General features: G+C 61.9%; 53 protein-coding genes and 3 pseudogenes (2 of these 56 cut by a window edge). 23 read left to right on the top strand and 33 right to left on the bottom strand.

What is annotated here, in order from left to right; all coding sequences use genetic code 11:
- The 6 genes and pseudogenes from AB4O22_RS27910 to AB4O22_RS27885 form a co-directional block, all read right to left on the bottom strand.
- Positions 1–97, bottom strand: the 5' portion of a protein-coding gene (locus AB4O22_RS27910) for a heme biosynthesis protein HemY (protein WP_003206775.1). It extends 1,151 nt beyond the left edge of the window; only the first 97 of its 1,248 coding nucleotides appear in the window; the start codon lies at positions 95–97; its stop codon lies beyond the left edge, outside the window.
- Positions 94–1,227, bottom strand: coding sequence for a uroporphyrinogen-III C-methyltransferase (locus AB4O22_RS27905; RefSeq protein WP_027912775.1), 1,134 nt, complete (start codon positions 1,225–1,227; stop codon positions 94–96). The genes AB4O22_RS27910 and AB4O22_RS27905 overlap by 4 nt, the downstream gene beginning before the upstream one ends.
- Before the next feature lie 36 nt (positions 1,228–1,263).
- Positions 1,264–2,010: pseudogene (locus AB4O22_RS27900) on the bottom strand (uroporphyrinogen-III synthase); the annotation flags it as partial.
- Entirely contained in the window at positions 2,007–2,948 is a 942-nt protein-coding gene (gene hemC / locus AB4O22_RS27895; RefSeq protein ID WP_003206778.1) for a hydroxymethylbilane synthase, read from the bottom strand. The gene hemC and the pseudogene AB4O22_RS27900, both read right to left, overlap by 4 nt.
- A gap of 137 nt (positions 2,949–3,085) precedes the next feature.
- A complete protein-coding gene (locus AB4O22_RS27890; protein WP_003206780.1) occupies positions 3,086–3,832 on the bottom strand; it encodes a LytR/AlgR family response regulator transcription factor in 747 nt (248 codons plus the stop codon).
- Positions 3,829–3,978: pseudogene (locus tag AB4O22_RS27885) on the bottom strand (sensor histidine kinase); the annotation flags it as partial. The pseudogene AB4O22_RS27885 and the gene AB4O22_RS27890, both read right to left, overlap by 4 nt.
- Before the next feature lie 316 nt (positions 3,979–4,294).
- On the opposite strand from AB4O22_RS27885, the gene argH reads away from it, so the two are divergent.
- Positions 4,295–5,689 carry an argininosuccinate lyase gene (gene argH / locus AB4O22_RS27880; RefSeq protein WP_223472073.1) on the top strand — a complete coding sequence of 465 codons (1,395 nt, stop codon included), beginning with the start codon at positions 4,295–4,297 and terminating at the stop codon, positions 5,687–5,689.
- 123 nt (positions 5,690–5,812) lie between these two features.
- On the opposite strand, the gene AB4O22_RS27875 is transcribed toward argH, so the two are convergent.
- A complete protein-coding gene (locus tag AB4O22_RS27875; protein ID WP_460097623.1) occupies positions 5,813–6,472 on the bottom strand; it encodes a glutathione S-transferase family protein in 660 nt (219 codons plus the stop codon).
- Positions 6,473–6,596: 124 nt separating this feature from the next.
- Here AB4O22_RS27875 and AB4O22_RS27870 point away from each other — a divergent pair, with 124 nt between their 5' ends.
- The 3 genes from AB4O22_RS27870 to AB4O22_RS27860 all read left to right on the top strand — a co-directional run bounded on the left by AB4O22_RS27870 (position 6,597) and on the right by AB4O22_RS27860 (position 10,289).
- Positions 6,597–6,884: a hypothetical protein gene (locus AB4O22_RS27870; protein ID WP_223472071.1), complete on the top strand. Its 288-nt coding sequence runs from the start codon at positions 6,597–6,599 to the stop codon at positions 6,882–6,884.
- 145 nt (positions 6,885–7,029) lie between these two features.
- A complete protein-coding gene (locus AB4O22_RS27865) occupies positions 7,030–7,275 on the top strand; it encodes a TIGR02647 family protein (RefSeq protein WP_003206789.1) in 246 nt (81 codons plus the stop codon).
- Positions 7,276–7,445: 170 nt separating this feature from the next.
- Positions 7,446–10,289, top strand: a complete 2,844-nt coding sequence (locus AB4O22_RS27860) for a class I adenylate cyclase (RefSeq protein ID WP_460097621.1) — start codon at positions 7,446–7,448, stop codon at positions 10,287–10,289.
- A gap of 7 nt (positions 10,290–10,296) precedes the next feature.
- On the opposite strand, the gene rnk is transcribed toward AB4O22_RS27860, so the two are convergent.
- The 3 genes from rnk to cyaY all read right to left on the bottom strand — a co-directional run bounded on the left by rnk (position 10,297) and on the right by cyaY (position 11,568).
- A complete protein-coding gene (gene rnk, locus AB4O22_RS27855; RefSeq protein ID WP_003206792.1) occupies positions 10,297–10,707 on the bottom strand; it encodes a nucleoside diphosphate kinase regulator in 411 nt (136 codons plus the stop codon).
- 305 nt (positions 10,708–11,012) lie between these two features.
- Positions 11,013–11,231: a DUF1289 domain-containing protein gene (locus AB4O22_RS27850; protein WP_013694541.1), complete on the bottom strand. Its 219-nt coding sequence runs from the start codon at positions 11,229–11,231 to the stop codon at positions 11,013–11,015.
- Between the two features lie 4 nt (positions 11,232–11,235).
- The gene (gene cyaY / locus AB4O22_RS27845; protein WP_003206795.1) at positions 11,236–11,568 is read right to left on the bottom strand and encodes an iron donor protein CyaY; all 333 of its coding nucleotides are present in this window, start codon (positions 11,566–11,568) and stop codon (positions 11,236–11,238) included.
- Positions 11,569–11,753: 185 nt separating this feature from the next.
- On the opposite strand from cyaY, the gene lptM reads away from it, so the two are divergent.
- Genes lptM through AB4O22_RS27815 form a run of 6 tightly spaced genes read left to right on the top strand, consistent with a single transcriptional unit; the run spans position 11,754 to position 16,358 of the window.
- Positions 11,754–11,927 carry an LPS translocon maturation chaperone LptM gene (gene lptM / locus AB4O22_RS27840; protein WP_013694543.1) on the top strand — a complete coding sequence of 58 codons (174 nt, stop codon included), beginning with the start codon at positions 11,754–11,756 and terminating at the stop codon, positions 11,925–11,927.
- A 9-nt stretch (positions 11,928–11,936) separates the two neighbouring features.
- Positions 11,937–13,184, top strand: a complete 1,248-nt coding sequence (lysA, locus tag AB4O22_RS27835; RefSeq protein WP_003206799.1) for a diaminopimelate decarboxylase — start codon at positions 11,937–11,939, stop codon at positions 13,182–13,184.
- A 4-nt stretch (positions 13,185–13,188) separates the two neighbouring features.
- Positions 13,189–14,019, top strand: coding sequence for a diaminopimelate epimerase (gene dapF / locus AB4O22_RS27830; RefSeq protein ID WP_003206804.1), 831 nt, complete (start codon positions 13,189–13,191; stop codon positions 14,017–14,019).
- 13 nt (positions 14,020–14,032) lie between these two features.
- Positions 14,033–14,755, top strand: coding sequence for a DUF484 family protein (locus AB4O22_RS27825; RefSeq protein WP_003206807.1), 723 nt, complete (start codon positions 14,033–14,035; stop codon positions 14,753–14,755).
- Positions 14,756–14,757: 2 nt separating this feature from the next.
- Complete coding sequence (xerC, locus tag AB4O22_RS27820) at positions 14,758–15,657, top strand: tyrosine recombinase XerC (protein WP_003206809.1); 900 nt, start codon at positions 14,758–14,760, stop codon at positions 15,655–15,657.
- Positions 15,654–16,358 (top strand): HAD family hydrolase, encoded by a 705-nt coding sequence (locus AB4O22_RS27815; protein ID WP_223472068.1) that lies wholly within the window; start codon positions 15,654–15,656, stop codon positions 16,356–16,358. The genes xerC and AB4O22_RS27815 overlap by 4 nt, the downstream gene beginning before the upstream one ends.
- Before the next feature lie 208 nt (positions 16,359–16,566).
- On the opposite strand, the gene sutA is transcribed toward AB4O22_RS27815, so the two are convergent.
- The 4 genes from sutA to glnK form a co-directional block, all read right to left on the bottom strand.
- Positions 16,567–16,890, bottom strand: coding sequence for a transcriptional regulator SutA (gene sutA, locus AB4O22_RS27810; protein WP_003206813.1), 324 nt, complete (start codon positions 16,888–16,890; stop codon positions 16,567–16,569).
- A 102-nt stretch (positions 16,891–16,992) separates the two neighbouring features.
- Positions 16,993–17,418: a secondary thiamine-phosphate synthase enzyme YjbQ gene (locus AB4O22_RS27805; protein ID WP_003206814.1), complete on the bottom strand. Its 426-nt coding sequence runs from the start codon at positions 17,416–17,418 to the stop codon at positions 16,993–16,995.
- A gap of 213 nt (positions 17,419–17,631) precedes the next feature.
- Positions 17,632–18,966, bottom strand: coding sequence for an ammonium transporter (locus AB4O22_RS27800; protein WP_003206817.1), 1,335 nt, complete (start codon positions 18,964–18,966; stop codon positions 17,632–17,634).
- A 33-nt stretch (positions 18,967–18,999) separates the two neighbouring features.
- Positions 19,000–19,338, bottom strand: a complete 339-nt coding sequence (gene glnK, locus AB4O22_RS27795) for a P-II family nitrogen regulator (protein WP_002555808.1) — start codon at positions 19,336–19,338, stop codon at positions 19,000–19,002.
- Positions 19,339–19,751: 413 nt separating this feature from the next.
- Here glnK and AB4O22_RS27790 point away from each other — a divergent pair, with 413 nt between their 5' ends.
- The gene (locus AB4O22_RS27790; protein WP_060740084.1) at positions 19,752–20,012 is read left to right on the top strand and encodes an accessory factor UbiK family protein; all 261 of its coding nucleotides are present in this window, start codon (positions 19,752–19,754) and stop codon (positions 20,010–20,012) included.
- Positions 20,013–20,065: 53 nt separating this feature from the next.
- On the opposite strand, the gene AB4O22_RS27785 is transcribed toward AB4O22_RS27790, so the two are convergent.
- Complete coding sequence (locus AB4O22_RS27785) at positions 20,066–21,706, bottom strand: methyl-accepting chemotaxis protein (RefSeq protein WP_460097619.1); 1,641 nt, start codon at positions 21,704–21,706, stop codon at positions 20,066–20,068.
- 463 nt (positions 21,707–22,169) lie between these two features.
- Here AB4O22_RS27785 and AB4O22_RS27780 point away from each other — a divergent pair, with 463 nt between their 5' ends.
- Genes AB4O22_RS27780 through AB4O22_RS27770 form a run of 3 tightly spaced genes read left to right on the top strand, consistent with a single transcriptional unit; the run spans position 22,170 to position 25,777 of the window.
- Positions 22,170–23,594, top strand: a complete 1,425-nt coding sequence (locus tag AB4O22_RS27780) for a cytochrome c (protein WP_460097617.1) — start codon at positions 22,170–22,172, stop codon at positions 23,592–23,594.
- Between the two features lie 15 nt (positions 23,595–23,609).
- On the top strand, positions 23,610–24,146 hold the full coding sequence (locus AB4O22_RS27775) for a sugar dehydrogenase complex small subunit (RefSeq protein ID WP_460097616.1): 537 nt from the start codon (positions 23,610–23,612) through the stop codon (positions 24,144–24,146).
- The gene (locus AB4O22_RS27770) at positions 24,143–25,777 is read left to right on the top strand and encodes a GMC family oxidoreductase (protein ID WP_223472064.1); all 1,635 of its coding nucleotides are present in this window, start codon (positions 24,143–24,145) and stop codon (positions 25,775–25,777) included. The genes AB4O22_RS27775 and AB4O22_RS27770 overlap by 4 nt, the downstream gene beginning before the upstream one ends.
- Before the next feature lie 7 nt (positions 25,778–25,784).
- Here AB4O22_RS27770 and AB4O22_RS27765 read toward each other — a convergent pair whose 3' ends face one another.
- The gene (locus AB4O22_RS27765; RefSeq protein ID WP_223472063.1) at positions 25,785–27,062 is read right to left on the bottom strand and encodes a sensor histidine kinase; all 1,278 of its coding nucleotides are present in this window, start codon (positions 27,060–27,062) and stop codon (positions 25,785–25,787) included.
- A gap of 266 nt (positions 27,063–27,328) precedes the next feature.
- Between AB4O22_RS27765 and AB4O22_RS27760 the strand changes: the two genes are divergently transcribed.
- On the top strand, positions 27,329–28,822 hold the full coding sequence (locus tag AB4O22_RS27760; RefSeq protein WP_223472062.1) for a YifB family Mg chelatase-like AAA ATPase: 1,494 nt from the start codon (positions 27,329–27,331) through the stop codon (positions 28,820–28,822).
- A gap of 6 nt (positions 28,823–28,828) precedes the next feature.
- On the opposite strand, the gene AB4O22_RS27755 is transcribed toward AB4O22_RS27760, so the two are convergent.
- The 4 genes and pseudogenes from AB4O22_RS27755 to AB4O22_RS27740 all read right to left on the bottom strand — a co-directional run bounded on the left by AB4O22_RS27755 (position 28,829) and on the right by AB4O22_RS27740 (position 33,363).
- Positions 28,829–30,043: an aldose 1-epimerase family protein gene (locus AB4O22_RS27755; protein ID WP_003206824.1), complete on the bottom strand. Its 1,215-nt coding sequence runs from the start codon at positions 30,041–30,043 to the stop codon at positions 28,829–28,831.
- A 237-nt stretch (positions 30,044–30,280) separates the two neighbouring features.
- Positions 30,281–31,003: a methyl-accepting chemotaxis protein gene (locus tag AB4O22_RS27750; protein ID WP_375538591.1), complete on the bottom strand. Its 723-nt coding sequence runs from the start codon at positions 31,001–31,003 to the stop codon at positions 30,281–30,283.
- Positions 31,004–31,183: 180 nt separating this feature from the next.
- A pseudogene (locus AB4O22_RS27745) lies at positions 31,184–32,098 on the bottom strand (Cache 3/Cache 2 fusion domain-containing protein); the annotation flags it as partial.
- A 344-nt stretch (positions 32,099–32,442) separates the two neighbouring features.
- Entirely contained in the window at positions 32,443–33,363 is a 921-nt protein-coding gene (locus AB4O22_RS27740) for a LysR substrate-binding domain-containing protein (protein WP_003206829.1), read from the bottom strand.
- 158 nt (positions 33,364–33,521) lie between these two features.
- On the opposite strand from AB4O22_RS27740, the gene AB4O22_RS27735 reads away from it, so the two are divergent.
- Complete coding sequence (locus tag AB4O22_RS27735) at positions 33,522–34,913, top strand: NorM family multidrug efflux MATE transporter (protein WP_460097614.1); 1,392 nt, start codon at positions 33,522–33,524, stop codon at positions 34,911–34,913.
- Positions 34,914–35,024: 111 nt separating this feature from the next.
- Here the strand turns inward: AB4O22_RS27735 and AB4O22_RS27730 are convergent, their stop codons facing one another.
- A complete protein-coding gene (locus AB4O22_RS27730; RefSeq protein WP_460097613.1) occupies positions 35,025–36,695 on the bottom strand; it encodes a putative bifunctional diguanylate cyclase/phosphodiesterase in 1,671 nt (556 codons plus the stop codon).
- A 272-nt stretch (positions 36,696–36,967) separates the two neighbouring features.
- Between AB4O22_RS27730 and rep the strand changes: the two genes are divergently transcribed.
- Positions 36,968–38,977: a DNA helicase Rep gene (gene rep / locus AB4O22_RS27725; protein ID WP_013694550.1), complete on the top strand. Its 2,010-nt coding sequence runs from the start codon at positions 36,968–36,970 to the stop codon at positions 38,975–38,977.
- Between the two features lie 70 nt (positions 38,978–39,047).
- Complete coding sequence (locus tag AB4O22_RS27720; RefSeq protein WP_003206836.1) at positions 39,048–39,620, top strand: xanthine phosphoribosyltransferase; 573 nt, start codon at positions 39,048–39,050, stop codon at positions 39,618–39,620.
- A 107-nt stretch (positions 39,621–39,727) separates the two neighbouring features.
- Here AB4O22_RS27720 and AB4O22_RS27715 read toward each other — a convergent pair whose 3' ends face one another.
- From AB4O22_RS27715 to dadA, 6 genes are all read right to left on the bottom strand, one after another.
- Positions 39,728–41,662 (bottom strand): acetyl-CoA hydrolase/transferase C-terminal domain-containing protein, encoded by a 1,935-nt coding sequence (locus tag AB4O22_RS27715; protein WP_223566539.1) that lies wholly within the window; start codon positions 41,660–41,662, stop codon positions 39,728–39,730.
- 136 nt (positions 41,663–41,798) lie between these two features.
- The gene (locus AB4O22_RS27710; protein ID WP_003206840.1) at positions 41,799–42,212 is read right to left on the bottom strand and encodes a c-type cytochrome; all 414 of its coding nucleotides are present in this window, start codon (positions 42,210–42,212) and stop codon (positions 41,799–41,801) included.
- Positions 42,213–42,394: 182 nt separating this feature from the next.
- Positions 42,395–42,943, bottom strand: coding sequence for a cupin domain-containing protein (locus tag AB4O22_RS27705; protein ID WP_003206841.1), 549 nt, complete (start codon positions 42,941–42,943; stop codon positions 42,395–42,397).
- Positions 42,944–43,071: 128 nt separating this feature from the next.
- Entirely contained in the window at positions 43,072–44,145 is a 1,074-nt protein-coding gene (gene alr, locus AB4O22_RS27700) for an alanine racemase (RefSeq protein ID WP_460097611.1), read from the bottom strand.
- A gap of 97 nt (positions 44,146–44,242) precedes the next feature.
- Positions 44,243–44,596 carry a RidA family protein gene (locus AB4O22_RS27695; RefSeq protein WP_003206844.1) on the bottom strand — a complete coding sequence of 118 codons (354 nt, stop codon included), beginning with the start codon at positions 44,594–44,596 and terminating at the stop codon, positions 44,243–44,245.
- Positions 44,568–45,872 carry a D-amino acid dehydrogenase gene (gene dadA, locus AB4O22_RS27690; protein WP_024618128.1) on the bottom strand — a complete coding sequence of 435 codons (1,305 nt, stop codon included), beginning with the start codon at positions 45,870–45,872 and terminating at the stop codon, positions 44,568–44,570. Before dadA ends, AB4O22_RS27695 begins: the two co-directional genes overlap by 29 nt.
- Positions 45,873–46,027: 155 nt before the next feature.
- Here dadA and AB4O22_RS27685 point away from each other — a divergent pair, with 155 nt between their 5' ends.
- Positions 46,028–46,516 (top strand): Lrp/AsnC ligand binding domain-containing protein, encoded by a 489-nt coding sequence (locus AB4O22_RS27685; RefSeq protein ID WP_003206849.1) that lies wholly within the window; start codon positions 46,028–46,030, stop codon positions 46,514–46,516.
- 152 nt (positions 46,517–46,668) lie between these two features.
- On the opposite strand, the gene AB4O22_RS27680 is transcribed toward AB4O22_RS27685, so the two are convergent.
- Complete coding sequence (locus AB4O22_RS27680) at positions 46,669–47,022, bottom strand: YkgJ family cysteine cluster protein (RefSeq protein ID WP_092442997.1); 354 nt, start codon at positions 47,020–47,022, stop codon at positions 46,669–46,671.
- 145 nt (positions 47,023–47,167) lie between these two features.
- Here AB4O22_RS27680 and AB4O22_RS27675 point away from each other — a divergent pair, with 145 nt between their 5' ends.
- Positions 47,168–48,481, top strand: coding sequence for an NAD(P)/FAD-dependent oxidoreductase (locus AB4O22_RS27675; RefSeq protein ID WP_460097609.1), 1,314 nt, complete (start codon positions 47,168–47,170; stop codon positions 48,479–48,481).
- 113 nt (positions 48,482–48,594) lie between these two features.
- On the opposite strand, the gene AB4O22_RS27670 is transcribed toward AB4O22_RS27675, so the two are convergent.
- A complete protein-coding gene (locus tag AB4O22_RS27670) occupies positions 48,595–48,840 on the bottom strand; it encodes a DUF1127 domain-containing protein (RefSeq protein WP_223471332.1) in 246 nt (81 codons plus the stop codon).
- 179 nt (positions 48,841–49,019) lie between these two features.
- Here AB4O22_RS27670 and AB4O22_RS27665 point away from each other — a divergent pair, with 179 nt between their 5' ends.
- Both AB4O22_RS27665 and AB4O22_RS27660 read left to right on the top strand, forming a co-directional pair.
- The gene (locus tag AB4O22_RS27665; protein ID WP_053163615.1) at positions 49,020–50,453 is read left to right on the top strand and encodes an aminotransferase-like domain-containing protein; all 1,434 of its coding nucleotides are present in this window, start codon (positions 49,020–49,022) and stop codon (positions 50,451–50,453) included.
- A gap of 61 nt (positions 50,454–50,514) precedes the next feature.
- Positions 50,515–52,080 (top strand): phospholipase D family protein, encoded by a 1,566-nt coding sequence (locus AB4O22_RS27660; RefSeq protein ID WP_053163618.1) that lies wholly within the window; start codon positions 50,515–50,517, stop codon positions 52,078–52,080.
- A 13-nt stretch (positions 52,081–52,093) separates the two neighbouring features.
- On the opposite strand, the gene AB4O22_RS27655 is transcribed toward AB4O22_RS27660, so the two are convergent.
- Both AB4O22_RS27655 and AB4O22_RS27650 read right to left on the bottom strand, forming a co-directional pair.
- On the bottom strand, positions 52,094–53,236 hold the full coding sequence (locus AB4O22_RS27655) for an MFS transporter (protein ID WP_053163620.1): 1,143 nt from the start codon (positions 53,234–53,236) through the stop codon (positions 52,094–52,096).
- A 190-nt stretch (positions 53,237–53,426) separates the two neighbouring features.
- Entirely contained in the window at positions 53,427–54,920 is a 1,494-nt protein-coding gene (locus tag AB4O22_RS27650; protein WP_003206859.1) for an aldehyde dehydrogenase, read from the bottom strand.
- A 234-nt stretch (positions 54,921–55,154) separates the two neighbouring features.
- Between AB4O22_RS27650 and AB4O22_RS27645 the strand changes: the two genes are divergently transcribed.
- Positions 55,155–55,517 (top strand): cupin domain-containing protein, encoded by a 363-nt coding sequence (locus tag AB4O22_RS27645; RefSeq protein ID WP_003206861.1) that lies wholly within the window; start codon positions 55,155–55,157, stop codon positions 55,515–55,517.
- Positions 55,518–55,607: 90 nt separating this feature from the next.
- Here AB4O22_RS27645 and rpmG read toward each other — a convergent pair whose 3' ends face one another.
- Both rpmG and rpmB read right to left on the bottom strand, forming a co-directional pair.
- On the bottom strand, positions 55,608–55,763 hold the full coding sequence (gene rpmG, locus AB4O22_RS27640) for a 50S ribosomal protein L33 (RefSeq protein WP_003177274.1): 156 nt from the start codon (positions 55,761–55,763) through the stop codon (positions 55,608–55,610).
- A gap of 11 nt (positions 55,764–55,774) precedes the next feature.
- On the bottom strand, positions 55,775–55,856 hold the end of the coding sequence (gene rpmB, locus AB4O22_RS27635) for a 50S ribosomal protein L28 (protein WP_003177273.1). The gene runs 152 nt beyond the window's last position; only the last 82 of its 234 coding nucleotides appear in the window; the start codon falls outside the window, past its right edge; its stop codon occupies positions 55,775–55,777.

The following is a 55,856-nucleotide window of genomic DNA, read 5'->3' as shown; positions in this document are numbered from 1 at the left end:
ACGCCACCAGCACGTAACCCGAATGCTCGGCAATCGCCACGCCCAGCAAGGCAGCAGCAGCGATGACCACGAACAGAATCACGTAGAGACGCTTCATGGCGTGGCCTCCTGCGCGCCAGGCGCGGGCAGCGGCTTGACCGATTCCTGGGCATTGAGGTTGCGGCGCTCAAGGTAAGCCTGGACGCTGCTCAGCGTACCCGTCAGGTCCGGGGTGACCACCGTCACCGGCTGCTTGGACAGCTCGACCACGCGCTCGAGCATGATCTTGCTTTGCGGGTTGTCCTGGTTGAAGTTGTTCTTCAACACGTCCCGAGCCTCGGTCAGCGCCTGGGTGTAGACCGGCGCCTGACCATTGAGGGCGGCCCATTGCGCCTGTTCCAGCGCCAGGCTCAAGGCCAGGCGCACTTGCACCAGGCTTTGCCCGGCCAGCAGCGGACGGACATTCTCATCGGCGTTGAAGTCGATACGGATATAGCGCGAGATCTGGTCCCACCACTGCGCCCAACGACTTGCGCCATCGCCGTCGGCGGTCAGGCCCAGCAGGGATTCACCGCGGTCCTTGTACTCGGGCGCCAGCTCGGTCAGCTCCAGGACCTGATCACGCAAGGCGCCCAGTTGCAGGAACAGCCCGGTGCGATCCGGTTGCTCGGTGCTGCGCAACGCGGCGAGGGTCTTGGCCAGTTGCTCGCGGGCGGCGAACGAACCGGGGTCGTTCTGCTCGCGCAGGATTTCGTCAGCCCCCTGGACCAGCGCCTGGGCACTGTTGATGTCTTGCAGGGCGGAAAGACGCAGGCTAGCCAGGCGCAACAAGTGCTCGGCCTCCGCCAGACGCCAATCCTTGCGGCTGGCACCGAGCACGGTTTCCAGGCGCTGGTTCAGGTGCTGCTGATCACTTTGCAACTGAGCCACCAGGCGCCGCCGATCCTCCAGCTCTTCGGCCGGGGGCAATTGCGCCAGGCGTTCGCTCAGGCGTTGCTCGTTGAGCTTGAGGCTCTGGGCCTGGTCATTCAGTGCCTGGACCTGGGCGGACTGCTGCTGGTTATTGGTTTGCAGGTGACGCACCTGCCACACGCCCCAACCGCCCACGGCCACGCCGGCGGCGCCGAGCAGCAATGCAACAATGGCCAACCCGTTGCCGCGACGCGGCGCCATCGGGGGCGGAGTTTCAACCGGCGCATCGATCGCTGGCTGGTCTAGATCTTCTTTTGGCAAGGCTGTTTCGCTCACGTATCCATCCTTTGCATTAGAAAACGGCACGGAGTGTTCCCGTAACGCCGCCAGCAAAGCCGCGGCATTGGCGCCACGACAATCCACAACTGTTCGGGCCCCGGCGGCACGCGCCATCTCGGCAACCCTTGGGCTTGGAACAAACAACGGTAACCGCGCCAGGGCCGGCCACGCATCGCCGGCCAGCCGCTGCAGATGCTCGAAGCCCTGCCCACTGCTGACCACCAGTGCGTTCAAGCGTTCCGCTTCGACTTTCGCCGGCAACGCCCCTTCGCCGTAATCGGGCAAGTGGCGGCGGTACAATTCCAGATAATCGACACTAGCACCTTGCTCGCGCAAACGCTCTGCCAGCAAGCCACGCCCGCCCTCACCCCGCACGATCAACACCTTGGGGTCGGGCCGCGCAACAGCCTGGCGCAAGACCAAGTGTTCCAGCAAGGCTTCGCTGTCATCGCCGTTATCGGGATAAAACACCGTGAGGCCGGCATCGACGAGAATCTGTCCGGTGGCCGCACCCACGCTGAACCATGGTTGGTCTGGAGGTTGGGGCCAGTATTGGTGCAGCAGCTCGACGCACAGGCGTGCGGCCGGTTTGCTGACGACGATCACGGCAGAGTATTGGTCCAGCGCCTGGAATATCGCCCGCCCGGCATCGGACAGCGGGACCGGCTCGATATCCAGCAAGGGCAGGCTGCTGCTGTAGACCCCCGCTTCGGCCAGGACAGCCGCCAGCGCCGACGACTCGTCCGTCGGCCGGGTGAGCAGCAGCCGCCAACCCGTCACGTGTGGCCGGCCTCGCCGTAGACCGCCTTGAGAATGTCGGCGGCGCCCTGGCTCAGCAGGTCTTCGGCCACCCGCACGCCCAACGCCTCGGCATCGTGGCGCGGCGCCCGGGCTTCGGCGCTGAGCAGCCGGCCACCGTTGGGATCCCCCACCAGCCCGCGCAACCAGACCTGTTCGCCTTCCAGCACGGCGTAACAGGCGATCGGCACTTGGCAACCGCCATTGAGGTGTTTGTTGAGAGCGCGTTCGGCGAATACCCGCGTGGCGGTGTCTTCATGGTGCAGCGGCGCCAGCAAGGCGTGGATGTCGCTGTCGGCGCTGCGACACTCGATGCCCACCGCCCCTTGCCCACCGGCCGGCAGGCTGTCGTCGACGCTGATGGCCGAGGTGATGCGATCTTCAAAGCCCAGGCGGATCAGGCCGGCGGCGGCGAGGATGATCGCGTCGTACTCACCGGCATCGAGCTTGGCCAGGCGCGTATTGACGTTACCGCGCAGGAAACGGATTTGCAGGTCCGGACGGCGAGTCAGCAACTGTGCCTGGCGACGCAGGCTGGAAGTGCCGACCACGCTCCCGGCAGGCAGAGCTTCAAGACTGGAGAACGTGTTGGAGACGAACGCGTCGCGTGGGTCTTCCCGCTCGCAGATGCAAAACAGGCCCAGGCCTTCGGGAAAGTCCATGGGCACGTCTTTCATCGAATGCACGGCGATGTCGGCTTCGTTGTCCAGCAACGCGGTTTCCAGTTCCTTGACGAACAGGCCCTTGCCGCCGATCTTCGACAGCGGCGAATCCAGCAGCTTGTCACCGCGACTGACCATGGGCACCAGGGTCACGATCAGGCCGGGATGGGCCGCTTCCAGGCGGGCTTTGACGTATTCGGCCTGCCAGAGGGCCAAGGCACTTTTACGGGTGGCGATGCGGATCTCGCGAGGGGACATGGATCAATCCGTACTTAAAAGATACGGCAGATAATAACAGCTCAGCCAAAACCGCTTTGATTTGAATCACGACCCCAAGGCCTCCCTGGCCGCCAAATCCTCGAAATGAAACGCATGGAACGCCTTGGACCGCCGCATTAAAGCTGCTGCATCATTTTGCGCACGCCGGCCACGTGCCGTCGGCTGACAATCAGCGCATCGCCATTGAGGCCCTTGAGGAACAGTTGGAAATGCCCAAGGGGGGTGCGTTGCAAACGCTCGATCCGCTCGCGGGCCACGAGGGCGTTGCGGTGGATGCGTACGAAACGTTCGCCGAACTCGTCTTCGAGGGCCTTGAGTGGCTCATCCAACAACACCTCGCCACTCTCATGACGCAAGGTCACGTATTTGTGGTCGGCGATGAAATAGACCACCTGGTTCAATGGGATCAGCTCGATGCCTTTGCGGGTGCGCGCACTGATATGGCTGCGCGGGCCGCTACCGCTTTCGGCGGCCGGACGGGTCAGCGCCGCCAGTTGCACGCGGTTGGGTCGCTCGGCCTTGCGCAAGGCTTCAAGCAACGCCTCGGCCGCCACCGGCTTGACCAGGTAGCCCACGGCACCGGCCTGCAACACCTCGGGTGGGAAATCGTCCCGGGTGGTACAGAACACCACCGCAGGCGGCGACTCTCGTTCGCACAACTTCGCCGCAACCTGCAGACCGTCCAGGCCAGGCATGCGAATGTCGAGCAGCACGATATCCGGCTTGTGGCTGTCAATAAGGGCCAATGCCTCTTCGCCATTGGTGGCGCTCGGCTCCAGGACACTGTAACCCTCGAGCTCGCCAACCATTCGGCTCAGGCGCTCGCGGGCCAGTGGTTCGTCATCAACGATCAGGACATTCATATTGCGCTGGATTCCTGCGTGAGTCTCGCACAAGGATAGCGTAGACAGGGGAAGTGACATCCGTCACGGCGATCCACGCTAAGACTCGTTCGAGGGCCAAAAAGTGCCGCGCGGCGGTTGCCTATCTTTACCAGCGCTTGCCGACCGATGCCCGAGGCCCGTTGTCGCACGGCGTCGCCGTAGGGATTGTTAACTGTCGATCTGACCAATATGAGCACCCCCTTCTTATCTATATCCGCTGCGCCATGGGTAAAAAAAGCAAAAGTCCTACAGTCCACTGTAGACGGTTGCCACGACGATATTGCTCAATCGAAAAATATCGTTGCGGGAAAACCCGGTTGGATCCCAGGCTTGCATCGAAAAAACCTGCCGACCAGTGCCAGCGCCAGTCCCGGCAACCCTGCTATCATCCGCCGCAGCCTTTAACCGCTACTTTTTCCACAGCCGATCACGAGCGAATTCATGAGCACTGACAAGACCAATCAGTCCTGGGGCGGCCGCTTCAGTGAACCCGTCGACGCCTTCGTCGCCCGCTTCACCGCCTCCGTCAACTTTGACCAGCGCCTGTATCGCCACGACATCATGGGCTCGATCGCCCACGCCACCATGCTGGCCAAGGTCGGCGTGCTGACCGATGCCGAGCGCGACAGCATCATCGACGGCCTGAAGACCATCCAGGCTGAAATCGAAGCCAGCCAGTTCGACTGGCGCGTCGACCTTGAAGACGTGCACATGAACATCGAAGCGCGCCTGACCGACCGCATCGGCGTGACCGGCAAGAAACTGCATACCGGCCGCAGCCGCAACGACCAGGTCGCCACCGACATCCGCCTGTGGCTGCGCGATGAGATCGACCTGATCCTGGCCGAAATCACTCGCCTGCAAAAAGGCCTGCTGGAGCAAGCCGAGCGCGAAGCCGAGAGCATCATGCCGGGCTTCACGCACCTGCAAACCGCCCAACCTGTAACGTTTGGGCATCACATGCTGGCCTGGTTCGAAATGCTCAGCCGCGACTACGAGCGCCTGGTGGACTGCCGCAAGCGCACCAACCGCATGCCCCTGGGCAGCGCCGCGCTGGCCGGCACCACGTACCCGATCGACCGTGAATACACTGCGCAGTTGCTGGGCTTCGACGCCGTGGGCGGCAACTCGCTGGATAACGTCTCAGACCGCGATTTCGCCATCGAATTCTGCGCCGCCGCAAGCATCGCGATGATGCACCTGTCGCGCTTCTCCGAAGAGCTGGTGCTGTGGACCAGTGCGCAATTCCAGTTCATTGACCTGCCGGACCGCTTCTGCACCGGCAGCTCGATCATGCCGCAAAAGAAAAACCCAGACGTGCCGGAACTGGTGCGGGGCAAGAGTGGCCGGGTGTTCGGCGCATTGATGGGCCTGCTGACCCTGATGAAAGGCCAGCCGCTGGCCTACAACAAGGACAACCAGGAAGACAAGGAACCGCTGTTCGACGCCGCCGACACCTTGCGCGACTCGCTGCGGGCCTTCGCCGACATGATCCCGGCCATCAAGCCCAAGCATGCGGTGATGCGCGAAGCGGCCCTGCGCGGCTTTTCCACCGCCACGGACCTGGCCGATTATCTGGTGCGCCGTGGCCTACCGTTCCGCGACTGCCATGAGATCGTCGGCCATGCCGTGAAGTACGGCGTGGACAGTGGCAAGGATCTGGCGGAAATGAGCCTGGACGAACTGCGCCGGTTCAGCGACCAGATCGAACAGGACGTGTTTGCCGTGCTGACCCTCGAAGGCTCGGTCAATGCCCGCGACCACATCGGCGGCACCGCGCCGGCGCAGGTCAAGGCAGCCGTGGTGCGCGGCCAGGCGTTGCTCGCCAGCCGCTAAAAGCATCGCGAGCAAGCTCGCTCCCACAGTGGATCTTCAGTGCACACATATTTTGTGAACATGTAGAGACTCATTGTGGGAGCGAGCCTGCTCGCGATGACTCACTTCAAAACACCACGAAACTCACTTCTTGGCAGCGATCATCGCCAAAAACGCCGGCATCGCCGCCTCCCTATCCGCCGCAATCCGCTGCACATGCGGATTCTGCTCCAAGCGCTCCATCAGCGCCTTGGCCGCCGGCATGTCTGCCAGCAGGTCAATATCGAACAGTTTCCTGCCCACCTGGAGGGCCAGCGAAACGCTGTAGAAAAAATACAGGTCAGCAATACTCAGACTATCACCCGCCACATAGGGCGAGAATTTGCCGTGCCTGGCCAGTGACGCGAACCCCAGCAGCAATTCGGCCTTGGTCTTTTCCTTGATGGCCTCGGGCACCGACATGCCGAAAAAAGCCTCGGCAAAGCAAGCCCGCGCCGGCAGCTCGATGTACAACTCGATCTCCCTGCACAAGGCCAATACCTGGGCCCGCTCGAACGGGTCACTGGGCAGCAGGGCCTTGCCTGGTTGGGTTTGTTCGATGTACTCGAGGATCACGCTGGTTTCGTTGATAAACCCCTGCTCGGCTTTCAACACCGGCACCTTCCCGCGCGGGCTGATGGCCCACGCTTCGGGGGTCTGGTTGGGGTAGAACGGCACTTCTTCGAAGGGCAGGCCCTTCTCCAACAGCGCCAGTTTGACCATGTTGTAATAGTTACTGACAGAGAAACCATAAAGCTCGAGCATTACAAAGCCTCCAGGCCGTGCGGGGTTGGCAGCCTTGGGTTATAGACCGCCGGGGCATTTCTTGCCAGGCGCATCACGCCGCTGAATGCAGGTAAACTGGCGACCTTTCTCACAGGAGCCTGCCATGAGCGAGCCAACCGACATCGACAACGACGACGACGAAGAATTCGTCGAGAACACGCTGATCCAGGCCATCGAAAACCAGATCGAAAGTGACAATCCGCCTGCCGCCAAGGCCACTTTCAACAAGTTGACCCTGGTCGGTTATGATCGCGAAGAAATCCTCAACCTGATGGCCCATGTGCTGGCGGTGGAGATCGATGCGATCCTGGAAGAAGATCGCCCGTTCGATACCCAGTGGTACGAAGCCGCATTGCGCGCCTTGCCTGAGTTGCCGCCGGAAAAGAACTGAACGGCGCTTGTGGCGAGGGAGCAATCCCCTCGCCACAAAAAATGCTTTAAACAAAAAAAGCATGACACTGAGACTGGACAGCTCGGCCGAGTGCGCTCACCTTAGTGACGCTGTCGACCAAATTCCTAGAAAGTCTGGAGTCCTTATGTCGCTTACCCCTGAGCTGGTTGCCGAACTGGAAATCCTTGCACTCTTCAACCTGGACAGTTCCCAGGAAGGCCTGAAAATTCATCAGACCGCTGCCCCTAAAGCGATTGCCGCTGCCCAACGCCTGTTCGAAAAAGAACTGATCACCCAGCCCGACGGTGGTTACCTGACAAGCCTGGGCCGAGATGCCGCCCAAAACGTACAAACCGTCCTGACGATACTCAGCGTGCAAGAAGCCGCCTGATCCCCCCTGCCGCCCACGGAAATCTCCTTTACGGGATTTCCGCAGGCGCACGGGTGCCCTGCGAAAAAAACTGGCACCCGAATTCTGCTTTCAGCTTAAGAATTCCCAAGATCGGGCGCTAACCTGCCATCACCCCCCACGTTCGACGCCGCGAGCCGGTTTGAGCTGACATGACCCGCAATCACGAAATACGCCCCGATCTGGACGAGGGAATCGACCGCAAGGTCTTGAGCCAGTTGCGCGCACGTTTTCTCAAGCTCAACTCCGTGCGGATGGAACGCGCCCTCGAAGGCCTGTCGCCGCGCCAGCAAGGCGTGCTGACGTTGCTGCCGCTGTTCTTCCACGTCAACCATCCGCTGCTGCCCGGCTACGTTTCCGGCAGCACGCCTGCCGGGCTGTCGAACTACGAGCCTGACGCCAATATTCTTGCCGAAGCCCAGCGGCTGACCCGGTCGTTTTCCTACAAGCCCCGGCACGGCAGCAACCCTCCACGACCGATCCTTGGCCTGTTCCTGATGGGCAGCCTCGGCACCCTGGCCCAGGCCGACCAGAGCGACATGGACGTTTGGGTGTGCCACGGGCCGGACCTGAGCGACGACGAACTGGCCGAGCTGCGCAAGAAATGCCAGTTGCTGGAGATCTGGGCCGCGACCCAGGGCGCCGAAGCCCACTTTTTCCTGATCGACCCGGCGCGTTTCGTACGGGGTGACCGTGACAACCAGCTCAGCTCCGACGATTGCGGCACGACCCAGCATTACCTGCTGCTGGACGAGTTCTACCGCACCGCGATCTGGCTGGCCGGGCGCACGCCGATCTGGTGGCTGGTGCCGGTCTATGAAGAAGAGAACTATGAACAGTACACCCATACACTGATGTCCAAGCGTTTCATCCGCGCCGACGAAACCCTGGACCTGGGGCACTTGGCCTACATTCCGCCGGGCGAATTCGTCGGGGCCGGGCTCTGGCAGTTGTTCAAAGGTATCGAGTCGCCCTACAAGTCCGTACTCAAGCTGCTGCTGACCGAGGTCTATGCCAGCGAACACCCGAATGTTCGCTGCCTGAGCCTGCGCTTCAAACAGGCCGTGTTTGCCAATCGCCTGGACCTCGAAGAGCTGGACCCGTACATGCTGGTCTACCGCCGTATCGAGGAATACCTCAATGCCCGCAGCGAATCCGAACGCCTGGAGTTGATCCGCCGCGCGCTGTACTTGAAGGTCAATCGCAAACTCACCGGCCAGGTACGCAGCAGCGGCTGGCAACGGGTACTGCTCGAACGACTGGCCCGGGAATGGGGCTGGGACCAGCGTCAACTGGCGCTGCTGGACAGCCGCAGCCAATGGAAAGTCCGCCAGGTCAGCCACGAGCGACGGGCCCTGGTCAACGAACTCACCCACAGCTACCGCTTCCTGACCCAGTTCGCCCGCACCGAGAAAACCGTCAGCCTGATCAACAAACGCGATCTCAACGTGCTTGGCCGGCGGCTGTACGCAGCCTTCGAACGCAAGGCCGACAAGGTCGAGTTCATCAACCCCGGCATTGCGCCGGACCTGGCCGAAGACACCCTGACACTGGTCCAGTCACCCAACAAGAAAGAACCGGGGCAGAACCAGTGGGCGCTTTACAACGGCAGCCTCAACGCCCTGGAGTGGGAGAACTTCGCGCCGATCAAGCGCTGCCGCGAGCTGCTGGAACTGCTGACCTGGTGCCATCGCAACGGCGTGATCGACAGCAGCACGCGCCTGGCGCTGCACCCAGGCGACAGCGACCTGAGCGAGTTCGAACTGTTCAACCTGCTGGGCAGCCTGCAACAGTCCATCGCCCTGCCCCTGACCACGGTGGATGAAGCACAGTTGCTGCGCGCCAGCGTGCCCAGCGAAGTGCTGATCCTGGTGAACGTCGGCGTCGACCCGCTCAAGCACCACCGCGACCTGAATATCCTGATGACCACCGAGCGCACCGACTCGCTGAGCTATGCCGGGGTCCGGGAAAACCTGGTGCTGACCCTCGACCAGGTCACGCTCAACAGTTGGAATGAGGTGCTGGTCAACCGTTTTGACGGCGAACACGCCCTGCTCGACTGCCTGCGCGATTACCTCAACGACCTGCCCGTCACCCAGCACCAGCCACGCTTGCAGGTGCGCTGTTTCTGCCACAACCGCGCCCAATTCATTGCGCGGCGCGTCGAAGAAGTCATCGACACGGCGCAGACCCTGCTGCTGAGCAGGCTCAATCACCGCTATCTGCTTCAGGTCCAGCAGCACTATCACGTACTGGAACTGGTGCCCGGCCAGGTCAACCACGTGGCGCTGGGCAGCCTATCGGCGCTGATGGATTACCTGGGCGAGGAACTGACGGCATACAGCCCCTTGCACCTGGACCCGATGGCCCTGGAGGACCACGACCTGGCGCTGATCCTGCCCATGGGCCAGCCCGAGTGCATCCAGGTGTTCTACCGCGTCGACGAAGACGAGGCCGATCTGTACGTGCTCGACGAGTTCAACACACTGTGGCAACAACACGTGCCTTATCACGACGAACAAAGCCTGCTGGTGCCGCTGCAACGCTTTTTGCAATCGGTGCTGTACCGTCGCGACGCCCTGCTGCCGCTGGATGCCGCCCAGCCGCTGACCCTGGAAACCCTGTACTACCAGCTATTGCCCTCAGGCAGCGGCCGGGCGCGACGGATCGAAGCGCGGCAAGCCCCGCAGATGCTGGTCAACAAGCCGTTCTATGATGTGCAGGCGATCATCGGCAAAGCGGCGCACGGGCAGGTGCATGTCACCCTGTACTGCGATCAGCAGGAGTTTTCCGAACTGGAGCATGGCGACCAACTGTTCCGCGTGGTCGCCAGGGAGATCGTCGAACAGCGCCGCGAAGCCCAGCGCTATCGTTGCTACATCACCGACCTGGACCTCTCGGGCCTGGTGGGCGACGGCGCCTGTTCAAGCAATTTGTACCTGCGCTACAAGGCCGACCTGGAACGCGCCCTGAACGAGGCACTGAACCAGGTCTGAGACGGGTTCAGAACGCGCAGTCGCCGCCATTGACCGGCTGCGACTCGACCTCCAGCAACGTCAGCTTCAGCGTCTTGCCACCCGGGGCCGGCCAGTCGATGTGCTGGCCGACCTTCAGGCCCAGCAACGCACTGCCCACTGGCGCCAGGATCGAGATCCGGCCTTCGTCGGCATTTGCGTCCTGTGGATAAACCAGCGTCAGGTGATAGTCCTTGCCGCTGCTTTCTTCGCGACAGTGCACGCGCGAGTTCATGGTCACGACATCGGCGGGCACTTCTTCGTGGCCCACCACGTTCTCGGCGCGATCCAGTTCGGTTTGCAGCGCAATCACGCCCGGCAGCGTTTCATCAAGGCTGTCGATCAGGCGTTCCAGACGCTGTACGTCCAGACGGGTAAGGGTGATGGAAGGTGTGGTCATGATCCTGGCAGACTCCTTTCTTCTGCACAAAAAAAGCAAAACCCCGCCACAAAAAGGCGGGGTTTTCACGGACCTCGATGGATTGAGGCGTAACCGGACACTACCACAGCTCAATAAATAAACAACCCGGGCCAAATCTACCCACTGTCATGGGGAGCAGAATTACTGTGGCGGGGGGATTGTGGGAGCAAGGCTTGCCCGCGATGAATACAGCGAGGTCTCTCTGGAACCGAGGCGCTTGTATCGCGAGCAAGCTTTACTCCCACAGGGTTGCTAGGCAAGCCTTGCTCCCACGCAGCGGGCGATCACACCAGAGATTTGCGTTTAGCCGCCTCGGCACAGATGACCCGCCGGCGCTCGTCGTCGGCCGAGCGCCATTCGCGGATATCTTCCACGTGGCGCAAACATCCGAGGCAGACCTTCTGTTCATCCAGCTTGCACACGCCCGTACACGGCGACGGCACGGCCGGGCTGACGTTGCTGTAGAGCGGCTTGGATGGCCGTTGCGGGGCGGTCTGGCTCACGCCGTCACAGGCCTTCGAAATCGAGTTCCACGCCCGCCTGCTGCTTGACGATGCGCTCGAGCATTTCGCCCAGTTGCTCTTCGCTCTTGTCGCACATCCAGCGTTCGCTTTCTTCGTCGTAGTCGAAGTGAAAGCCACCGGAGACCGCCGCCAGCCACAATTGCCGCAACGGCTCCTGGCGACTGAAAATCAGCTGGCTGCCGTTCTCGAACTTGACGGTGAGCACACCGGCAGAGACTTCCAGGTCAATGTCCAGGCCACTGTCATCGAACACATCCTCCAGCGTTTGCTGGGTCGCATCGACCAGATCGTGGAAACGGGCTTCAGTCAAACTCATTGCGGCAACCTCGAAAATGTCTGCTCATGCTCAAGCGCCGCAAGATACGGACGCTTCCCGGCGATTGCAAAGGATATACCCACTGACGACCACCAGCGCCGCCGGACGGGCGCCCCGTTGCATAGGCAAGCTGACGGGTGGCCGGTATACTCCGGCGCAATTAAAGCATTTTCAAGGATTTCGCCATGAAGCGCCTGATCTCTTCCCTTGCTGCGCTCGTCGCGGTTGCCTGCCTCGTGACAGCCTGTGGTCAAAAAGGTCCGCTATACCTGCCTGATGACAGCAAGTCCCCTGAAGAACAGGCCAAGTCGTCGCAAGCCAAATCCCACTCGCACGACACCCACACCACCACTTACTAAGGGAACGCCATGGACGCTTTTAACTACCGTGGCGGGGAGCTGTTCGCGGAAGGGGTTGCCCTGTCCGCGATCGCCGAACGTTTCGGCACGCCGACCTATGTCTATTCCCGCGCCCACATCGAAGCCCAGTACCGGACGTTCGCCGATGCCCTCGAGGGCATGCCGCATCTGGTGTGTTTCGCTGTAAAAGCCAACTCCAACCTGGGTGTGCTCAATGTCCTGGCGCGTCTGGGCGCCGGTTTCGACATCGTCTCCGGTGGCGAGCTCGAACGTGTGCTGGCCGCTGGCGGCAGCGCCGACAAGATCGTGTTCTCCGGCGTCGGCAAGACCCGTGAAGACATGCGCCGTGCCCTGGAAGTTGGCGTGCACTGCTTCAACATCGAATCCACCGACGAGCTGGAGCGCCTGCAAATCGTCGCCGCCGAGCTGGGTGTCCGCGCGCCGATCTCCCTGCGCGTGAACCCGGATGTCGACGCTGGCACCCACCCGTACATTTCCACCGGTCTCAAGGAAAACAAGTTCGGCATCGCCATTGCCGACGCCGAAGACGTGTACGTGCGCGCCGCCCAGCTGCCGAACCTGGAAGTATTGGGTGTCGATTGCCACATCGGCTCGCAACTGACCACCCTGGAACCCTTCATCGATGCCCTCGACCGCCTGCTGGCGCTGGTCGATCGCCTCGGCGACTGTGGCATCTACCTGCGCCACATCGACCTCGGTGGCGGTGTCGGCGTGCGCTATCGCGATGAAGAGCCGCCACTGGTGGCCGACTACATCAAGGCCGTGCGTGAGCGCCTCGACGGGCGTGACCTGGCGCTGATGTTCGAACCGGGCCGCTACATCGTCGCCAACGCCGGCGTGCTGCTGACCCAGGTCGAGTACCTCAAGCACACCGAGCACAAGGATTTCGCCATCGTCGATGCGGCCATGAACGACCTGATCCGCCCGGCGCTGTACCAGGCCTGGATGGACGTCACCGCCGTGCGCCCTCGCGATACCGCTGCGCGCAGCTACGACATCGTCGGGCCGATCTGCGAAACCGGTGATTTCCTGGCCAAGGGTCGGGAGCTGGCGCTGGAAGAAGGTGATCTGCTGGCCGTGCATTCGGCCGGTGCCTACGGGTTTGTCATGAGTTCCAACTACAACACCCGCGGCCGCTGCGCCGAGGTGCTGGTGGACGGTGATCAGGCATTCGAAGTGCGTCGCCGCGAGACGGTAGCCGAGTTGTTTGCCGGCGAAAGCCTGCTGCCGGAGTAAAACCATGCTGCTGCGTTTTACCAAGATGCACGGCCTGGGCAATGACTTCATGGTCCTCGACCTGGTCAGCCAGCACGCGCACATCCTGCCCAAGCACGCCAAGCAATGGGGGGACCGGCACACCGGTATCGGTTTCGACCAGTTGCTGATCGTCGAGGCACCCAATAACCCGGACGTGGATTTCCGTTATCGGATCTTCAACGCCGACGGTTCGGAAGTGGAGCAATGCGGCAATGGCGCGCGCTGCTTCGCCCGCTTCGTGCTGGACAAGCGCCTGACCGCCAAGCGGCAGATCCGCGTCGAGACCAAGAGCGGCATCATCGAACTGGATGTGCGCAGCGACGGCCAGATCGGCGTCAACATGGGCGCTCCGCGCCTGGTACCGGCGGACATCCCCTTCCAGGCACCGGCCCAGGCCTTGAGCTATCAGGTGGACGTCGATGGCGCCACAGTGGAACTGGCAGCGGTTTCCATGGGCAACCCCCACGCCGTGCTGCGCGTGGCCGATATCAACAGTGCCCCGGTGCATGAGCTGGGGCCGAAAATCGAGCATCATCCGCGCTTCCCCGCGCGAGTGAACGTCGGTTTCCTGCAAGTCATCGACCGCCACCGCGCACAATTGCGCGTCTGGGAACGCGGTGCCGGGGAAACCCAGGCCTGCGGTACCGGCGCCTGTGCGGCCGCAGTCGCTGCGATCAGCCAGGGGTGGATGGATTCGCCGTTGTTGATCGACCTGCCCGGCGGGCGTCTGTCCATCGAATGGGCAGGCCCTGGCCAACCGGTGATGATGACCGGCCCGGCAGTGCGCGTATACGAAGGACAAGTTCGTCTTTGAGTGAGCCAAACCCATGACCGACCAGCCACAGGTTCCAGCCCCACAGCCCGACGAATCCCCCAGCCTGCCAGAAACCGCAGCCGTGGCGGCTTACCTGGAAGCTCATCCGGACTTCTTCGTCGAGCATGAAGAACTGCTGGCGACGATGCGCATCCCCCACCGGCGCGGCGATACCGTGTCGCTGGTGGAACACCAGATGAAAATCCTGCGCGAGCGCAACATCGAAATGCGCCATCGTCTTTCGCACCTGATGGACGTGGCCCGGGACAACGACCGACTGTTCGACAAGACCCGTCGGCTGATCCTGGCCCTGATGGACGCCAGCACCCTCGAAGACCTGGTCATGAGCGTCGAAGACAGCCTGCGCCAGGATTTCCAGGTGCCCTTTGTCAGCCTGATCCTGTTCGGCGACAACGCCATGCCGGTGGGCCGCTGGGTGACCCACGCCGAAGCGCAGACGGCCATCGGCGGCCTGCTCACGGAAGACAAAAGCGTCAGCGGCAGCCTGCGCGAGCATGAGCTGGACTTCCTGTTCGGCGAAGAACAGCGCAAGCAGATCGGCTCCACCGCCGTCGTTGCCATCGCCCATCAAGGCGTGCACGGTGTGCTGGCCATCGCCAGTCGCGATCCGCAGCACTACAAAAGCTCGGTGGGCACGCTGTTCTTGAGCTACATCGCCGAAGTCACCGGCCGGGTGCTGCCACGGGTTGCCGGTTCGCTGCGCTCGGTACGCTGATAATGGAACGACAGCTGGACGCCTACTGCGAACATCTGCGCAGTGAGCGCCAGGTGTCGCCCCACACGCTGTCGGCCTATCGCCGCGACCTGGAAAAAGTGCTGGGCTGGTGCCAGAAGCAGAACATCGGCAGCTGGGCGGCCCTGGACATCCAGCGCTTGCGCAGCCTGATCGCCCGCCTGCATCAACAGGGGCAATCCTCCCGCAGTCTGGCGCGCCTGTTGTCAGCGGTACGCGGCCTGTATCACTACCTCAATCGCGAAGGTTTGTGCGATCACGATCCGGCCACCGGCCTGGCACCGCCCAAGGGCGAGCGCCGACTGCCAAAGACCCTCGACACCGACCGCGCCCTGCAACTGCTCGAAGGCGCCGTCGAGGATGACTTCCTGGCCCGGCGTGACCAGGCGATTCTCGAGCTGTTCTATTCTTCCGGCCTGCGGCTCTCCGAGCTGACGGGGCTTAACCTGGATCAACTGGACCTGGCCGATGGCATGGTCCAGGTGCTCGGCAAGGGCAGCAAGACTCGCCTGCTGCCCGTCGGCCGCAAGGCCCGTGAAGCCCTGGAGCAATGGCTGCCGCTGCGGGCGCTGACCAACCCCGCCGACGACGCGGTCTTCGTCAGCCAACAGGGGCGGCGCCTCGGCCCGCGGGCGATTCAGTTGCGGGTCAAGGCTGCCGGCGAACGGGAGCTGGGACAGAACCTGCACCCGCACATGCTCCGACACTCCTTCGCCAGCCATCTGCTGGAGTCCTCCCAGGACCTGCGCGCCGTTCAAGAGCTGCTGGGGCACTCGGACATCAAGACCACCCAGATCTACACCCACCTGGATTTCCAGCACCTGGCGACGGTCTATGACAGTGCCCATCCCAGGGCCAAACGCATCAAGGGCGACGAATCATGACCATCGAACTGATCACTTTCGACCTGGACGACACCCTGTGGGACACCGCCCCGGTGATCGCCAGCGCCGAAGCCATACTCCGCCAATGGCTGACCGATAACGCGCCGAACCTGGGCGGCGTGCCGGTGGAGCATCTTTTTTCGATTCGCGAGCAAGTATTGCGCGAAGAACCCGGCCTGAAGCATCGCATCAGTGCACTGCGCCGACGCGTGTTGTTCCGTGCCTTGCAGGAAGCCGGCTACGACCAGTGGCAAGCTTCGGAGCTGGCGGACCAGGCCTTCGAGACGTTCCTGCACGCCCGTCATCAACTGGAGGTTTTCCCCGAGGTGCAGCCCACCCTGGAGATCCTGGCCAATCACTTCGCCCTCGGTGTGGTCACCAATGGCAACGCCGATGTGCGGCGCCTGGGGTTGGCGGACTATTTCAAGTTCGCCTTGTGCGCCGAAGACATCGGCATCGCCAAGCCTGACGCCCGACTGTTCCACGAAGCCCTGCAACGCGGCGGCGCCACGGCGCAAACCGCCGTGCACATTGGCGATCACCCGGGCGACGACATCGCCGGCGCCCAACAGGCCGGCCTGCGCGCCGTATGGTTCAACCCGGCAGGCAAGCCCTGGAATGCCGACCACGCGCCGGATGCAGAAATCCGCAGCCTGACCGAACTGCCAGGGTTATTGGCAGGGTGGCATCGCCAGCGCTGACCCCCGCCCTGTAGCCACTACAGCCCTCTGTGGGAGCGAGCTTGCTCGCGGTGACGGCGGCATATCCAACATCAATGCCAACGGACCCACCGCTTTCGCGAGCAAGCTCGCTCCCACAGGGACTGCGCCTGGCCTGGGGAATGGAATCGCACCCATGAAAAAGCCCGCAGCGACGGCGGGCTTTTTCAGCAAGCAATGAAGCCGATATTCAGATAGGGCGGCTGCCGTACTTGTTGTCAGGCTTCTTGGGTGGATCAGCGACCACGTTGGCCTCCACTTCCTGCACCTTACCGCCCCTGGCCAGGAATTCCTCCATGGCCTTGGCGAGCGCATCACGCTCCTTGTTCTTGGCCTCTACGCTCGGCAACTCGTCGACCGAAACGGCCGCCTTCGCCTTGCCTTTGGCGGTAGGAACCGGAACATCGGCCCCATCGTCGTCGGCAACGTCTTCCGCCGCCGCTTCAAGGCCTTCTTCGGTCTCGTCTTCGTCGCCTACTTCGAGGTCGTCGTTTTCCAGATCATCGTCGCTCATGTTCTACCTCATGACTTGCGAAAAGCAGATTAGTTATAGCCCAGCTTCGCCATCAGTTCGAAGGCTGCCAGAAAAAATTCAACATCCGCCGGCAATCAGCGGTTACGCCCCATCACCGTACAAGGTGGCGAGGACTTTACGAGCACCGCCGTGATCACGATGCTCGCCCAGATAAACACCTTGCCAGGTACCCAATGCCAGCCGTCCCGCCGTGACCGGCAGGCTGATCTGGCAGCCGAGCACACTGGCCTTGAAGTGCGCCGGGAGGTCGTCCAGGCCTTCGTCGTTGTGCTCATAGTCGGCGGTTCCTTGTGGGATCAACCGATTGAAAAATCGTTCGAAGTCTCGACGTACCGCCGGATCGGCGTTCTCGTTGATGGTCAACGAGGCCGAGGTATGCTGCAGCCACAGATGCAACAGACCGACACGACACGCCTGGAGTTCAGGCAGGCCGGCAAGCAACTCGTCCGTCACCAGATGAAAGCCCCGGGGCCTTGCCCGCAGGGTTATCAGCGTCTGTTGCCACATACAGATCTCCGCACGTTCGGCGCGCATTCTAGCGCGCTCTGGGAAAAAACAAAGGGCCTAATATTCTTGCTTCGGTGTAAGCCTTTGGCGGTATAAAAACCTGTGTCGCATCCACAACAAAAGGCGTCGGAAAAACCGCTGCACCTTGTGAGCAATGACAAATTCCAGACAAAAAAATGCCCGGCGAACCGGGCATTTTTTTATTGCGTGCGCTTACAGGTTGTAGCCACGCTCGTTGTGCTGGGCCAGGTCCAGGCCCACGGCTTCTTCTTCCTCGGTGACACGCAGACCCATGACGGCGTCCAGGACCTTGAGGATGATGAAGGTGACGATCGCGGTGTAGACCACCGTGAAACCCACGCCCTTGAATTGAATCCACACTTGCGCACCGATATCGGTCACGGTGCCGAAGCCACCCAGGGCCGGTGCTGCAAACACACCGGTCAGGATCGCGCCGAGGATACCGCCGATGCCGTGTACGCCGAAGGCGTCCAGGGAGTCGTCGTAGCCGAGCTTGCGCTTGAGGGTAGTGGCGCAGAAGAAGCACACCACGCCTGCTGCCAGGCCGATGACCAGAGCGCCCATCGGGCCCACGGTGCCGGCAGCCGGGGTGATAGCAACCAGGCCCGCCACCACGCCCGAGGCGATGCCCAGTGCGCTTGGCTTGCCGTGGGTGATCCACTCGGCAAACATCCAGCCCAGCGCCGCCGCAGCGGTCGCGATCTGGGTTACCAGCATCGCCATGCCGGCGGTGCCGTTGGCCGCGACAGCGGAACCGGCGTTGAAGCCAAACCAGCCGACCCACAGCATGGCCGCGCCCATCAGGGTGTAACCCAGGTTATGCGGCGCCATTGGCGTGGTCGGGAAGCCTTTGCGCTTGCCCAATACCAGGCACGCCACCAGGCCTGCGATACCGGCGTTGATGTGCACCACGGTGCCGCCAGCGAAGTCCAGCACGCCCCAGTCCCACAGCAGGCCGCCGTTACCGGACCAGACCATGTGGGCAATCGGTGCATACACCAGGGTGAACCACACGCCCATGAAGACCAGCATGGCGGAGAACTTCATCCGCTCGGCAAATGCGCCGACGATCAGGGCCGGAGTGATGATGGCGAAGGTCATCTGGAAGGTGATGAACACTGCTTCAGGGAACAGCGCCGCCGGGCCGGTCAGGCTGGCTGGCGTGACGCCTGCCAGAAACGCTTTGCCGAAACCGCCGATGAAGGAATTGAAGTTGACGACACCCTGCTCCATGCCGGTGGTGTCGAACGCAATGCTGTAGCCATAGATGACCCACAGGATGCTGATCAGACCGGTAATGGCAAAGCACTGCATCATCACGGAAAGAAGGTTTTTCGACCGAACCATGCCGCCGTAGAACAGCGCCAGGCCAGGGATGGTCATGAACAGTACAAGAATCGTGGCCGTGAGCATCCAGGCGGTGTCGCCGGAGTTCAGGACTGGGGCTGCCGCTTCTTCTGCCATGGCCAGGCCAGGCATTGCGAAGGACAACAGGGCTCCTAGCCCTGCGAATTTACGCAGAGTCATATTGTTTTCTCCTGGGGCGTTGGGTTTGGCGGCTTAGATGGCGTCGGTATCGGTTTCGCCGGTACGGATGCGGATAGCCTGTTCCAGATTGACCACAAAGATCTTCCCGTCACCGATCTTGCCGGTGTTGGCGGCCTTGGTGATTGCCTCGATCACCCGATCAAGATCCTTGTCGTCAATGGCGACATCGATCTTCACCTTGGGCAGGAAATCGACCACGTACTCCGCGCCGCGATACAGCTCGGTGTGACCTTTCTGCCGACCGAAGCCTTTGACCTCAGTAACGGTAATGCCCTGCACGCCGATCTCGGACAACGACTCGCGCACGTCGTCCAACTTGAACGGTTTGATGATGGCAGTGACTAGCTTCATGAAACTTTCTCCCGAATTGGTGGACTTGCCCCAGGAAAACAAACCCGACTCAAGTCTAAGCGCAGTGCCTGGCTTTGTAACGCGTCGTCGGCCCAAGTTGCCCGACAGGTGCCAGTTAACCGATCCTGACGAAACTCCCCGTTCCGCCTGCTGCACTGCATTCGTCACAGCGACTGCATCAGTGCATGGGTCATCAGCCTCTAAGCAGAAACCTTGCCATCTGCACCAAACCCTCTGATTTCAGTCTCTTGGCCACCTGCTCGACGTGCGTTGCGCCAAGAACCGCAGCGATACGCACAACAACAGTGCAGCCACGCCCGGGCCTATGCGCGAAAAGCGTGCATCCCTGGCTTGCGAATTGACTATAGACACTGCGTGATACACTGCCCGCCATTGTTTTCAGGACACCTGCCATGCTTGCCCCCAAAGACCTCCTCGACGCCCTGAGCGGCCACGCCTCCCGCATCTTGAGTGGCGACACGCCGCTGCCCAAAAGCGAAATCGAAAGCCAGTTCAAGGCCCTGCTGCAAAGCGGCTTCAGCAAACTGGACCTGGTAAGCCGGGAAGAATTCGACAGCCAGATGGTTGTGCTGGCCCGGACCCGGGCGCGGCTCGAGAGCCTGGAGGCCAAGGTTGCCGAGTTGGAAGCGCGACTGGCTCCGGCACAGGAATAAGCCACGAGCCGGCGACATACGCCCGGTCACCCAGGCGTATTCACCCCGACGGGTCAGAGACGGAAACGGCCGACCAGGGTATTGAATGACAGGGCCAGGTTGGACAGCTCCTGGCTCGAAGCATTGGTCTGGTTCGCCCCAGCCGCAGTCTGGGTCGACAGATCCTGGATATTCACCAGGTTGCGATCGACCTCACGGGCCACATGGGCCTGTTCCTCGGACGCCGTGGCAATCACCAGGTTACGGTCATTGATCTGCGAAATACCGTCGGCAATCTGCTCCAGTGCCTCGCCAGTGGCCCGGGCCAGACCCTGGGTCTCGGTCACCAGCGCCTGGCTCTTGCCCATGGCATCAACCGCACTGTCGGCACGGTCCTGCACCGAGTGAATCATGCTCTCGATTTCACCGGTAGACGCCTGGGTCCGCGCCGCCAGGGCGCGAACCTCATCGGCCACCACGGCGAAGCCGCGACCCTGCTCCCCGGCGCGGGCCGCCTCGATGGCCGCGTTGAGCGCCAACAGGTTGGTCTGTTCAGCGATCCCGCGGATCACATCCAGCACCTTACCTATATCGCGAACCTGCACGGCAAGGTCCCTGACCAGCCCGGTAGACGAAGTAATTTCCCGGGTGGCGTTGTTGATCGCCTGCACCGCGCTACGGGCCTGATCACGCCCCTCGCTGGCCTGTGTGCTGGTCGATTGCGACGCCTGTGAAGTGGAGACCGCGTTGCGGGCCACTTCCTCGACCGCCGAAGTCATCTCGGTCACGGCCGTGGCGGCCTGCTGGATTTCATCATTCTGCCGAATCAAGGCACGACTGCCATCATCGGTGACCGCCGTCAGTTCCTCGGCGGCAGAAGCCAACTGGTCCGAAGCGCTGGCAATCTGCTGGATGGTGGTCTTCAAGCTCGTCTGCATATCGCCCAGGGCCTTGAGCAATTGGCCGGCCTCGTCGCGACCACGACTGGTGATGTGCTGGGTCAGGTCGCCCTGGGCGATGCGTTGCGCGCAATCGACCGCCGTGGCAATCGGTCGGCTGATCAGACGGCTGATAAACACGCCCAACAGCAGCGCGGCGATAAAGGCCACGACGATGCCGCTGTACAACACGGTCTTGGCGGTCACCTCCTGCTGCGTGGCGGCCTTGGCGTCTTCGCTGATCTGGCGATCATTGGAGTCGATCATGATGGTCAACTGGTCCATCACCTTGCGATAGGTTTTCTGCAGGTCACCCAGCAGCAGGGTGCGGCCGTTCTCCAGGTCGCCAGCCGCCATCATCGCCACGTACTGCTGAACCATGGCCTGGTAGACCGGCCAATCGCGGGCCATCTGGTCGCCGGCAAGGCGCTCGTCTTCAGCCAGGATCCCTTTACGGTAAGCGGCGAAAGCCTGTTCGCTGGCCAACTGATTGGCTTTCATCGAGGCAAGAAACTCATCCTTCATGCTCTGCGGGGCGTTGCCGGCGGTAGCGACATACAGCCGGTACATGTCGCGCGTCTGGCCGACCGCCTTGGTCTTGGTCTGCGACGTGTTGGCGACCGAGACCAGATTGTTGTTGAACACCCCCTGCAAACGTGTCGACAGCGCGGAAACACCACTGACGCCAAGCATGCCCACGGCGAGCGTGATCAAGGCACAGAGGAAAAACGAGGTGATCAGTTTGGTCGATAATTTTGCGTCATTGAGCCAGTTCATCGGTGGATCCTCATGGACTGCTGGTCCAGCAGCCCTGTTATGTGTGCATTTCCCTGCCCCGCGTAACGCCAGGTAAAGGGCCTGTGTCCGGATTCCATCGCCGCTCGGGTCCGCCTGCCGACAGGACACTGTTGGCGCGACGCTTGATGGTTTTTTCGTCGTGACGTCGTACAACATCACAAACATACAAGCCAAAACCCCTGTTCCCCCTCAAGCTGGATGGAGCGACTTCCTTTCTCTCCCGCCCATTGCGCTCACGACGCTCTTGGCCATTACACTTCTGAAACACCTGAACTAGAGCCATTTCACAAAAACAAATAAATGATGGCTCTTAGCCATATTCATTGAGAAATGTTACATCATGTGAAATATTGATCGCAATGTAAGACATCGTACAACATCACAAACCTTAACGAACCGAGCCAACGGTCACGCGTCGAAACCCAACCGTGAGGAGTTACACATGCATCCGCAGAGGAGGGACCTGTCATTGCCCGGCGTGCGCAAGGCCAAGCCCATGAGGAATATGCTCGCGGGCGGCCTGGCCCTGTTGACGGTCAGCCTGGCGACCCACGGCGAGACGCTCGACACCAGCGCCTCGCCCGGCAAGCGACTGGCCGTGACCGCCGATTGCGTGGCCTGCCATAGCACCCGCGACGGCAAGCCTTTTGCCGGCGGTTACCCGCTCAACTCGCCAATGGGCGTCATCTACTCGACAAACATCACCCCCTCCATGAGCGCCGGCATCGGCCATTACAGCCAGGCAGACTTCGCCCGCGCCATGCGCGACGGCGTGACCCCGGACGGCACCCACCTGTACCCGGCGATGCCCTACACCTCCTACGCGAAGATGACCGACAGCGACGTCGCCGCCCTGTACCGGTACTTCATGGATGAAGTCGCGCCGGTGGATACGCCCAGCCCCAAGACCGAGCTCGATTTCCCGTTCAATATCCGCGCCTCGATGCTCGGCTGGAACGCCCTGTTCCATAGCCAGAAACGCTTCGAGGCGGATCCGGGCAAGTCCGCGCAGGTCAATCGCGGCGACTACCTGGTCAATGCGCTGGCTCACTGCGACACCTGCCATACCCCGCGCAACAGCCTGATGGCTGCAGATAACGCCAAGGCGCTTTCCGGTGGTTCGCTGGGGGCCTGGTACGCCCCGAACATCACTTCGGACAAGACCAGCGGGATCGGTGCCTGGTCGAGCAATGAGCTCGTTGCCTACCTGCGCAGCGGCCATGTGGAGGGCAAGGCGCAGGCAGCCGGGCCCATGGCCGAGGCAATCGAGAACAGCCTGCAATACCTCGGCGAAGATGATCTCAAGGCCATCGCCGCCTACCTGCTGCAGACCCAGCCGATCGCCACTGGCGAACGCCAGGCCCGCCATACCTTCGGCCAGGCGTCGAACGACGAACTCAGCCTGCGCGGCGGCAAGCCGCAGGACAATCCGGGCTGGCACATCTTCAGCGGCACTTGCGCCAACTGTCACCAGGCCAACGGCGAGGGCAGCCGCGAGTACCCCTCGCTGTTCCACAACACCGCGACCAGCCGCCGCGACAACCTGATCGCGACCATCGTCCATGGCGTACACCGCGAAGTCGACGGCGTGGCAATCGACATGCCGGCCTTCGGTCCCACTGCACTGTTCACCGATCGCCTCGACGACCAGCAGATCGCCGATGTCAGCAACTACGTCCTGTCCCGTTACGGCAATGCCGGACTGAGCGTGACCGCCACCGATGTGGCACAGGTACGCGAAGGCGGACCCAAGGCTCCCATCACGGTGCTGGCACGATACGGCGGACCGACGCTGGTGGTGCTCGGCCTGCTGATCCTCCTGGGGCTTTACAGGCTCAAGGCTCGTCGCCGACTGCAGGAGGCCTGAGCAATGGAGACTTCAATGACCGACCAACACATGCCCGTTTCATTCACCCCCACCGACCGACTGTCCCGCCGCAGCCTGCTGCGCGGGTCGGTCACCCTGGGCCTGGCGGCCCTGGTCGGCGGCCTCGGTCCCTGGCAATCGGCGATGGCCGAAGGCGACCAGGACTTTATCGTTCTTTCGCAATTTCTCGTCAGTCGCCCAGTCAGCCCGCTCCTGGCGGCGCGCTACTACCGCGCCCTGAGCCGCCGCGCACCGAACTTCACGGGCAATGTCGGCGCCCTCAGGCAGATGATCGACGGGCAAGGCTTCAAGCATGTGGACGAATACCTGGCCCAGGCCAACCCGGACCCATCGTTGAAGGCGACTGCGACCAGCATTATCTCGGCCTGGTACCTGGGCATCGTCGGTGAGCTCGCCGACGCCGAGCTGATCAGCTACCGCGAAGCGCTGATGTATCGCCCGACCCACGGCATTCTCATCATTCCAACCTACGGTGGTGGCCCCGACTCCTGGGGTGCCAAGCCAGCCAGCACGCAGGATTTCAAACTATGAGCAGCGTTGTTTACGACGCCGATGTGGTCGTCATCGGCTCCGGCGTGATGGGTGGGCTGATTGCCAGCGGCCTGGCCAAGGCGAACAAATCCGTGATCGTCCTCGAGGCGGGCCCACGAGTGAATCGCCGCGACATCGTCGAGGCTTTCCGCAATGCGCCGGTCAAGCTCTCGCTGGCCAACGCCAAGCTGCAGGGTGCCGGCTCGCCCTATCCGAGCCTGCCCCATGCGCCCTCCACCTATGGCGACTACCTGCAACAGGTTGGCCCGGTGAAGTACAACACCTCCTACCTGCGGGTGGTTGGCGGCACCACTTGGCACTTCGGCTCCTCGCTGTGGCGCATGCTGCCCAATGACTTCCGCCTCAACTCCCTCTACGGGCGCGGGCGCGACTGGCCGATCAGCTACGACGAATTGGAACCCTTCTATGCCCGCGCCGAGACCGAGCTGGGCGTGTCCGGGGTCGACGGCCAGGATGAAAGCGGCCAGGGCGGTGCGGCCTATCCACCGCGCTCGATCCCCTATCCGATGGAAGGCCTGAAGCCCAGCTACATGTTCAAGCGTCTCTCGAGCCTGTTGAGCAAGGGCGGCTACAACCCGATCCTCGAACCCAATGGTCGCGCCACCCGCCCTTATGGCAAACGCCCACCGTGCGCGGGCAACAACAACTGCAACCCGGTTTGCCCGATTGCCGCCAAGTACGACGGTTCCATGCATATCGACGAGGCCGAGCGCCATGGCGCCAAGGTCCTGGACAATTCGGTGGTGTACCGGATCGAGGCCGGCGACGACGGCAAGATCAGCGCGATCTGGTACATGCGCCCCGACAAGACCCAGCATCGCCTGAGCGCCCGCTACTTCGTGCTGGCGGCCTATGGCATCGAATCGCCGAAGCTGCTGTTGATGTCCACGTCCGAGAAATATCCCAACGGCATCGCCAATACTTCCGACCAGGTCGGCCGCAACCTGATGGACCACACCGGCGTGAGCATGAACGTGATGACCAAGGAGGACATGTGGCCCGGCGAGGGGCCGACTCAGTTGCTGGTGTACCTGAACAGCCGCGACGGCGCGTTCCGCAAGGACTACCCGAGCTATAAGATCAAGGTCCGCAACACGGTGCCCACCTCGCAGATCACCACCAACCTGATCGCCAAGGGCGTGTTGGGCTCCAAGCTCGACGAACAGATCCGCCTGCAGTCGGCGCGCTCCTTGAACTGGGCGGTGGACTTCGAAACCCTGCCACTGTCGGAAAACCGCATCACCCCAAGCAAAACCCGCTTCGACGCAATTGGCCTGCCGGTACCGGAAATCTACTACAGCGTTCCCGACTACTGGCATGCCGGCAAGGAGAAGGCGCTGGAGGACCTCAAGCAGTTCGCCCACCTACTCGACGCCGACATCCTCAGCACCGACGTCAACTTCCAGAACCGCCAGCACATCATGGGCACCACCATCATGGGCGACGATCCGAAAAACTCGGTGGTCGATCGCGACTGCCGTAGCCACGACCACGTCAACCTGTTTATCGCCGGGACCAGCGTGATGCCGTCATCGTCCTGTGTGAACCCCACGTTGACAGGTGCCGCGCTGAGTATTCGTATCGCCGATCAATTGCTGAGGGAGGTATAGGGCCTGTTCAGCCATCCGCCACCCGCTGAGATGGGGCCGGGGCCTGTGTCAGCGGCAACTCCAGGATAAACAGCGCGCCCCTGCCCGGCCCGGCGCTCTGCACGGTCAGATCGCCACCCATCTCGTGCGCCGCCAGAATGCAGCTGTGCAAACCAAAGCCGTGGCCGTCGACACGCGTGGTGAAACCGTGCTCGAACACCCGTGCAAGATTGTCCTGCGATATCCCCTCGCCATTGTCCTCGACCTCAACTCGCACGCGCCCCTCGTCAACGACCTTCAGGCGCAGGATGATCTGCGGCGGCCGGTTCGCCCCCGCATCCAGCGCCTGCTTCGCGTTGTTGATCAGATTGACCAGGATCTGCAGCACTCGATGCTTGTCCAGGGGCATTTGCGGAACATCGCTGAACTCCTTGATCAGCGTGATGTGGTGGCGGGCCAGGGACACATCGCAAATGCGCACGACATCCTCGACCAGCTCACGCAACGAGCCCGGCTCCAGCACGCTGGCGTTGCCGGCGTAGGATTGCTGGGTGGCGACGATTTCCTTGATGTGGTCGATTCTGCGGGTCAACTGCGCCAACTCGGCGATCATGCCCTGCTGCTCGACGGCCAGCGCGTCGGCCAGCTTGTCGAGATAGTCCGGTAGCGCGCGACCTTTCGGGTCGCTGCTGATGAAGTCACCGAGGTCATCGGGATGCTCCTTCATCAACTGGGCTACCTTGGCCACCCCTGGCCCCTTGGAGGTGTGCACCTTCTCGTACAGGACCTGGGCTGACACATTGACACTATTGAGCACATTGCCCACGTTGTGCAGCACATTGGTGGCGATCTCTGCCATGCCGGCGCGGCGCGCGGTGGTGACCAGTTCAGCCTGGGCCTCGCGTAACTCGTCGTTGACCTTGGCCAATTGCTGCGGGCTGGGGATCTTCAGGGCCGCCGGCACCAGCCGGACCAACAGGATGGCGGTAATCACCGAGGCAATCGCGGTGATCACCTTGACCAGCGCTGTCAGCCAGTAATAAGGCTGCCAGATGGTCAGGATCTCCATCACATGGCTGGTCCCGCAAGCCAGGATAAACACGCCAAAGGCCGCGAGCATCCAGTCAAACGGCACGTCCTTGCGCTTGTGGATAAAGTACAGGAGCGTGAAGGGGATGGTGACGTAGGACAGGGCGATCAAGCCATCTGCGATCACATTGGTCCACAGCAGATCCGGACGCCACATGTAGCAATGCCCGTGGGGCATGAAGCGCTTGTCGGTTAACAGAGCCAGCAGATCGTTCATGGCTACTTCCTCGCTGTGCCGTTGATACCGCCAAGTGCCGACTGGGCAAATCGCAGTCTAGCAGAGGGCCCTTTCCGGGCATTTTGCGTGGCCAGGTGAGGCGGTGATATCCGCTACCGCATCACGCCTGGCGCCCCTCGGCTGTCACTTGCCCTCGAAACATCCTGCCAAATTTTCTCCCTTCAATTTCCCCGCCCAAGTTCATCCCCACGACTAATCTTCCAGAGCCGCAGGACGCGGCGCCCTATTCACTCAAGGAACGATTCATGTCGCTTGCCATCGTCCACAGTCGCGCCCAAGTAGGGGTCGAGGCTCCTGCCGTTACCGTTGAAGTCCACCTGGCCAATGGCTTGCCGTCGCTGACGATGGTTGGCCTGCCGGAGGCGGCGGTGAAGGAAAGCAAGGATCGGGTGCGCAGCGCGATCATCAATTCGGGGCTGAATTTCCCGGCACGGCGCATCACCCTGAACCTGGCGCCGGCGGACCTGCCAAAGGACGGCGGGCGCTTCGACCTGGCCATCGCCTTGGGGATCCTGTCGGCCAGCGTGCAGGTGCCAACCCTGACGCTGGATGACGTGGAATGCCTTGGTGAACTGGCATTGTCCGGCGCGGTACGACCGGTGCGCGGGGTATTGCCCGCAGCGCTGGCGGCGCGCAAGGCCGGGCGCATCCTGGTGGTACCGCGGGCCAATGCCGAGGAGGCCTGCCTGGCCTCGGGGTTGAAGGTGATCGCCGTGGACCATCTGCTCGAAGCGGTCGCGCACTTCAATGGGCACACACCGGTCGAGCCTTTCGTTTCCAATGGGCTGCTTTCGGCCAGCAAGCCCTACCCCGACTTGAACGAAGTACAAGGCCAGGCCGGAGCCAAGCGGGCCTTGCTGATTGCCGCCGCGGGGGCTCATAACCTGTTGTTCAGCGGGCCACCGGGCACCGGCAAGACGCTGTTGGCGAGCCGCCTGCCGGGGCTGTTGCCACCGCTGGCCGAGAGTGAGGCGCTGGAGGTCGCGGCCATCCAGTCGGTGGCCAGTTGCGTGCCGTTGAGTCATTGGCCGCAGCGTCCATTTCGACAGCCGCACCATTCGGCTTCCGGGCCCGCGCTAGTGGGTGGCGGGTCAAAACCGCAACCGGGAGAGATCACCCTCGCCCACCATGGCGTGCTGTTTCTGGATGAACTGCCGGAATTCGACCGCAGGGTGCTGGAGGTCCTGAGAGAGCCGCTGGAATCTGGGCACATCGTGGTTTCTCGCGCCCGTGACCGAGTACGCTTCCCGGCGCGCTTCCAGTTGGTGGCGGCGATGAACCCCTGCCCCTGTGGATATCTTGGCGAACCCAGCGGCCGCTGCTGCTGTACACCGGACATGGTGCAGCGCTACCGCAACAAACTCTCCGGCCCGCTGCTGGACCGCATCGACCTGCACCTGACCGTCGCCCGGGAAGCAACGGCGTTGAACCCCAGGAGAGAATCCGGAGACGATACAGCCACGGTCGCCGAGCAGGTGGCCGAGGCCCGGGAGCGTCAGCATAGACGCCAGGGCTGCGCCAACGCCTTCCTCGATTTGCCGGGGTTGCGTCAGCATTGCAAGTTATCCACAACCGATGAAACCTGGCTGGAAACCGCCTGCGAACGGCTGACCCTGTCGTTGCGCGCCGCCCACCGCTTGCTCAAGGTCGCCCGGACGCTGGCAGACCTGGAGCAAGCGGCGTGTATCCGCCGCGAACATCTGGCCGAAGCACTGCAGTATCGGCCGACTAGCTCCTGAACCGCCTTATGGTTTGCTCAGGTCCACCAACGGCGTTTCCCGCACCTCGGTTTTCTGACCGTTCTGGATGGTATCGATGCGCTTGAGGGCCTTATCCACAGCGCCCTTGTCCGCCAACAGGCTGTAGTGGATCTGGAACTGCTTGTGTTCTTTCGGTGCGATGGTGGGGACCAGACCCAAGGGGCGCTGATACCGACGGTTATAGGAAAAACTGGTGCCTGGCTCCAGACCGGTCACGTAGCCCTGGCCTTGGGTGTCGGTGTTTTTCCACAGGGAGAACACCGGAAGCGTGCTGGTGTTGAAGCCCACTGACACACCGAGGCTACCGGCCTTGTTGTGCAGCACGGTGAGTGTGTCGCCCTTGGCGTCGGCGTATGGCACGACGTTGTAGACGGTTTCGTCGTAATCCTTGGTGGGACCCCGGTAGGTTTGCCAATCGGACAAATCGCCCTTGGCCTTGTCGTTGAACGGCGAGACCTGCTTGACCGGTGCCACGAAACGGGCGCCCTGCTCCAGGAACGGCGTGCTGAAGTTGCTGTGGTAGAGCGCCTGGTACTCCTTCGGATAGTCACCGTTGTTGGTCAGCGTGTCGCTGAGCGCGAACGTCACGCTGCCGGGCTCGGTGACCAGTTCGGTCTGCACCGAGAAGTCGACCTTCTTGAACGCCTGCTCCTTCAACTCGCCGCGCAGGGTGATGGCGTAAGGCGGTTTTTCATCAATGTGCAACGTGACTTTGTTGGCTGGAATGTTGGCGGCGCGGCCATGCAGGGTCAGCAGCTCACCGTTGTCCATGCCGGGATGGCCGACCCACTCGTAGCCGCAACGGGTGACCAGCTCGTTGAAACCTTCGAGCCAGCCCAGCCCGCCTCGGCCGTTGAGTTCGATGAACGCCGGATTGACCACCTCCTTGACGGGCGAATCCCAACCCATGCGCACATTCCCGACCGAAGCCTGCAGCACGTTCATGCCACGGGTCGGTACGACTGACAGCTTCAGGGTGCCATTGTCGATGTCGACGATGCTGACGCCTTCCTGGCGGCCGCCGTGCAGGGTGCGCATCGTCACGGAAAAGGGTTTGCCGGTCTTCACGCCGAGTTGCTGGCTGGTGATTTGCCAGGGTTGAGCGGCTTTATCCGTATCCAGCAGGACGTAGTCCCAAGCCATCGCATGGGAGGCAGCGCCCAAGGCGCCAAGGGTGATGAGGAGTTTGAGCGGAGTCATGGTCACGACCTTTTATTGGAGTTGTGCGGTTTTTATAGACTTGAAGAAACGTTTCAGCAAGCTTAAAAACAGCAATATTCCTAAAAAAGAAACGACACCAGGGTGGTAGCTTTTGTGGGAGCGAGCTTGCTCGCGATAGCGGTGGGTCAGATTGAGATGATGTTGGCCGGGAAGCCGTCATCGCGAGCAAGCTCGCTCCCACAGGGGTGCGGGTGAACTTGCTCGTGACGGGACGCCTCAGCGGAACCGATCAACCTCTTGGCGCAGGTCCTGGGCCAGCTTTTCCAGTTCCTTGGCGGTGAGTGCCAGGTTCGAGACCACTTGGCGCTGTTCGCTGTTGGCCATGGCGATGCTTTGCAGGTTGCTGCTGAGCAGGGTCGCGGTGCTGCTTTGTTCCTGGGTGGCGGTGGTGATCGCCGCAAATTGCTGACCGGCCGAGCGGCTTTGCTCGTCGATGCGGGCCAGGGCCGTGGCCACGTTGGCGTTGCGCGACAGGCCTTCCTGCATCAACAGGTTGCCCTGCTCCATCGTGCTGATGGCATTGCCGGTTTCCTGCTGGATGCTGTTGATCATGCTGGAAATTTCGTCAGTGGCCTGGCGGGTGCGAGAAGCCAGGCTGCGGACTTCATCGGCCACCACGGCGAAACCACGGCCCTGCTCGCCTGCGCGGGCAGCTTCGATGGCGGCGTTCAAGGCCAGCAGGTTGGTCTGCTCGGCGATCGAGGTGATCACACCCACGATGCCGCCGATTTCCTGGGAACGCTGGCCCAAGGTATTGATGACCGTGGCCGTGCTGTTCAGCGCACCGGCAATTTGTTCCAGGGATGACGATGCTTCGTCCATCGAGGTCCGGCCAATGCGGGTTTGCTGGGCGTTTTCCTGGGCCAGGCGCTCGGTGTTGCCCATGTTGTCGGCAATGTTCAACGAGGTTGCGCTGAACTCTTCCACTGCGCCGGCCATACTGGTGATTTCGCCGGATTGCTGTTCCATGCCTTCATACGCCCCGCTGGACAACCCGGACAGCGCCTGGGCACGGCTGTTGACCTCCTGGGAGGCCTTGCGGATGTGCTCGACCATGGTCGACAAGGCCTGGCTCATCTGGTTGAAGGCACGGGCCAACTGACCAATCTCATCATGGCTGGACACGTTCAGGCGCACGCTCAGGTCACCGGCGCCCAAGGCTTCGGCCTGGCGTACCAGATCGCCGAGCGGTGCCAGTTTGCTGCGCAGCAACCACATCGCCGAGCCGACCGCCAACAACATCGCCAGCAGGCTGCCAATGGCCAGTTGCGTACCGACGCTCCAGGTCACGGCGCGAATCTCGGTTTTGGGCATGCTCGCCACCACCGCCCACGGCCCACCTTCGAACGGTACGGCAACGCTGTAGAAGTCTTCGGCGGTATCGGTCCAGAACGCGCCCTTGCCCGGTTTCTTGACCAGGCCAACGATGGTCGTGCTTGCCTGGTCCAGCGCCTGGACGCCGGCCGGTGGCACCAGCCACTTGTTTTGTTCGTCCAACAGCGCCAGGGAACCGGTCTGGCCGATGCGGAACCGTTTGAGGTTCTCGAACTGCGTGTTCTGCGCATCGGTGTAGTCGAAGCCTACGTACAGCACGGCAATGATCTTGCCGCTGCTGTCGCGTACAGGCGTGTACTGCGACATGTAGTAACGTCCGAACAGCAAGGCTCGACCAATGTAACTCTGCCCGCTGACCACCGGACCATAGGCAGGGCCGGCGCGGTCGAGCACAGTACCAATGGCCCGCGTACCGTCCTGCTTGGTCAATGACGTGCTGACGCGGATGAAGTCGTCGCCACTGCGCACGAAAACCGTGGCAACCCCGGCGGTCATCGTTTTGAAGTCATCCACTTCCTTGAAGTTGTTGTTCAACACTTCGCTGCCCAGGCTCAAGCCTGGGGTTTGTACGCCCGCCACCGTCACTGGCTGGTCCGGATGCACGCTCAGGCCCGCGCTGAAGCGCTTCTCGAACAGACCGGCCAACCGCTGGGTGCTCTCGCGCAGGGTGCTGTGGAAGGTATTGAGCTGATCGGCCATCAGGCGCGCTTCGCTGGCCAGGTGTTCTTCACGGGTGGCGAGGTTGGCAGCGTCCAGCGAACGCAGGGCAAAGACAGTACTGCCGGAGATCACGACCGCCAATATCACAGCGAGGGCAAGGCCTAGCTGTGAGGCGATCCGGGCACGGGGTTGAGACATGACGGCTCCTGGCCGAGAGACCGGATCATCCTGATCACGCTCGCACGCTCGGCATTTTTCGAATGAGGTGTAAGTTGGCCCTTTCTGCACGAAGGTTCCATCCTCACAAATTCGGCGGCAAAGCCAAATACTTGAGCGGTTCGCAAGGATTAATGCCAAGTGGCTAGCACACCAACTGCAACGTTTCAGCCCAAACGCTGCACGTCGGGTAATTGCATGGCCTTCACCTCACCCTGGAGAAAGTCGCTAAGCCGGCGCAAACGTTCACCTCCCGGTCGGGTTTTCGGCCAGACCAGATAATAGTGTTCACCGCTGGCGACAGCCGTCGGCCATGGCAGGCTCAGGCGTCCCTGGGCGACATCCTCGGCCACCATCAACAGATCACCCATGGAGACCCCATAGCCACGTGCGGCCGCGATCATGCCCAGCTCCAGGGTATCGAACACCTGCCCCCCCTTGAGCGAGACCTTGTCGGACAGGCCCATGCGTTGCAGCCAATTGCGCCAGTCCCGGCGATCGGGCGTGGGGTGCAGCAGTTCAGCGCTGGCCAACCGCGCCACATCCCAGGGCTGGTCGTTCAACAGGTTCGGCGCGCCCACTGGGATCAATTCCTCGGGAAACAGCAAGCTGGCTTCCCAGTCCGCCGGAAAATGCCCGTTGCCCAGCAATACGGCGCAATCGAAGGGCTCGACGTTGAAGTCCACTGAATCGATGTCCATCCAGGCACTGGTCAGTTGTACCTCGTTGCCAGGCTGCAAGTGCCGGAAGCGACTCAAGCGCGCCAACAACCAGCGCATGGTCAGCGTGGAAGGCGCCTTCATGCGCAGGATGCCATCCTCGCCATGCAAAGTGTGACAGGCCCGCTCCAGCGCCATGAAGCCCTCACGTACGCCCGGCAACAGCAACCGCGCCGCCTCGGTCAATTGCAGGTTGCGGCCGCTGCGCAGGAACAGCCGACAGGCAAAGTGATCTTCCAGCGTGCGAATGTGCCGGCTGACGGCGCTCTGGGTGATCGACAGCTCTTCAGCGGCGCGGGTGAACGAGCTGTAGCGCGCCGCGGCTTCGAATGCCCGCAGCGCATAAAGAGGAGGAAGACGACGAGACATCGCAAAAGCTCCATGGCGTTGTTTGCAAACCCTACCAGAAACGCCTCCAGCATGAGTTTTAATCATGCCAGCGATCTTTTTTATCCCTTTGTGCAATCCGCCGAGAGCGCCGAGAATCGTTGCTTTACCGCCTTGTTTGAACATGGAGCGTGATGATCATGCAGCATCCAGTGCGTACTGAACTCTGGGCCATCCTGCGGCTGGCGGGGCCGTTGATTGCCTCGCAGTTGGCGCACATGCTGATGGTGCTCACCGACACCGTGATGATGGCGCGCCTGAGCCCCGAAGCCCTGGCCGGCGGCGGGCTTGGGGCGGCCACCTATTCGTTCGTGTCGATCTTCTGCATCGGCGTGATCGCCGCGGTGGGCACCCTGGTCGCGATCCGCCAGGGCGCAGGCGATGTCGAAGGCGCCACCCGGCTGACCCAGGCCGGACTGTGGCTGGCCTGGCTGATGGCGCTGATGGCCGGGTTGCTGTTGTGGAACCTCAAGCCAGTGCTGCTGATGTTCGGCCAGACCGAAACCAACGTGCTGTCCGCCGGACAGTTCCTGTTGGCGCTGCCGTTCGCCCTGCCCGGCTATTTGAGCTTCATGGCCCTGCGCGGCTTCACCAGCGCCATCGGCCGGGCCACACCGGTCATGGTGATCAGCCTTGGCGGGACGGTGGCCAACTTCCTGCTCAACTACGCGCTCATCACCGGCATGTTCGGCCTGCCGAAACTCGGCTTGATGGGAATCGGCCTGGTCACGGCCATCGTCGCCAACTGCATGGCCCTGGCGCTGGCCTGGCATATCCATCGGCACCCGGCCTACCGTGCCTATCCATTGCTCGACGGTCTGTCGCGACCCAATCGCCAGTACCTCAAGGAACTGTGGCGCCTGGGCCTGCCGATTGGCGGCACCTACGCGGTGGAGGTCGGGCTGTTTGCGTTTGCCGCGCTGTGCATGGGCACCATGGGCAGCACGCCGTTGGCAGCCCACCAGATCGCGCTGCAAATCGTCTCGGTGGCGTTCATGGTGCCGGCCGGGATGTCCTACGCCATCACCATGCGCATCGGCCAGCACTACGGTGCCGGGCAACTGCTGATGGCACGCCTGGCGGGTCGGGTCGGGATTGGCTTTGGCGCGGCCGCCATGCTGGCGTTCGCCATGGTGTTCTGGCTGCTGCCCCATCAATTGATCGGCTTGTTCCTGGACCACGACGACCCGGCGTTCCGCGAGGTGATCAACCTGGCCGTGAGCCTGCTGGCCGTGGCGGCGTGGTTCGAGCTGTTCGATGGCACGCAAACCATCGCCATGGGCTGCATTCGCGGGCTCAAGGACGCCAAGACCACCTTCCTGGTGGGCCTGGGTTGCTATTGGCTGATCGGCGCGCCGGCGGCGTGGTGGATGGCGTTTCACCTGAATTGGGGCCCGACCGGCGTCTGGTGGGGCCTGGCCCTGGGGCTGGCCTGCGCGGCCGTGAGCCTGACAGCGGCGTTTGAATGGAAGATGAAGCGGATGATTCGCAGTGAGCCCGGGCGGCGTTTCGAGGCCATCCAGGCCGATTGAGATGTATCCCCCTGTGGGAGCGAGCTTGCTCGCGATAGCGGTGTGTCCGTCAAAATAAATGGGACAGACCTATCGCCATCGCGAGCAAGCTCGCTCCCACAGGGTTTTGTGTCAGCTGATTTCCAGCATCGATTGCTGATCACCTTCGAAGGTCAAGTACTCAACCAACTCCGGCAACGGCAACGGCTTGCTGATCAGGAAACCCTGCACCTGATCGCAACCGAAGCCGCGTAGCAGGTCCAGTTGCTCCTGGGTTTCCACACCTTCGGCCACTACTTCCAGGTTGAGGTTGTGCGCCAGGTTGATCATCGCGTGCACCAGTTTGCGGTTCTCTTCGCGCTGCTCCATGCCACCGACGAAGCTCTTGTCGATCTTGAGCAAGGCGATCGGCAGGCTGTTGAGATGCACGAACGAGGAGAAGCCGGTGCCGAAGTCGTCCAGGGAGAAGCGCACTCCCAGGCGGCCCAGGGCATCCATGGTCTGCTTGACCAGTTCGCTGCGGCGCATGACGGCAGTTTCGGTGAGTTCGAACTCCAGCCATTGCGCCTCGACACCGCGCTCGGCAATCAGCCGGCTCAAGGTCGACAGCAGCTGGCTGTCCTGGAACTGTCGGAACGACAGGTTGACCGCCATGTGCAACGGCGCCAGCCCCCGCTCGCGCAGCGCCTGCATGTCCCGCAGCGCCCGGGAAATCACCCAATAGCCCAGCGGCACGATCAGGCCGCTCTGTTCGGCCAACGGCACGAACTCACTCGGTGGCAGCAAGCCACGTTCGCCGTGACGCCAGCGTACCAACGCTTCGAGACCGACAATGTGGCCGCCATCGAGATTCAGCCGTGGCTGGTAATGCAGTTCCAGCTCGTCACGGCGCAGTGCCCGGCGCAGCTCGCTTTCCAGATCGGCGAGGCTGCGGGCATTGCGATTGATGCGCTCGTTGAAGATATGAAAGGTGCAGCCCTGGGTACTCTTGGCCTGCTGCATGGCGATGTGGGCGTGCCACATCAGCGGATCGGCACCGGCCTGCGCGCGAGCGTGGGCAACGCCCAGGCTGCAGCCGATCAGCAGGCTTTCACCGTCCACCCAATAGGGTTCGGCCAAGGCTTCGGTAATACGCTCGGCCATCCACTCGGCCCGCTGTGGTGCGCGGCGGGTGTCGATCAGCAGGGCGAATTCATCACTGCCCAACCGCGCCAATTGATCGCCGGCCTCGAGCGAGCCCTTGAGCCGCGACACCACTTGCAGGATCAAGCGGTCACCGGCCTGGTGGCCGAGGGCGTCGTTGGCGTGACGAAAGTTGTCCAGGTCCAGGTGACCGAGCGCCAGGCCACGGCCGTCGTTTTCCGCCAGGCGCGCCGCCAGCAGCGTCTGGAAACCCTGGCGATTGGCGATGCCCGTCAATGGGTCCTGTTCGGCGAGGCGCTGCAAGGTGTTTTCCAGCACGCCGCGTTCGCGCACATGGCGCAGGCAACGACGCAGGGTCGCACTGTCGAGAACATCGCGCACCAACCAGTCGCTGACACCGTCGGGGGCAACCGCCGGCTCGTGCTCAAGCAACAGGATCGTCGGCAGGCTGCAACGGCCCGGCGCCGGCTGCAATGCCGCAACGGTCAGCAACACCGCGTTGCGATTATCTTCGAACAGGCTGCTGACTGACTCCCAGTTCGGGGCGCTGATCAACACGACCGAGGGCCCCAAGGGCGCCAGGCACTCGCGCAATATTGCTGACCACGCAGGCTCTTGGGCCAATAACAGCAAACGCAAGGGTTCGACAGGCGTTGACAAGCTGACTCCCTAGACTCTGCAAGGTGGTAGGCGCCGGGCATTATGACGCGCCGATGGGCAATGACCAATGCCAATGGTTCTCAAACACGCGGTTTTGGTGGTTTTTTTCCCCTCAAATCCTGCGCTGGACGCAATTGGCCCCACATCCTGCGTGAAAGTAACAGAAGCGGCAAATGACAATGCGCTGTGCGTCACAAGTCGGACAGAGCAGCACAATTCTCAGAGCCTGTTAAAATGCCGGCCCATTTCGCAAACGACTCCCTGACTCTGTCATGTCCCGACTCAATCCCCGGCAGCAAGAAGCCGTGAACTATGTCGGCGGCCCTCTTTTGGTGCTCGCCGGTGCAGGCTCCGGCAAGACCAGCGTAATCACCCGAAAGATCGCGCACCTGATCCAGAATTGTGGCATCCGCGCCCAGTACATCGTCGCCATGACCTTCACCAACAAAGCCGCCCGGGAAATGAAGGAACGGGTCGGCGGCCTGCTGCGCGCTGGCGAAGGCCGCGGCCTGACGGTCTGCACCTTCCACAACCTGGGCCTGAACATCATCCGCAAGGAACACGCGCGGCTGGGCTACAAACCGGGCTTCTCGATTTTCGACGAGACCGACGTCAAGGCCCTGATGACCGACATCATGCAGAAGGAATACTCGGGCGACGACGGCGTGGATGAGATCAAGAACATGATCGGCGCCTGGAAAAACGACCTGATCCTGCCGCCCGAGGCCCTGGAAAACGCCCGCAACCCCAAGGAGCAGACCGCCGCCATCGTCTACACCCACTACCAGCGCACGCTCAAGGCGTTCAACGCGGTGGATTTCGACGACCTGATCCTGTTGCCGGTCAAACTGTTCCAGGACCACGCCGACATTCTCGAAAAATGGCAGAACAAGGTCCGCTACCTGCTCGTGGACGAATACCAGGACACCAACGCCAGCCAGTACTTGCTGGTGAAGCTGCTGATCGGTACGCGCAACCAGTTCACCGTGGTAGGCGACGACGACCAGTCGATCTATGCCTGGCGCGGCGCGCGGCCGGAAAACCTGATGTTGCTCAAGGAAGACTATCCGTCGCTCAAAGTGGTGATGCTGGAGCAGAACTACCGCTCCACCAGCCGCATCCTGCGCTGTGCCAACGTGCTGATTTCCAACAACCCCCACGAGTTCGAGAAACAACTGTGGAGCGAGATGGGCCACGGCGACGAGATCCGCGTGATCCGTTGCCGCAACGAAGACGCCGAAGCCGAGCGCGTGGCCATGGAAATCCTCAGCCTGCACCTGCGCACCGACCGGCCTTACAGCGATTTTGCGATCCTGTACCGCGGCAACTACCAGGCCAAGCTGATCGAGCTGAAACTGCAGCATCACCAGATCCCTTATCGCCTGTCGGGGGGCAACAGCTTTTTCGGACGCCAGGAAGTGAAGGACCTGATGGCCTACTTCCGCCTGATCGTGAATCCGGATGACGACAACGCCTTCCTGCGGGTGATCAACGTGCCGCGCCGGGAAATCGGTTCGACCACCCTGGAAAAACTCGGCAACTACGCCACCGAACGCAAGATCTCGATGTACGCCGCCACCGACGAAATCGGCCTGGGCGAACATCTGGACAGCCGCTTCACCGACCGCCTGGCGCGCTTCAAGCGCTTCATGGACAAGGTTCGCGAACAGTGCGCCGGGGAAGATCCGATTTCGGCGCTGCGCAGCATGGTGATGGACATCGACTACGAGAACTGGCTGCGCACCAACAGCTCCAGCGACAAGGCTGCCGACTACCGCATGAGCAACGTCTGGTTCCTGATCGAGGCGTTGAAGAACACTCTGGAAAAAGACGAAGACGGCGACATGACGGTCGAGGACGCCATCGGCAAACTCGTGCTGCGCGACATGCTCGAGCGCCAGCAGGAAGAGGAAGACGGCGCCGAAGGTGTGCAGATGATGACGCTGCACGCCTCCAAGGGCCTGGAATTCCCCTATGTGTTCATCATGGGCATGGAAGAAGAAATCCTGCCGCACCGCTCCAGCATCGAGGCCGACACCATCGAGGAAGAACGGCGCCTGGCCTATGTCGGGATTACCCGGGCCCGCCAGACGCTGGCCTTCACCTTCGCCGCCAAGCGCAAGCAATACGGCGAAGTGATCGACTGTGCCCCCAGCCGCTTTCTCGATGAACTGCCGCCGGATGACTTGGCCTGGGAAGGCAACGACGACACGCCGACGGAAGTCAAAGTCGTTCGTGGCAACAGTGCCCTGGCCGATATACGCGCGATGTTGAAGCGTTAGAATCGACTACTTTTTTTCACCAGGTTGTTTACCCAATCCAGACGCTGAAGGCGTCACCAGAGGAGGCTTCATGGAAGCCCTGCACCAGAAAATTCGCGAGCAAGGTATCGTGCTTTCCGATCAGGTCCTGAAAGTCGACGCGTTCCTGAACCATCAGATCGACCCGCAGTTGATGAAGCTGATCGGCGATGAATTTGCCGCGCTGTTCAAGGACTCGGGCATCACCAAGATCGTTACCATCGAAGCCTCAGGGATTGCCCCGGCGATCATGACCGGGCTGAACCTGGGCGTACCGGTGATCTTCGCCCGCAAGCAACAGTCCCTGACCCTGACGGAAAACCTGCTGTCGGCCACCGTGTATTCGTTCACCAAGAAAACCGAAAGCACCGTCGCCATCAGCCCGCGTCACCTGACCAGCAGCGACCGGGTGCTGATCATCGATGACTTCCTGGCCAACGGCAAAGCCTCCCAGGCGCTGATCTCTATCATCAAGCAGGCCGGCGCCACCGTCGCCGGGCTGGGGATCGTGATCGAGAAGTCATTCCAGGGCGGTCGTGCGGAACTGGATGCCCAGGGCTATCGGGTTGAATCCCTGGCGCGGGTGAAGTCGTTGGCCGGTGGGGTCGTGACCTTTATCGACTGACCCTGTGCCTCCTGTGGGAGCGAGCTTGCTCGCGATGGCGGTCTGTCAGACACATTTTGTGTACCAGATTCACCGCTATCGCGAGCAAGCTCGCTCCCACAGGGGTTTCAGGTGGGTCGCCAAGGCGCAGTCGCCTTGAGCCCCGCCAGCAGCAACCGTTGAAACAACTCATCCTTCAGCCCTTCAGGGCTGGCCAGCTGCATCCGCTCCAGATGCCCGGCAAACTCCCATGGCTCCGGCGCATCGAGCGCGGCCTTGCCCAATTCCAGGATCTCGGTGAGTTTGAACTTGCTCTTGAGCCAGTTCAGCGCCCGCAACAGGTCCCGCTCGACCTCATCGAAATCACACCCCAGGGGGTATTCGGGAAACAGGTTCGGATGGCGTGCCTGGATCGCCTGCAAGCGTTCCGATGTGTTGTCGGCGAAGCGCGGATCGAGGCGGAAATCCTTCGGCAATTTGCCGGCGGTTTGCGCCTGCTCGATCAACCCGGGCTGGAAGCGTGAATCGCTGATGTTCAGCAACGCCTCGATCACCGCGGCGTCGGTCTTGCCTCGCAGGTCGGCAATGCCGTACTCGGTCACCACGATGTCGCGCAAGTGCCGGGGAATCGTGCAATGGCCGTACTCCCAGACGATATTCGAGCTGATCTCGCCCCCGGCCTCACGCCAACTGCGCAGCAGCAGGATCGAACGCCCGCCCTCCAGCGCATGGCCCTGGGCAACGAAGTTGTACTGCCCGCCCACGCCGCTGAGCACCCGCCCGTCTTCCAGTTGATCGGCCACCCCGGCCCCCATCAGGGTCATGGTGAAGACCGTGTTGATGAAGCGGGCGTCGAGGCGCTGCAGGCGCTTGAGCTGTTCCTGGCCGTACAGCTCGTTGATGTAACTGATGCGCGTCATGTTGAATTCGAGAAGGCGGCTTTGCGGCAACTCGCGCAGGCGCTCATAAAAACTGCGCGGCCCGAGGAAGAATCCGCCGTGTATGCAGATGCCGTCGGGTTGCGCCGCCTCGTCGAGGGTGCCGGCGTTGGCCCGCTCCTGGGTCGGAACGTCGGGGTAGACCTTGCGCCGGATGATTCCGGCCTCGGCCAGCACCAGCAAACCGTTGACGAACATCTCACTGCAACCGTACAGCCCTTTGGCAAACGGCTCGACCCCACCTTCACGCTCGATCAGTTGCGCCCACTGGCTAAGGTTCAGGTCCGCCAGCAACGCCTGGTAACCGGCGTTATCGGCCTGGCGTGCGAGCAGCGCCGCCGTCAGCGCATCGCCCATGGCGCCGATGCCGATCTGCAGCGTCCCGCCGTCGCGCACCAGGGTACTGGCGTGCAGGCCGATCAGATGATCCTGGAACCCCACCGGCATGTTCGGCGTGGAAAACAACGTGTGGCTGTCCTTCTCGTCGATCAACAGGTCGAAAGCGTCGATGCCGACTTCCGCGTCGCCGGGCATGTAGGGCAAATCGTTGTGCACCTGGCCGACCAGGAGGATGGTCTCCCCGGCCGCCCGCCGCTTGGCGATCATCGGCAGCAGGTCGAGGGTGATGTCCGGGTTGCAGCTCAGGCTCAGGCGATCCGGATGCTCAGGATCGCTCGCCACCAGTTGCGCCACCAGGTTCAAGCCGGCGGCGTTGATGTCCCGGGCGGCATGGCTGTAGTTGCTGCTGACATAGTTCTGCTGGGCCGAGGCACTGTGCAGCAGGCTGCCGGGCTGCATGAAGAACTGCTCGACCCGAATGTTGGGCGGCAGGCTGTCCTGATGCAGGTCGGCCAGGTAATCCAGTTCGGGATAGTCGCCGAAGACCCGTTCGACAAAGGGCTCGAGGAAGCGCTTCTGCAGACCATCGCCCAGTTTAGGTCGGCCCAGGCTCAGGGCCGTGTAGATGGTCAGCTGTCGCTCGGGCAATTGTGCAATGCGCCGGTACAGCGCGTTGGCGAACAGGTTGGGTTTGCCCAGCCCCAGGGGCATGCCAAGGTGAATATGCGCGGGCAGGCGCTCGAGCACGTCATCCACCGCCTGTTCGATTGAACACAACTGCACCATCGGACCCTCCTGGACATTCCATGAATGTGGGTTGGACCGAGCTTGCCGCGTCTTGGTTGCGATGAACAGCCCTGGAAAAACCCCAGGCACAAAAAAGCCGCTCGTAAGCGGCTTTTTTGCGCAAGATATCGGCGTATTACAGGCCGGACATCTCTTTGATGGCGCCCTTGAGGTCGTCATCCGAGCAATCGGCACAAGTGCCTTTAGGCGGCATGGAATTGATGCCGGTAATAGCCTTGGCCAGGATGCCGTCGAGGCCGCCCTGGTGATCGGCGCGCTCTTTCCAAGCCGCCTTGTCACCGATTTTCGGCGCACCCAGCAGGCCTGTACCGTGGCAAGCGTTGCAATGCTTTGCAATCACGTCAGCCGGCTTCTTGGCACCACCCGCGCCGCCAGCGGCAGTGGCAACTTCCATGCCTTTGCATTCTTTCCCCTGGACGCAGACCTGGCCAACGGGTTCGAGGCGCTTGGCGATTTCGTCGGTGGTCGCCGCTTGGGCACTGACTGCCCATAGGGCCAATACGGTTGCTGGTGCAGCCAGCATTTTCATAATTAGGTTCACGCGTACACCCTCAATGGTGGCTAGTCACGCCTGCGGCCACGGTTTGCAGGCGGGCGCAAGTATAGCGGTAAGCCCGTCACACTGAAACAACCCCAAAGTCGCAAGGGTCTTGTTTGCAATGACGGTTCCTTTCCTGGGCGCCTTTGCCGTACGGGCCGGCGCCGCTTTTTCTAGAAATTGGCCGGTGTGGCTGCGCTGATCAGTCGCGCCGGCACGTCGAACGGATTACGGAAACGGTGGGGCTTGGTGCTTTCGAAATAGTAGCTGTCGCCGGCTTCGAGCACGAAGGTTTCGACACCGACCACCAATTCCAGCCGCCCTTCCACCAGGATCCCGGTTTCCTCGCCCTCATGGGTGAGCATCTCTTCACCGGTGTCGGCGCCAGGCGGATAGATTTCGTTGAGGAAGGCAATCGCCCGGCTCGGGTGCGCCCTGCCCACCAGCTTCATGGTCACGGCGCCGTCGGAGATGTCGATCAGTTCGTTGGCTTTATAGACGATCTGAGTCGGTTTCTCCTGAAGGATTTCTTCGGAGAAAAACTCGACCATGGACATGGGAATCCCGCCAAGGACCTTACGCAGCGAGCTGATCGAGGGGCTGACGCTGTTCTTCTCGATCATCGAAATAGTGCTGTTGGTGACGCCCGCGCGCTTGGCGAGCTCACGCTGGGAAAGGCCTTTGAGTTTACGAATGGATTGCAGTCGTTCACCGACGTCCAATGCTGGAGCCTCCAGGGAATCAGGTTGTGAGGAAAGTGAGCGTTATCATGGCGACAGCGTTCAGTATTTACAACACTTTGACCCGAATCCTGTTCGGTGAAGCGACTTTCGGTAGCTGACACCGCGCGTCAATGCCCGGAATAGAGCCGTGGCACCCGCCGCAGGTTGCAGAAAATCTGATAAGGGATCGTGTCGGCGGCCTTGGCAACGTCGCTGGCAAGGATGTTCTTGCCCCACAATTCCACGGTCGAGCCGAGCCCGGCCTGGGGGACATTGGTCAAGTCGACACACAGCATGTCCATCGACACCCGTCCGACCAGTTGGCTGCGCTGCCCATCCACCAGCACCGGTGTACCGGTGGGCGCCTGGCGTGGGTAGCCGTCGGCATACCCCATGGCGACCACGCCGACCCGGGTCGGTTGCGTGGTCACAAAACGAGCACCGTAGCCCACCGGTTCGCCAGCGGGCAATTCACGCACGCAGATGATCTTCGACTCCAGGGTCATCACCGGTTGCAGGCGCGAGGCGACGGTGTTGGGCTCATCAAAGGGCGTGGCCCCGTAGAGCATGATGCCCGGGCGCACCCAGTCGCTGGGTATCTGCGGCCAACCCAGCACGGCCGGTGAGTTGCGCAGGCTGATCTGCGCCACCAGGCCCTGGCGGGCCTTGTCGAATATCGCCAGTTGCTCAGTGCTGCTGGGATCGTGCAGTTCATCGGCACGGGCGAAGTGGCTCATCAAGACAATCTTCGCCACCTTGCCGCTGGCGAGCAGGCGACGGTAGGCCGCCTGGTAATCCGCCGGATGCAGGCCGACCCGGTGCATACCGGAATCGAGCTTGAGCCAGACCGTGATCGGCTGGCTCAATGCGGCTTTTTCAATCGCTTCGAGCTGCCACAACGAATGCACCACGCACCAGAAATCGTGCTCGACGATCAACGGCAACTCACTGGCCTCGAAAAAACCCTCCAGCAGCAGGATCGGCCCTCGGATCCCACCAGCCCGCAGTTCCAGGGCTTCTTCGATGCAGGCCACGGCGAACCCGTCCGCCGTGTCCTGCAGCGCCTCGGCGCAACGCACCGCGCCGTGCCCGTAGGCATCGGCCTTGATCACCGCAAGGGCCTTGGCCCCCGTGATTTCGCGGGCCAATTGGTAGTTGTGACGCAGGGCTTGGAGATCGATCAGGGCACGGGCAGGACGCATGGCGGCAGGCTTCTAGGCGGTCATGAATAAAAAACCGGTGCTGGCTGACAGCATGAACCACCAACAGCACCGGGAGAGGGATCGTTTGGGCCGGTATTTAAGGCAACGCGGCCACGACGGACAGCTCCACCAGGATCTCCGGTTCGCACAGCTTGGCTTCCACCGTGGCACGGGCCGGGGCGACACCCTTGGGCAACCATTTGTCCCAGACGGCGTTCATGCCTTCGAAGTGGGCCTCGATGTCCTTCAAGTAGATCGTCACCGATAACAAACGATTCTTGTCGGTTCCGGCCAGGTCCAGCAAGCGCTCGATATTGGCCAGGCTTTCGCGGGTCTGCTGTTCAATACCGGCGTTCATGTCGTCGCCGACCTGTCCGGCCAGGTAAACGGTGCCGTTGTGCACGACAACCTGGCTCATGCGGTCATTGGTGAGCTGGCGCTGGATTGACATGTTTTGCAGACTCCTGGTGTTTGCTGCCATAACGGGAAATATCGAGGCCTTCGGCGCTGATCTGCGGCTTTTTCTTCGCCATCAGGTCGGCCAACAGGCGACCGGAACCGCAGGCCATGGTCCATCCGAGGGTGCCATGGCCGGTGTTCAGGAACAGATTCTTGAAGGGCGTGGCCCCCACGATTGGTGTGCCATCCGGGGTAGTCGGGCGCAAGCCGGTCCAGAAACTGGCCTGGGCCAGGTCGCCGCCCTGAGGATAAAGGTCGTTGACGATCATCTCCAGGGTTTCGCGCCGGCGTGGGTTGAGGGACAGGTCAAAACCGGCGATTTCCGCCATGCCGCCCACGCGAATGCGGTTGTCGAACCGGGTGATCGCGACCTTGTAGGTTTCGTCGAGAATGGTCGAAGTCGGCGCCATCGCCGGATTGGTGATCGGCACGGTCAGGGAGTAGCCCTTGAGCGGATACACCGGAGCACGGATCCCGAGAGGCTTGAGCAGTTGCGGTGAATAGCTGCCCAGGGCGAGGACGTAGCGGTCGGCGGTTTCCAGCTTGCCGTCGATCCAGACACCGTTGATGCGATCACCGGCGAAGTCCAGGCGCTGGATATCCTGGCCGAAGCGGAATTGCACACCGAGCTTCTCGGCCATTTCCGCCAGGCGCGTGGTAAACATCTGGCAGTCGCCGGTCTGGTCGTTCGGCAGGCGCAAGGCGCCGGCCAGAATGTCGGTGACATTCGCCAGGGCCGGCTCAACCCGGGCAATGCCCTCGCGGTCGAGTACTTCGAACGGCACACCCGACTCTTTCAGCACGGCGATGTCTTTTGCCGCGCCATCGAGCTGGGCCTGGGTGCGGAACAGCTGGGTGGTCCCCAGGCTACGGCCTTCGTAGGCAATGCCGGTTTCGGCGCGCAGCTCGTCGAGGCAGTCACGGCTGTACTCGGACAGGCGCACCATGCGTTCCTTGTTGATCGCATAGCGGCTGGCGGTGCAGTTGCGCAGCATCTGTGCCATCCACAGGTATTGGTCAATGTCGGCAGTGGCCTTGATCGCCAGCGGCGCGTGGCGCTGCAGCAGCCACTTGATGGCCTTGAGCGGTACACCCGGTGCGGCCCACGGCGAGGCATAACCCGGCGACACTTGGCCGGCGTTGGCGAAACTGGTTTCCATGGCAGGCGCTGGCTGACGGTCGACCACCACCACTTCAAACCCGGCACGGGCCAGATAATAAGCACTGACGGTGCCGATGACGCCGCTACCCAAGACCAGAACGCGCATGTTGATGCCCTCATCGCGGATAACCGCTGACGTTTGTTGTACATAGCTTTGATGGTCGCAGTGTAAAAAAGATCAGCCAGTGCTTTTCACTATATAAACGCCTATATTTGGCGAGAATTCTCGGCAAAAACCCTTTTCACGGAGGCGCATCACCTGTGCGTACCAACACCCAGACCAAACGTGAGCTGGACAAGATCGACCGCAATATCCTGCGCATTCTCCAGGCGGACGGACGCATCTCCTTCACCGAGCTGGGGGAAAAGGTCGGCCTCTCCACCACGCCCTGCACCGAGCGGGTACGGCGCCTGGAGCGCGAGGGCATCATCATGGGCTACAACGCCCGGCTCAATCCGCAGCACTTGAAGGGTAGCCTGCTGGTGTTTGTCGAGATCAGTCTCGACTACAAATCCGGCGACACGTTCGAAGAGTTCCGACGCGCCGTGCTGAAACTGCCTCACGTGCTGGAATGTCACCTGGTGTCAGGGGACTTCGACTATCTGGTGAAAGCACGGATTTCCGAGATGGCTTCGTACCGCAAGCTGCTGGGCGACATCCTGCTCAAGCTGCCCCATGTGCGCGAATCCAAGAGCTACATCGTGATGGAAGAGGTGAAGGAGAGCTTGAACCTGCCAATTCCGGATTGAGCCTGGCTCAAGGCAATGGTTGTCTGGACGGACGCTTTCGCGAGCAAGCTCGCTCCCACACCGGTCAGAGGTGGATACACTCTTGTGAGCAACGGAGATCCATTGTGGGAGCGAGCTTGCTCGCGAAGACCGCGACTCGGTATCCCTGCCTGCTAGACCAACACCTGGCGAGTGCTGGCCATGTACTCATGAATCTGCTTCTCGACCCGCGGATGGATCAATTCCACCGGCCGCCGGCCATTGGGACACGGCAAGGTCGCGGTGGTGCCGAACAACCGGCAGATCAGCGGGCGCTCGTCGTAGACGGTGCAACCGTCGGGCCCCAGGTGCACGCAGTCGAGTGCGTCCATGGCCGCGTCCTGTTCGGCCCGGGTCTTGCGGGGCAAGCGGGCCATTTCCTCCGGCGAGGTGGTCACCGGACCACAGCAGTCATGGCAGCCGGGTACGCACTCGAACGAGGGAATCTGCTGGCGTAGCGTGCGAATTTTTTGACTGTTGCAGCTCATCGAGGCGGTTACCGAAGGAGACGGTCCAGGATTCTGCCTTAAAAGCCGCGCACCAGACAGCGCCAGCCGACCGGTGTTGCCCAGTAAGGAATCGCCAGCTTATGCTCCGTAAAATTTCTCAAACACAAAAATCAGGATTACGCACATGAACGCCCGTGTTCAGCAACCTGTCCCGAGCCACGCGCACGCCGCCTCTTATTACGCCGCCAGCAGCCTGCCGCAACCGGACCATCCGCTGCTGCAGGGTGAATTGCTGGCGGATGTCTGCGTGGTCGGCGGCGGGTTCTCCGGGTTGAACACGGCGATCGAACTGGCCGAGCGCGGCATGAGCGTGGTGCTGCTGGAAGCGCACCGGATCGGCTGGGGCGCCAGCGGGCGCAACGGCGGCCAATTGATTCGTGGCGTCGGCCATGGCCTCGATCAGTTTGCGCCGATCATCGGCGCCGACGGCGTGCGCCAGATGAAGCTCATGGGCCTTGAGGCCGTGGAAATCGTCCGACAGCGCGTCGAGCGTTTCCAGATCCCGTGCGACCTCACCTGGGGTTACTGCGACCTCGCCAACAAGCCCAGCGACCTGGAGGACTTCGCCGAAGACGCCGAAGAACTGCGCAGCCTGGGTTATCGCCATCCGACCCGACTGCTGCAAGCCAACGAAATGCACAGCGTCGTGGGTTCGGATCGCTACGTCGGTGGGTTGATCGACATGGGCTCGGGGCATCTGCATCCGCTGAACCTGGCCCTGGGTGAAGCCGCCGCCGCGCAACAGCTGGGGGTCAGGCTGTTCGAGCAATCAGCGGTCACACGTATCGACTACGGCCCTGAAATGAAGGTGCACACCCAACAGGGCTCAGTCCGCGCCAAGACGCTGGTGCTCGGCTGCAACGCTTACCTCAATGGACTCAATCCGCAACTGGGCGGCAAAGTGCTGCCGGCCGGCAGCTACATCATCGCCACCGAACCCTTGAGCCAGGCCCAGGCGCAGGCGTTGTTGCCACAGAACATGGCGGTCTGCGATCAACGTGTGGCGCTGGATTACTACCGGCTTTCGGCGGATCGACGCTTGCTGTTTGGTGGGGCCTGTCACTATTCCGGCCGCGACCCACAGGATATCGGCGCGTACATGCGGCCGAAGATGCTCAAGGTCTTCCCACAACTGGCAGATGTGACAATCGATTATCAATGGGGCGGGATGATTGGCATCGGCGCCAACCGTTTACCGCAGATCGGCCGGCTCAAGGATCAGCCTAATGTGTATTACGCCCAGGCCTATTCCGGCCATGGGGTGAATGCCACGCACCTGGCTGGCAAATTGTTGGCCGAAGCCATCAGCGGGCAGCACAGCAGCGGCTTCGATCTGTTCGCCCAGGTCCCGCACATGACCTTCCCTGGCGGCAAGCACCTGCGCTCGCCGCTGTTGGCGCTGGGGATGTTGTGGCATCGGTTGAAAGAGTTGGTTTAAAAGAATTCACCACGACTGACAACGCTATCGCGGGCAAGCCTTGCTCCCACAGGCCATTTCAATCTGTGGGAGCAAGGCTTGCCCGCGATAGCCGTCTCAGGGCCGGCACCACTTCAAAGCCGCCAGAACGGCCTGAGCCCCTCCTCCAACGCCTGCTGCCGAGTCAGCCCGATATCACGCAACTGTTCGGGTGTAAGTTCCAACAAGGCTTGGCGTGTATGCAGACGATGCCAGAACAGGGCCCAACGGCTCAGGCCGGACAGCGGATTGCGCAACATCGCACTACGCAGCCCCTTCTCCTGCCCTATCGCCAGTTCCTGACTGTGTAACGTCAGCCGCACATCGCTCAAGCCGTTCATTTTGATCGCTCCTGTTTACTTGGGTAGCCAGAGGTTTCATGATGCGCGGACGGTCAAAAGCAATACAGATTCAACTAATTTTTTTTATAAGCATACAGACTCGGTATTTCCGGCACTGAATTGTCATTTTCCACCCCAACTGTATCGGTTGCAGTGATCCATCTCATCGGGAGCGCACCATGACCCTCTACGTGAACCTCGCCGAATTGCTCGGTACCCGCATCGAACAGGGCTTCTACCGCCCCGGCGACCGGCTGCCATCAGTGCGGGCATTGAGCACGGAACATGGGGTCAGCTTGAGTACCGTGCAGCAGGCCTACCGCGTGCTGGAAGACAGTGGGCTGGCGATGCCGAGACCCAAGTCCGGCTATTTCGTACCCGTGGGCCGCGAACTGCCGGACCTGCCGGTGGTAGGCCGTCCGGCCCAGCGCCCAGTGGATATTTCCCAGTGGGACCAGGTGCTGGAGCTGATCCGCGCCGTACCGCGTCCGGACGTGGTGCAACTGGGACGCGGCATGCCGGATATCAATTCGCCGACCATGAAACCGCTGTTGCGCAGCCTGGCGCAGATCAGCCGCCGACAAGACATGCCCGGCCTGTATTACGACAACATCTACGGCAACCTCGCGCTACGTGAGCAGATCGCCCGGCTGTCGCTGGACTCCGGCTGCCAGCTGGGGCCCAACGATTTTATCGTCACCACTGGCTGCCATGAGGCCCTGTCGGTCAGCATCCGCGCCACCTGCGAACAGGGCGATATCGTCGCGGTGGACTCACCCAGTTTTCACGGGGCCATGCAAACCCTCAAGGGCCTGGGCATGAAGGCTTTGGAAATCCCCACCGACCCGCTCACCGGCATCAGCCTGGATGCACTGGAACTGGCGCTGGAGCAATGGCCGATCAAGGCCATACAGTTGACCCCCAGCTGCAATAACCCGCTGGGCTACATCATGCCCGACGCCAATAAACGCGCGCTGCTGACCCTGGCACAGCGCTTCGACGTGGCGATCATCGAAGATGATGTGTATGGCGAGTTGGCCTACACCTACCCTCGCCCGCGCACCATCAAGTCCTTCGATGAAGACGGCCGCGTCCTGCTCTGCAGTTCTTTTTCCAAGACCCTGGCGCCAGGGCTGCGTATTGGCTGGGTCGCGCCAGGCCGGTACCTGGAGCGGGCGCTGCACATGAAATACATCAGCACCGGCTCCACCGCGCCACAACCGCAGATCGCCATTGCCGAATTTCTCAAGGGTGGGCATTTCGAACCCCATTTGCGCCGGATGCGTACGCAATACCAGCGCAATCGCGACGTGATGATCGATTGGGTCAGCCGCTACTTTCCGCCGGGCACCCGGGCCAGTCGCCCGCGGGGCAGCTTCATGTTGTGGGTCGAGTTGCCGGACGGTTTCGACACGCTGAAGCTCAATCGGGTCCTGCTCGACCAAGGCGTGCAGGTCGCTGTCGGCAGCATCTTTTCGGCATCGGGCAAGTACCGCAACTGCCTGCGGATGAACTACGCTGCCAAGCCAACGGCCCAGATCGAAGAAGCCGTGCGCAAGGTCGGAACCGCCGCTATCGCGCTGTTGAACGAAACCCAGCGCGACGTCGTCTGAACTTTACCCAGGGAAGCAGCACCCAACAGCCGATCAACGTGAACAAGCGGAACGATCCTACGTGAGATCCAGACCGATCCTGCCTGCGCTGCTGCTAGTCGCCTCGCTGCTGAGCGGCTGCGCCAGTCTTGATGTCACCCGCGAGCCCTCCCAGGTCTTACCGGCCGCCGAATCTTCGTTCGGCCGCTCGGTCCAGGCCCAGGCTGCCGCCCATGAAGGTCGCTCGGGCTTTCGGCTACTGTCGGACAGCACCGACGCGTTCATCGCCCGGGCCGAGTTGATTCGCCACGCCCAAGGCAGCCTGGATTTGCAGTACTACATTGTCCATGACGGCATCAGCACGCGGATGCTCGTGGATGAATTGCTCAAGGCCGCCGACCGGGGCGTGCGCGTACGGATCCTGCTGGACGACACCACCAGCGATGGCCAGGATCAGATCATCGCGACCCTCGCCGCTCATCCGCAGATCCAGATCCGCCTGTTCAACCCGCTGCACCTGGGACGCGCCACCGGCGTGACCCGCAGCCTCGGGCGCCTGCTCAACCTGTCGCAGCAACACCGCCGGATGCACAACAAACTGTGGCTGGCGGACAACAGCATGGCCATCGTCGGCGGCCGCAACCTGGGCGATGAGTATTTCGACGCCGAACCCAACCTGAACTTCACCGACATCGACCTGCTCAGTGTCGGGCCAGTGGCCGAACAATTGGGGCACAGCTTCGACCAGTACTGGAACAGCGCCCTGAGCAAACCCATCGAACAGTTCCTGTCTCATCGCCCCACGCCCAAGGACCTGGCCAACAGCCGCCTGCGCCTGCAAGAATCCATGGAGCAGACCCAAAAGGAAAATCACGCGCTCTACCAGCAATTGACCGCCTACAAGACCCAACCGCGCCTGGACACCTGGCGCGGCCAGTTGATCTGGGCCTGGAACAAGGCGCTGTGGGACGCGCCCAGCAAGGTGCTGGCCAAGGACGAGCCGGATCCGCAGCTATTGCTGACTACGCAACTGGCACCCGAGCTGACGGGCGTCAGCAAAGAACTGATCATGATTTCCGCCTACTTCGTCCCCGGTCAGCCAGGTTTGGTCTATCTGACCAGTCGCGCCGATGCCGGCGTGTCGGTGAGCCTGCTGACCAACTCCCTGGAAGCCACCGACGTGCCCGCCGTGCACGGCGGCTATGCGCCGTACCGCAAAGCCCTGCTGCAACATGGTGTACGCCTGTTCGAGCTTCGCCGACAACCGGGCGACAAAGGCAGCAGCCCTCACCTGTTCTACAGCAAGTCCTACGGCCAATCGGACTCCAGCCTACACAGCAAAGCGATCATCTTCGACCAGCAGAAATCGTTCATCGGCTCGTTCAATTTCGACCCGCGCTCGGTGCTGTGGAACACCGAAGTCGGCGTGCTGGTGGACAGCCCTGAACTCGCCGGCCAAGTGCGCGACCTGGCCTTGCAGGGCATGGCGCCGGCCCTGAGTTATCAGGCCAGGCTGGAGGATGGAAGGCTTGTATGGACCACCGAAGACAACGGCCAGACGCACGACCTGGACCGCGAACCGGGCAGTTGGTGGCGCCGGTTCAATGCCTGGTTCAGCACGACGGTCGGGTTGGAGCGGATGTTGTAATCCAGCGGGGTGTTCAAGCGGTTTGGGTGGTCCCGAATGCTCCTTGGCGCAACAGCAGGATCACCAGGCCAAACGCCCCTGCCGCCATGAACAGAGGCAGCGCATGCCCGCTGATCCACTGGCTGCCCGCTCCTGCCGCCAGTGGGCCGATCAGGCAACCAAGGCCCCACAGTTGCGCGACGTGAGCGTTGGCCCGCACCAGCGCATCGTCGCGGTAACGCTCGCCGATCAGGATCAGCGACAACGTGAACAAACCGCCAGCACTGGCGCCGAACAGCACCCACAGCGGCCAGATCAACAAAGTATCGATCAAAAGCGGAACCGCCAGGCTCGACAACATCAGCACCACCGCACAGCCCGTCAACAGCGCCCGGCGAGACACGCGATCGGCCAGCGCGCCGATGGGCAACTGCAACAGGGCATCACCGACCACCACGGTGCTGACCATCGCCAGCGCTATGTCGGCGGTGAAGCCCTGGCGCAGGCAATACACCGGCAGCAACGTGAGGATCATGGCCTCGAACGCGGCGAACAACGAGACCGCCCAGGCAATCGCCGGCAAGCCTCGGCAAAACGTCCACAAGTCGCCAAACGTCACGCCGCCGGCCTCGCTGCTCGGTGCACCGCTACGGCCCAGCAACAGCAAGGGTGCGCTCAGCAGCAAACCGACACCCACCCAGAACCCATAGTCATGATCGGTCCCCAGCGCACCCAGCAGCAGCGGGCCGGACAACTGGCTCAGGGCGTAGCTGCTGCCGTACAGCGCCACCAGTCGCCCACGCCATTTCTCAATGACCAGTTGATTGATCCAGCTTTCACCGAGAATGAACACCAGGGTCAGGACCACGCCAATCACCAGGCGCAGCAGCAACCAGACCGGATAGCTGGGCAACAGCGCCAGCAACCCGATGGAGACCGCGCCGCCCCACAGGCACAGGCGCATCAACACCGCCGTGCCAAACCGCGCCGCCAGCCGGCTGGACATCTTGGCCCCGAGCAGCACCCCCACGGCCGGCATGGCGGCCATCACGCCAATGGCGAACGAGCCATAGCCCCAGCCCTCCAGGCGCAGCGACACCAGCGGCATGCTCACACCCAAGGCCAGGCCGACACTCAGGACAGACGCCAACACCGCGAAATAGGTCGCCCAACGCATTTCCACGCTCCTGTGGAGGGTTATCAATCTCAACCATCCCCCAAAACACTGTGGGAGCGAGCTTGCTCGCGATGACGGCGCAACATTCAACAAAGTCGTCGACTGTCATACCGCTATCGCGAGCAAGCTCGCTCCCACAGGGGGGATCAGCGCTGCATGAGACCCCGGACAGGATCCGGGGCCCCCATTGTCAGAGCTTGATCCAGGTCGACTTCAGCTCGGTGTACTTGTCGAACGCATGCAGCGACTTGTCGCGACCGTTGCCCGATTGCTTGAAACCACCGAACGGCGCGGTCATGTCGCCGCCGTCGTACTGGTTGACCCATACGCTGCCGGCACGCAGGGCCTTGGCGGTCAGGTGGGCCTTGGAGATGTCCTTGGTCCATACCGCCGCGGCCAGGCCGTACGGCGTGTCGTTGGCGATCTCGATGGCCTGCTCGGCGGTGTCGAAAGCAATCACCGACAACACCGGGCCGAAAATCTCCTCCTGGGCGATTTTCATCGCGTTGCTCACGCCATCGAAAATCGTCGGCTCGACGTACGTACCGCCCGTTTCCTCAAGGATGCGCTTGCCGCCAGCCACCAGTTTGGCGCCGTCGCTGTGCCCGGCCTCGATGTAGGACAGCACGGTGTTCATCTGCTGGGTATCGACCAGGGCGCCCACATTGGTGGCCGGGTCCAGCGGGTTACCTGGCTTCCAGCCCTTGAGGGCTTCGATCACCAGTGGCAGGAACGTATCCTTGATGGAACGCTCCACCAACAGCCGCGAGCCGGCGGTGCAGACTTCGCCCTGATTGAAGGCGATGGCGCTGGCGGCGGATTCGGCGGCGGCTTGCAGGTCCGGGGCATCGGCGAACACGATGTTCGGGCTCTTGCCGCCGGCTTCCAGCCAGATACGCTTCATGTTGGATTCGCCGGAGTAGATCATCAGTTGCTTGGCGATCTTGGTAGAACCGGTGAACACCAACGTATCGACGTCCATATGCAGGGCCAGGGCCTTGCCGACAGTGTGGCCATAGCCTGGCAGCACGTTCAGCACGCCTTTCGGAATGCCGGCCTCGATCGCCAGTGCGGCGATGCGGATGGCGGTCAACGGGGATTTTTCCGACGGTTTGAGCACCACCGAGTTACCGGTGGACAGCGCCGGGCCGAGCTTCCAGCAGGCCATCATCAACGGGAAGTTCCAGGGCACGATAGCGCCCACGACACCCACCGGCTCACGGGTTACCAGGCCCAACTGGTCGTGCGGCGTGGCCGCCACTTCGTCGTAGAGCTTGTCGATGGCTTCGCCGCTCCAGCTCAAGGCTTGGGCCGCGCCGGGAACGTCGATGTTCAGGGAGTCACTGATCGGCTTGCCCATGTCCAGGGTTTCGAGCAGCGCCAGTTCTTCGGCATGCTGCTTGAGCAGGCCGGCAAAACGAATCATGGTGGTTTTGCGCTTGCTCGGTGCCAGGCGCGACCAGACGCCGGAATTGAACGTGGCACGGGCGTTTTCGACCGCACGCTGGGCGTCGGCAACGTCACAGCTGGCGATCTTGCCCAGCAGGCGGCCATCGACCGGGCTGAGGCAATCGAAGGTTTCGCCGGACACCGCATCGGTGTACTCGCCGTTGATGAAGGCGCGGCCTTCGATCTTCAGGTCGCGGGCGCGTTGTTCCCAGTCGGCACGAGTCAGGGTGGTCATGCGTGTGTCCTCCTCTTATTGAGTACGAACGCCGCGCGGTGCGCAGCGCTCAAAAGAATTCTGCCCAACCAGCCTGGTTTCGGCGCCGTTTTCGGCATAGGGCACCCGCCACCCTAAACCAGCGGCTGGTCATGTTTCAATATATTTGACACAACGCTGGCAAACGACCTTGCGATGTTCGTTTTAATAAACATAGACTCGAGGCCTTCCAAGCGATCACTGGGGATCACCCGCATGAGCATTCAGGACATCGTTGATTTCAGCCAGGCCAATACCACCGCCGAACGTTATCGCCCGGACCCGGCCAAGGTGTTCAAGGGCGATCCCGAGCAAACCGTGTTCAACCACTACAGCAGCCCCTGCGGGCAAATGAACGCGGGCGTATGGGAAGGCGCCGTCGGCCAGTGGACGGTCAATTACACCGAGCATGAGTATTGCGAGATCGTCCAGGGCGTTTCCGTGCTTCGGGACGACGATGGCAATGCCAAGACCCTGCGGGCCGGTGACCGTTTCGTGATTCCAGCGGGGTTCAAGGGTACTTGGGAAGTGTTGGAACCGTGCCGCAAGATTTATGTGGTGTTCGAACAGAAGGCTTGAGGACTTGTGTGGCCTGGGCCGGCCTCACGGGCAACAAAAAAGGCCCGTATCTCGCGATACGGGCCTTTTTCGTAAGAAGGAAAAAATCAATTACTTGATTTTGCCTTCCTTGTAGATCACGTGCTTGCGAACAACCGGATCATATTTCTTGATCTCGATTTTGTCCGGGGTAGTACGCTTGTTCTTGTCGGTAGTGTAGAAGTGACCAGTACCGGCGCTCGAGATCAAACGAATCAATTCACGCATGATTAGCTCCCTTAAACCTTGCCATCGCGACGAAGTTCGGCCAGCACGACACTGATGCCACGCTTGTCGATGATACGCATGCCCTTGGCAGAT

It is taken from the genome of Pseudomonas sp. S3_B11 (assembly GCF_054667715.1).
This window is presented reverse-complemented; position numbering and strand designations above follow the sequence as displayed.

What these genes read in the sequence shown, in the direction of transcription:
- hemC (WP_003206778.1), bottom strand. Translation starts at nt 2,948, where the DNA reads ATGTCCCCTCGCGAGATCCGCATCGCCACCCGTAAAAGTGCCTTGGCC.
- AB4O22_RS27890 (WP_003206780.1), bottom strand. Translation starts at nt 3,832, where the DNA reads ATGAATGTCCTGATCGTTGATGACGAACCACTGGCCCGCGAGCGCCTG.
- argH (WP_223472073.1), top strand. Translation starts at nt 4,295, where the DNA reads ATGAGCACTGACAAGACCAATCAGTCCTGGGGCGGCCGCTTCAGTGAA.
- AB4O22_RS27875 (WP_460097623.1), bottom strand. Translation starts at nt 6,472, where the DNA reads ATGCTCGAGCTTTATGGTTTCTCTGTCAGTAACTATTACAACATGGTC.
- AB4O22_RS27870 (WP_223472071.1), top strand. Translation starts at nt 6,597, where the DNA reads ATGAGCGAGCCAACCGACATCGACAACGACGACGACGAAGAATTCGTC.
- AB4O22_RS27865 (WP_003206789.1), top strand. Translation starts at nt 7,030, where the DNA reads ATGTCGCTTACCCCTGAGCTGGTTGCCGAACTGGAAATCCTTGCACTC.
- AB4O22_RS27860 (WP_460097621.1), top strand. Translation starts at nt 7,446, where the DNA reads ATGACCCGCAATCACGAAATACGCCCCGATCTGGACGAGGGAATCGAC.
- rnk (WP_003206792.1), bottom strand. Translation starts at nt 10,707, where the DNA reads ATGACCACACCTTCCATCACCCTTACCCGTCTGGACGTACAGCGTCTG.
- cyaY (WP_003206795.1), bottom strand. Translation starts at nt 11,568, where the DNA reads ATGAGTTTGACTGAAGCCCGTTTCCACGATCTGGTCGATGCGACCCAG.
- lptM (WP_013694543.1), top strand. Translation starts at nt 11,754, where the DNA reads ATGAAGCGCCTGATCTCTTCCCTTGCTGCGCTCGTCGCGGTTGCCTGC.
- lysA (WP_003206799.1), top strand. Translation starts at nt 11,937, where the DNA reads ATGGACGCTTTTAACTACCGTGGCGGGGAGCTGTTCGCGGAAGGGGTT.
- dapF (WP_003206804.1), top strand. Translation starts at nt 13,189, where the DNA reads ATGCTGCTGCGTTTTACCAAGATGCACGGCCTGGGCAATGACTTCATG.
- AB4O22_RS27825 (WP_003206807.1), top strand. Translation starts at nt 14,033, where the DNA reads ATGACCGACCAGCCACAGGTTCCAGCCCCACAGCCCGACGAATCCCCC.
- xerC (WP_003206809.1), top strand. Translation starts at nt 14,758, where the DNA reads ATGGAACGACAGCTGGACGCCTACTGCGAACATCTGCGCAGTGAGCGC.
- AB4O22_RS27815 (WP_223472068.1), top strand. Translation starts at nt 15,654, where the DNA reads ATGACCATCGAACTGATCACTTTCGACCTGGACGACACCCTGTGGGAC.
- sutA (WP_003206813.1), bottom strand. Translation starts at nt 16,890, where the DNA reads ATGAGCGACGATGATCTGGAAAACGACGACCTCGAAGTAGGCGACGAA.
- AB4O22_RS27805 (WP_003206814.1), bottom strand. Translation starts at nt 17,418, where the DNA reads ATGTGGCAACAGACGCTGATAACCCTGCGGGCAAGGCCCCGGGGCTTT.
- AB4O22_RS27800 (WP_003206817.1), bottom strand. Translation starts at nt 18,966, where the DNA reads ATGACTCTGCGTAAATTCGCAGGGCTAGGAGCCCTGTTGTCCTTCGCA.
- glnK (WP_002555808.1), bottom strand. Translation starts at nt 19,338, where the DNA reads ATGAAGCTAGTCACTGCCATCATCAAACCGTTCAAGTTGGACGACGTG.
- AB4O22_RS27790 (WP_060740084.1), top strand. Translation starts at nt 19,752, where the DNA reads ATGCTTGCCCCCAAAGACCTCCTCGACGCCCTGAGCGGCCACGCCTCC.
- AB4O22_RS27785 (WP_460097619.1), bottom strand. Translation starts at nt 21,706, where the DNA reads ATGAACTGGCTCAATGACGCAAAATTATCGACCAAACTGATCACCTCG.
- AB4O22_RS27780 (WP_460097617.1), top strand. Translation starts at nt 22,170, where the DNA reads ATGCATCCGCAGAGGAGGGACCTGTCATTGCCCGGCGTGCGCAAGGCC.
- AB4O22_RS27775 (WP_460097616.1), top strand. Translation starts at nt 23,610, where the DNA reads ATGACCGACCAACACATGCCCGTTTCATTCACCCCCACCGACCGACTG.
- AB4O22_RS27770 (WP_223472064.1), top strand. Translation starts at nt 24,143, where the DNA reads ATGAGCAGCGTTGTTTACGACGCCGATGTGGTCGTCATCGGCTCCGGC.
- AB4O22_RS27765 (WP_223472063.1), bottom strand. Translation starts at nt 27,062, where the DNA reads ATGAACGATCTGCTGGCTCTGTTAACCGACAAGCGCTTCATGCCCCAC.
- AB4O22_RS27760 (WP_223472062.1), top strand. Translation starts at nt 27,329, where the DNA reads ATGTCGCTTGCCATCGTCCACAGTCGCGCCCAAGTAGGGGTCGAGGCT.
- AB4O22_RS27755 (WP_003206824.1), bottom strand. Translation starts at nt 30,043, where the DNA reads ATGACTCCGCTCAAACTCCTCATCACCCTTGGCGCCTTGGGCGCTGCC.
- AB4O22_RS27750 (WP_375538591.1), bottom strand. Translation starts at nt 31,003, where the DNA reads ATGGCCGGCGCAGTGGAAGAGTTCAGCGCAACCTCGTTGAACATTGCC.
- AB4O22_RS27740 (WP_003206829.1), bottom strand. Translation starts at nt 33,363, where the DNA reads ATGTCTCGTCGTCTTCCTCCTCTTTATGCGCTGCGGGCATTCGAAGCC.
- AB4O22_RS27735 (WP_460097614.1), top strand. Translation starts at nt 33,522, where the DNA reads ATGCAGCATCCAGTGCGTACTGAACTCTGGGCCATCCTGCGGCTGGCG.
- rep (WP_013694550.1), top strand. Translation starts at nt 36,968, where the DNA reads ATGTCCCGACTCAATCCCCGGCAGCAAGAAGCCGTGAACTATGTCGGC.
- AB4O22_RS27720 (WP_003206836.1), top strand. Translation starts at nt 39,048, where the DNA reads ATGGAAGCCCTGCACCAGAAAATTCGCGAGCAAGGTATCGTGCTTTCC.
- AB4O22_RS27715 (WP_223566539.1), bottom strand. Translation starts at nt 41,662, where the DNA reads ATGGTGCAGTTGTGTTCAATCGAACAGGCGGTGGATGACGTGCTCGAG.
- AB4O22_RS27710 (WP_003206840.1), bottom strand. Translation starts at nt 42,212, where the DNA reads ATGAAAATGCTGGCTGCACCAGCAACCGTATTGGCCCTATGGGCAGTC.
- alr (WP_460097611.1), bottom strand. Translation starts at nt 44,145, where the DNA reads ATGCGTCCTGCCCGTGCCCTGATCGATCTCCAAGCCCTGCGTCACAAC.
- AB4O22_RS27695 (WP_003206844.1), bottom strand. Translation starts at nt 44,596, where the DNA reads ATGTCAATCCAGCGCCAGCTCACCAATGACCGCATGAGCCAGGTTGTC.
- dadA (WP_024618128.1), bottom strand. Translation starts at nt 45,872, where the DNA reads ATGCGCGTTCTGGTCTTGGGTAGCGGCGTCATCGGCACCGTCAGTGCT.
- AB4O22_RS27680 (WP_092442997.1), bottom strand. Translation starts at nt 47,022, where the DNA reads ATGAGCTGCAACAGTCAAAAAATTCGCACGCTACGCCAGCAGATTCCC.
- AB4O22_RS27675 (WP_460097609.1), top strand. Translation starts at nt 47,168, where the DNA reads ATGAACGCCCGTGTTCAGCAACCTGTCCCGAGCCACGCGCACGCCGCC.
- AB4O22_RS27670 (WP_223471332.1), bottom strand. Translation starts at nt 48,840, where the DNA reads ATGAACGGCTTGAGCGATGTGCGGCTGACGTTACACAGTCAGGAACTG.
- AB4O22_RS27665 (WP_053163615.1), top strand. Translation starts at nt 49,020, where the DNA reads ATGACCCTCTACGTGAACCTCGCCGAATTGCTCGGTACCCGCATCGAA.
- AB4O22_RS27655 (WP_053163620.1), bottom strand. Translation starts at nt 53,236, where the DNA reads ATGCGTTGGGCGACCTATTTCGCGGTGTTGGCGTCTGTCCTGAGTGTC.
- AB4O22_RS27650 (WP_003206859.1), bottom strand. Translation starts at nt 54,920, where the DNA reads ATGACCACCCTGACTCGTGCCGACTGGGAACAACGCGCCCGCGACCTG.
- AB4O22_RS27645 (WP_003206861.1), top strand. Translation starts at nt 55,155, where the DNA reads ATGAGCATTCAGGACATCGTTGATTTCAGCCAGGCCAATACCACCGCC.
- rpmG (WP_003177274.1), bottom strand. Translation starts at nt 55,763, where the DNA reads ATGCGTGAATTGATTCGTTTGATCTCGAGCGCCGGTACTGGTCACTTC.